The organism is Blastococcus sp. SYSU D00669 (genome assembly GCF_054050715.1).
The window spans coordinates 1-56,469 of record NZ_JBJGZV010000026.1 but is presented as its reverse complement, the minus strand read 5'-3'; the positions used below and the strand labels follow the sequence as shown (position 1 = coordinate 56,469).

55 protein-coding genes and 1 pseudogene (1 of these 56 only partly in view) are annotated in these 56,469 nt (G+C 73.9%); 45 read left to right on the top strand and 11 right to left on the bottom strand.

From position 1 onward, the window contains the following. The 5 genes from ACI8AF_RS18210 to ACI8AF_RS18190 form a co-directional block, all read left to right on the top strand. Positions 1-331 carry the 3' end of an ABC transporter ATP-binding protein gene (locus ACI8AF_RS18210; protein WP_456541149.1) on the top strand. Its footprint begins 605 nt before the window's first position, so 331 of the gene's 936 nt are visible here — the last part of the coding sequence; its start codon lies off the left edge, out of view; the stop codon is at positions 329-331. Continuing rightward, positions 328-1,137: a hypothetical protein gene (locus tag ACI8AF_RS18205; protein WP_456541148.1), complete on the top strand. Its 810-nt coding sequence runs from the start codon at positions 328-330 to the stop codon at positions 1,135-1,137. The genes ACI8AF_RS18210 and ACI8AF_RS18205 overlap by 4 nt, the downstream gene beginning before the upstream one ends. Positions 1,138-1,218: 81 nt before the next feature. Next, positions 1,219-1,947, top strand: coding sequence for a hypothetical protein (locus ACI8AF_RS18200; protein ID WP_456541147.1), 729 nt, complete (start codon positions 1,219-1,221; stop codon positions 1,945-1,947). Beyond that, the gene (locus tag ACI8AF_RS18195; RefSeq protein WP_456541146.1) at positions 1,944-2,564 is read left to right on the top strand and encodes a hypothetical protein; all 621 of its coding nucleotides are present in this window, start codon (positions 1,944-1,946) and stop codon (positions 2,562-2,564) included. The genes ACI8AF_RS18200 and ACI8AF_RS18195 overlap by 4 nt, the downstream gene beginning before the upstream one ends. Positions 2,565-2,659: 95 nt before the next feature. Then, a complete protein-coding gene (locus tag ACI8AF_RS18190; RefSeq protein ID WP_456541145.1) occupies positions 2,660-3,592 on the top strand; it encodes a CPBP family glutamic-type intramembrane protease in 933 nt (310 codons plus the stop codon). 186 nt (positions 3,593-3,778) lie between these two features. On the opposite strand, the gene ACI8AF_RS18185 is transcribed toward ACI8AF_RS18190, so the two are convergent. Further along, a complete protein-coding gene (locus ACI8AF_RS18185) occupies positions 3,779-4,354 on the bottom strand; it encodes a TetR/AcrR family transcriptional regulator (protein ID WP_456541144.1) in 576 nt (191 codons plus the stop codon). Positions 4,355-4,446: 92 nt separating this feature from the next. On the opposite strand from ACI8AF_RS18185, the gene ACI8AF_RS18180 reads away from it, so the two are divergent. From ACI8AF_RS18180 to ACI8AF_RS18155, 6 genes and pseudogenes are all read left to right on the top strand, one after another. Beyond that, the gene (locus tag ACI8AF_RS18180) at positions 4,447-4,848 is read left to right on the top strand and encodes a DUF3291 domain-containing protein (protein WP_456541143.1); all 402 of its coding nucleotides are present in this window, start codon (positions 4,447-4,449) and stop codon (positions 4,846-4,848) included. After that, positions 4,845-5,720, top strand: coding sequence for an alpha/beta hydrolase (locus tag ACI8AF_RS18175; protein ID WP_456541142.1), 876 nt, complete (start codon positions 4,845-4,847; stop codon positions 5,718-5,720). Before ACI8AF_RS18180 ends, ACI8AF_RS18175 begins: the two co-directional genes overlap by 4 nt. 59 nt (positions 5,721-5,779) lie before the next feature. After that, entirely contained in the window at positions 5,780-6,154 is a 375-nt protein-coding gene (locus ACI8AF_RS18170; RefSeq protein ID WP_456541141.1) for a cupin domain-containing protein, read from the top strand. A gap of 74 nt (positions 6,155-6,228) precedes the next feature. Next, entirely contained in the window at positions 6,229-6,651 is a 423-nt protein-coding gene (locus ACI8AF_RS18165; RefSeq protein ID WP_456541140.1) for a MarR family winged helix-turn-helix transcriptional regulator, read from the top strand. Between the two features lie 868 nt (positions 6,652-7,519). Beyond that, positions 7,520-8,020 (top strand): annotated as a pseudogene (locus tag ACI8AF_RS18160) (AfsR/SARP family transcriptional regulator); the annotation flags it as partial. Positions 8,021-8,535: 515 nt separating this feature from the next. Further along, positions 8,536-9,045 carry a DUF1772 domain-containing protein gene (locus tag ACI8AF_RS18155; protein ID WP_456541139.1) on the top strand — a complete coding sequence of 170 codons (510 nt, stop codon included), beginning with the start codon at positions 8,536-8,538 and terminating at the stop codon, positions 9,043-9,045. An 803-nt stretch (positions 9,046-9,848) separates the two neighbouring features. Here the strand turns inward: ACI8AF_RS18155 and msrA are convergent. Then, positions 9,849-10,364, bottom strand: a complete 516-nt coding sequence (gene msrA, locus ACI8AF_RS18150) for a peptide-methionine (S)-S-oxide reductase MsrA (protein ID WP_456541138.1) — start codon at positions 10,362-10,364, stop codon at positions 9,849-9,851. Between the two features lie 181 nt (positions 10,365-10,545). Between msrA and ACI8AF_RS18145 the strand changes: the two genes are divergently transcribed. Beyond that, entirely contained in the window at positions 10,546-10,689 is a 144-nt protein-coding gene (locus tag ACI8AF_RS18145; protein WP_456541137.1) for a hypothetical protein, read from the top strand. Between the two features lie 287 nt (positions 10,690-10,976). Beyond that, positions 10,977-11,864 (top strand): PucR family transcriptional regulator, encoded by an 888-nt coding sequence (locus tag ACI8AF_RS18140; RefSeq protein WP_456541136.1) that lies wholly within the window; start codon positions 10,977-10,979, stop codon positions 11,862-11,864. Between the two features lie 261 nt (positions 11,865-12,125). Here the strand turns inward: ACI8AF_RS18140 and ACI8AF_RS18135 are convergent, their stop codons facing one another. Both ACI8AF_RS18135 and ACI8AF_RS18130 read right to left on the bottom strand, forming a co-directional pair. Beyond that, positions 12,126-14,036: a phosphoenolpyruvate carboxykinase (GTP) gene (locus ACI8AF_RS18135; RefSeq protein WP_456541135.1), complete on the bottom strand. Its 1,911-nt coding sequence runs from the start codon at positions 14,034-14,036 to the stop codon at positions 12,126-12,128. A gap of 986 nt (positions 14,037-15,022) precedes the next feature. Next, positions 15,023-18,001: a BTAD domain-containing putative transcriptional regulator gene (locus ACI8AF_RS18130; RefSeq protein WP_456541134.1), complete on the bottom strand. Its 2,979-nt coding sequence runs from the start codon at positions 17,999-18,001 to the stop codon at positions 15,023-15,025. A 162-nt stretch (positions 18,002-18,163) separates the two neighbouring features. Between ACI8AF_RS18130 and ACI8AF_RS18125 the strand changes: the two genes are divergently transcribed. The 7 genes from ACI8AF_RS18125 to ACI8AF_RS18095 all read left to right on the top strand — a co-directional run bounded on the left by ACI8AF_RS18125 (position 18,164) and on the right by ACI8AF_RS18095 (position 25,169). Then, complete coding sequence (locus tag ACI8AF_RS18125) at positions 18,164-18,982, top strand: alpha/beta fold hydrolase (protein WP_456541133.1); 819 nt, start codon at positions 18,164-18,166, stop codon at positions 18,980-18,982. A gap of 210 nt (positions 18,983-19,192) precedes the next feature. Beyond that, positions 19,193-20,026, top strand: coding sequence for a hypothetical protein (locus tag ACI8AF_RS18120; RefSeq protein ID WP_456541132.1), 834 nt, complete (start codon positions 19,193-19,195; stop codon positions 20,024-20,026). Between the two features lie 188 nt (positions 20,027-20,214). Next, positions 20,215-21,543, top strand: coding sequence for a flavin-containing monooxygenase (locus ACI8AF_RS18115; RefSeq protein WP_456541131.1), 1,329 nt, complete (start codon positions 20,215-20,217; stop codon positions 21,541-21,543). Continuing rightward, complete coding sequence (locus ACI8AF_RS18110) at positions 21,540-21,980, top strand: RidA family protein (protein WP_456541130.1); 441 nt, start codon at positions 21,540-21,542, stop codon at positions 21,978-21,980. Before ACI8AF_RS18115 ends, ACI8AF_RS18110 begins: the two co-directional genes overlap by 4 nt. Beyond that, the gene (locus tag ACI8AF_RS18105; protein WP_456541129.1) at positions 21,977-22,645 is read left to right on the top strand and encodes a DUF1028 domain-containing protein; all 669 of its coding nucleotides are present in this window, start codon (positions 21,977-21,979) and stop codon (positions 22,643-22,645) included. The genes ACI8AF_RS18110 and ACI8AF_RS18105 overlap by 4 nt, the downstream gene beginning before the upstream one ends. A 5-nt stretch (positions 22,646-22,650) precedes the next feature. Further along, positions 22,651-23,775: a M20 family metallopeptidase gene (locus tag ACI8AF_RS18100; RefSeq protein WP_456541128.1), complete on the top strand. Its 1,125-nt coding sequence runs from the start codon at positions 22,651-22,653 to the stop codon at positions 23,773-23,775. Further along, positions 23,772-25,169 (top strand): aspartate ammonia-lyase, encoded by a 1,398-nt coding sequence (locus ACI8AF_RS18095; RefSeq protein ID WP_456541127.1) that lies wholly within the window; start codon positions 23,772-23,774, stop codon positions 25,167-25,169. The genes ACI8AF_RS18100 and ACI8AF_RS18095 overlap by 4 nt, the downstream gene beginning before the upstream one ends. 1 nt (position 25,170) lies before the next feature. Here the strand turns inward: ACI8AF_RS18095 and ACI8AF_RS18090 are convergent, their stop codons facing one another. Next, positions 25,171-26,094 (bottom strand): LysR family transcriptional regulator, encoded by a 924-nt coding sequence (locus tag ACI8AF_RS18090; protein WP_456541126.1) that lies wholly within the window; start codon positions 26,092-26,094, stop codon positions 25,171-25,173. A 166-nt stretch (positions 26,095-26,260) separates the two neighbouring features. Between ACI8AF_RS18090 and ACI8AF_RS18085 the strand changes: the two genes are divergently transcribed. The 8 genes from ACI8AF_RS18085 (at position 26,261) to ACI8AF_RS18050 (ending at position 37,267) form a co-directional block, all read left to right on the top strand. After that, positions 26,261-27,778, top strand: coding sequence for an APC family permease (locus ACI8AF_RS18085; protein WP_456541125.1), 1,518 nt, complete (start codon positions 26,261-26,263; stop codon positions 27,776-27,778). 228 nt (positions 27,779-28,006) lie between these two features. Then, the gene (locus ACI8AF_RS18080) at positions 28,007-29,437 is read left to right on the top strand and encodes a purine-cytosine permease family protein (RefSeq protein ID WP_456541124.1); all 1,431 of its coding nucleotides are present in this window, start codon (positions 28,007-28,009) and stop codon (positions 29,435-29,437) included. Between the two features lies 1 nt (position 29,438). Next, on the top strand, positions 29,439-30,923 hold the full coding sequence (locus tag ACI8AF_RS18075; RefSeq protein ID WP_456541123.1) for an aldehyde dehydrogenase: 1,485 nt from the start codon (positions 29,439-29,441) through the stop codon (positions 30,921-30,923). Then, positions 30,920-32,500 carry a GMC family oxidoreductase gene (locus tag ACI8AF_RS18070; RefSeq protein ID WP_456541122.1) on the top strand — a complete coding sequence of 527 codons (1,581 nt, stop codon included), beginning with the start codon at positions 30,920-30,922 and terminating at the stop codon, positions 32,498-32,500. Before ACI8AF_RS18075 ends, ACI8AF_RS18070 begins: the two co-directional genes overlap by 4 nt. Continuing rightward, positions 32,497-33,309, top strand: coding sequence for a carbon-nitrogen hydrolase family protein (locus tag ACI8AF_RS18065; RefSeq protein ID WP_456541121.1), 813 nt, complete (start codon positions 32,497-32,499; stop codon positions 33,307-33,309). Before ACI8AF_RS18070 ends, ACI8AF_RS18065 begins: the two co-directional genes overlap by 4 nt. Next, positions 33,306-34,955 carry an amidohydrolase gene (locus ACI8AF_RS18060; RefSeq protein WP_456541120.1) on the top strand — a complete coding sequence of 550 codons (1,650 nt, stop codon included), beginning with the start codon at positions 33,306-33,308 and terminating at the stop codon, positions 34,953-34,955. Before ACI8AF_RS18065 ends, ACI8AF_RS18060 begins: the two co-directional genes overlap by 4 nt. A gap of 24 nt (positions 34,956-34,979) precedes the next feature. Next, positions 34,980-36,893, top strand: a complete 1,914-nt coding sequence (locus tag ACI8AF_RS18055; RefSeq protein WP_456541119.1) for a primary-amine oxidase — start codon at positions 34,980-34,982, stop codon at positions 36,891-36,893. Next, complete coding sequence (locus ACI8AF_RS18050; RefSeq protein ID WP_456541118.1) at positions 36,890-37,267, top strand: hypothetical protein; 378 nt, start codon at positions 36,890-36,892, stop codon at positions 37,265-37,267. Before ACI8AF_RS18055 ends, ACI8AF_RS18050 begins: the two co-directional genes overlap by 4 nt. Before the next feature lie 41 nt (positions 37,268-37,308). Here the strand turns inward: ACI8AF_RS18050 and ACI8AF_RS18045 are convergent, their stop codons facing one another. Genes ACI8AF_RS18045 through ACI8AF_RS18035 form a run of 3 tightly spaced genes read right to left on the bottom strand, consistent with a single transcriptional unit; the run spans position 37,309 to position 38,757 of the window. Continuing rightward, a complete protein-coding gene (locus ACI8AF_RS18045) occupies positions 37,309-37,995 on the bottom strand; it encodes a hemerythrin domain-containing protein (protein WP_456541117.1) in 687 nt (228 codons plus the stop codon). Positions 37,996-38,023: 28 nt separating this feature from the next. Then, entirely contained in the window at positions 38,024-38,488 is a 465-nt protein-coding gene (locus ACI8AF_RS18040; protein WP_456541116.1) for a MarR family winged helix-turn-helix transcriptional regulator, read from the bottom strand. Beyond that, entirely contained in the window at positions 38,485-38,757 is a 273-nt protein-coding gene (locus tag ACI8AF_RS18035) for a hypothetical protein (RefSeq protein WP_456541115.1), read from the bottom strand. The genes ACI8AF_RS18040 and ACI8AF_RS18035 overlap by 4 nt, the downstream gene beginning before the upstream one ends. Positions 38,758-38,868: 111 nt before the next feature. Here ACI8AF_RS18035 and ACI8AF_RS18030 point away from each other — a divergent pair, with 111 nt between their 5' ends. The 14 genes from ACI8AF_RS18030 (at position 38,869) to ACI8AF_RS17965 (ending at position 51,963) form a co-directional block, all read left to right on the top strand. Continuing rightward, complete coding sequence (locus tag ACI8AF_RS18030; protein WP_456541114.1) at positions 38,869-39,084, top strand: universal stress protein; 216 nt, start codon at positions 38,869-38,871, stop codon at positions 39,082-39,084. Continuing rightward, positions 39,033-39,800, top strand: a complete 768-nt coding sequence (locus tag ACI8AF_RS18025) for a universal stress protein (RefSeq protein WP_456541113.1) — start codon at positions 39,033-39,035, stop codon at positions 39,798-39,800. Before ACI8AF_RS18030 ends, ACI8AF_RS18025 begins: the two co-directional genes overlap by 52 nt. A gap of 53 nt (positions 39,801-39,853) precedes the next feature. Next, complete coding sequence (locus ACI8AF_RS18020) at positions 39,854-40,213, top strand: DUF488 domain-containing protein (RefSeq protein WP_456541112.1); 360 nt, start codon at positions 39,854-39,856, stop codon at positions 40,211-40,213. 91 nt (positions 40,214-40,304) lie between these two features. Beyond that, the gene (locus ACI8AF_RS18015; RefSeq protein ID WP_456541111.1) at positions 40,305-40,496 is read left to right on the top strand and encodes a hypothetical protein; all 192 of its coding nucleotides are present in this window, start codon (positions 40,305-40,307) and stop codon (positions 40,494-40,496) included. Next, positions 40,493-41,158 (top strand): RNA polymerase sigma factor, encoded by a 666-nt coding sequence (locus tag ACI8AF_RS18010; protein ID WP_456541110.1) that lies wholly within the window; start codon positions 40,493-40,495, stop codon positions 41,156-41,158. The genes ACI8AF_RS18015 and ACI8AF_RS18010 overlap by 4 nt, the downstream gene beginning before the upstream one ends. Continuing rightward, the gene (locus ACI8AF_RS18005; protein ID WP_456541109.1) at positions 41,155-41,457 is read left to right on the top strand and encodes a hypothetical protein; all 303 of its coding nucleotides are present in this window, start codon (positions 41,155-41,157) and stop codon (positions 41,455-41,457) included. The genes ACI8AF_RS18010 and ACI8AF_RS18005 overlap by 4 nt, the downstream gene beginning before the upstream one ends. Positions 41,458-41,476: 19 nt before the next feature. Continuing rightward, on the top strand, positions 41,477-41,998 hold the full coding sequence (locus ACI8AF_RS18000) for a DUF2231 domain-containing protein (RefSeq protein ID WP_456541108.1): 522 nt from the start codon (positions 41,477-41,479) through the stop codon (positions 41,996-41,998). 36 nt (positions 41,999-42,034) lie between these two features. Next, entirely contained in the window at positions 42,035-42,838 is an 804-nt protein-coding gene (locus ACI8AF_RS17995; protein WP_456541107.1) for an IclR family transcriptional regulator, read from the top strand. 87 nt (positions 42,839-42,925) lie between these two features. Next, complete coding sequence (hutH, locus tag ACI8AF_RS17990; protein ID WP_456541106.1) at positions 42,926-44,506, top strand: histidine ammonia-lyase; 1,581 nt, start codon at positions 42,926-42,928, stop codon at positions 44,504-44,506. A 13-nt stretch (positions 44,507-44,519) separates the two neighbouring features. Beyond that, entirely contained in the window at positions 44,520-46,175 is a 1,656-nt protein-coding gene (gene hutU / locus ACI8AF_RS17985) for a urocanate hydratase (RefSeq protein ID WP_456541105.1), read from the top strand. Continuing rightward, positions 46,172-47,359: an allantoate amidohydrolase gene (locus tag ACI8AF_RS17980; protein WP_456541104.1), complete on the top strand. Its 1,188-nt coding sequence runs from the start codon at positions 46,172-46,174 to the stop codon at positions 47,357-47,359. The genes hutU and ACI8AF_RS17980 overlap by 4 nt, the downstream gene beginning before the upstream one ends. 52 nt (positions 47,360-47,411) lie before the next feature. After that, positions 47,412-48,725 carry a formimidoylglutamate deiminase gene (locus tag ACI8AF_RS17975; RefSeq protein WP_456541103.1) on the top strand — a complete coding sequence of 438 codons (1,314 nt, stop codon included), beginning with the start codon at positions 47,412-47,414 and terminating at the stop codon, positions 48,723-48,725. After that, entirely contained in the window at positions 48,722-49,894 is a 1,173-nt protein-coding gene (gene hutI, locus ACI8AF_RS17970; RefSeq protein WP_456541102.1) for an imidazolonepropionase, read from the top strand. The genes ACI8AF_RS17975 and hutI overlap by 4 nt, the downstream gene beginning before the upstream one ends. A gap of 221 nt (positions 49,895-50,115) precedes the next feature. Beyond that, on the top strand, positions 50,116-51,963 hold the full coding sequence (locus ACI8AF_RS17965) for a BCCT family transporter (RefSeq protein WP_456541101.1): 1,848 nt from the start codon (positions 50,116-50,118) through the stop codon (positions 51,961-51,963). A gap of 170 nt (positions 51,964-52,133) precedes the next feature. On the opposite strand, the gene ACI8AF_RS17960 is transcribed toward ACI8AF_RS17965, so the two are convergent. After that, entirely contained in the window at positions 52,134-53,306 is a 1,173-nt protein-coding gene (locus ACI8AF_RS17960) for an NAD(P)/FAD-dependent oxidoreductase (RefSeq protein ID WP_456541100.1), read from the bottom strand. Next, positions 53,303-53,623 carry a bifunctional 3-phenylpropionate/cinnamic acid dioxygenase ferredoxin subunit gene (locus ACI8AF_RS17955; protein WP_456541099.1) on the bottom strand — a complete coding sequence of 107 codons (321 nt, stop codon included), beginning with the start codon at positions 53,621-53,623 and terminating at the stop codon, positions 53,303-53,305. The genes ACI8AF_RS17960 and ACI8AF_RS17955 overlap by 4 nt, the downstream gene beginning before the upstream one ends. Before the next feature lie 129 nt (positions 53,624-53,752). On the opposite strand from ACI8AF_RS17955, the gene ACI8AF_RS17950 reads away from it, so the two are divergent. Both ACI8AF_RS17950 and ACI8AF_RS17945 read left to right on the top strand, forming a co-directional pair. Next, the gene (locus tag ACI8AF_RS17950) at positions 53,753-54,544 is read left to right on the top strand and encodes an IclR family transcriptional regulator (RefSeq protein ID WP_456541098.1); all 792 of its coding nucleotides are present in this window, start codon (positions 53,753-53,755) and stop codon (positions 54,542-54,544) included. Between the two features lie 180 nt (positions 54,545-54,724). After that, a complete protein-coding gene (locus tag ACI8AF_RS17945) occupies positions 54,725-55,846 on the top strand; it encodes an aromatic ring-hydroxylating oxygenase subunit alpha (protein WP_456541097.1) in 1,122 nt (373 codons plus the stop codon). Between the two features lie 10 nt (positions 55,847-55,856). On the opposite strand, the gene ACI8AF_RS17940 is transcribed toward ACI8AF_RS17945, so the two are convergent. After that, positions 55,857-56,033, bottom strand: coding sequence for a hypothetical protein (locus ACI8AF_RS17940; RefSeq protein ID WP_456541096.1), 177 nt, complete (start codon positions 56,031-56,033; stop codon positions 55,857-55,859). Positions 56,034-56,249: 216 nt separating this feature from the next. Between ACI8AF_RS17940 and ACI8AF_RS17935 the strand changes: the two genes are divergently transcribed. Next, on the top strand, positions 56,250-56,469 hold a 220-nt coding region (locus ACI8AF_RS17935), incomplete at its 3' end, for a hypothetical protein (protein WP_456541095.1).

Genomic DNA, 56,469 nt, shown 5'->3' with positions numbered 1-56,469 from the left:
CGGCCGGCTGGTCGCCGATGTCTCGATGGAGCAGATGACCGCCTCGGCCACCGGGCAGGTGACGGTGCGCAGTCCGCAGGCCGACCACCTCGCCGTCCTGCTCTCCGCCGAGGGCGCGGCCATCACCCGGCCCGAACCGGACGTCCTGGCGGTCACCGGCCGCACCAGCACGCAGATCGCGGAGACCGCGCTCGCCGCCCGGATCCTGCTGACCGAACTCGTCCCCGTCCACGCCTCGCTCGAGGACGCCTACCTGGTGCTGACCGAGCGCGACGTCGAGTACCGGGCCACCACCCCCGACGGAACCGACCCCCGGAGGGCCGCCGCATGACCACCACCACCCACCGTCCCCGCACCACACCCACCGCCACGGTCGCCTCGGACCTCCGGGTGACCCAGGGGCGCGTGCTCGCCGCCGAAGCGCTCAAGTTCCGCAGCCTGCGTTCCACCCGGTGGCTGGTGGTGATCAGCGTGCTGAGCATCGTCGTGGCCGGCGTGATGCCGGCCCTGGCCGTCCTCCTCGGGGAGGTCCCGCCGGACGGCGGGACCGATGCCACAGGAGGAGCGCTCACCGGCGTCAGCTTCACCCAGCTGTTGATCGCGGCGCTGGGGATCCTCCTGGTCACCGGCGAGTACACCACCGGCCTCGTCCGGGCGACGTTCACCGCGGTGCCCACCCGGCTGCCGGTGCTCTGGGCCAAGGCCGCTGTCGTGGCGGCGGCGGCATTCGCCGCCACCCTGGCCGCCGCGTCGATCGCCTTCGTCGCCGCCCGGGCGATCCTGGCCGGCGCGGACGTGACCATCTCGCTCGGCACCCCGGGGGTGCTGCGGGCGATCGTCGGCTCGGCGCTCTACCTCGCCCTCACCGCGGTGCTGGCCGTCGCCTTCGGCACCTTGGTGCGCAGCGCTGTCGGGGCGATGGCCGCCCTGTTCGGCCTGTTGTTCGTGCTGCCGCTGCTCGGCATGCTCGTCCCGGCGATCGACCCGTACCTGCCCAGCAGCGCCGGTGCGGCGGTCATGCAGACCGGCTCGGTCGACGCGGGTCTGCCGCCGTGGGCCGGTCTGGGCGTCTTCGCCCTCTACGCCGCCGCCGCCCTGACCGCCGCCGCCGTGGCCCTCACCCGACGCGACACGTGACCGGATCCGGCCACGGGCGGGGCGCCCGCCCGTGGCCGGCACCTACCCCCAGCAAGAACCGGACCCGCCTGGAGACATGTCATGACCACCCTCACCCCACCCCGACCCACCAGCAGCCCGTCGACCCGCGTCCGCAGGCGCAGCAGAGGCCTGACGACGGTCGGCGCCGTCCTGACCGCCGTGGGCCTGCTCGCCGGAACGGTCGCCGCCGCCGTTCTGTTCGCCTTCGGGTCGGGCAGCAGGCTCGACTCCGGTCCGCAGTCGTTCACTACGCCCACGGCCGCGCTGGTCACCGACAGCGCCTCCATGGACGACGTCCGCGGCATCGCCACCGTCACCGGCCGGCCCACCGTCCAGGTGTCGTCGCAGACGGCGAACCCCGCCGGGGTGTTCATCGGCGTCGGTCCGGCCGACGCCGTCGACGCCTACCTCGCCGGGATCGCCGTCGACGAGGTCACCGACCTCAGCTTCGACCCGTTCCGGCTCACCGTCACCGCGCGTGCCGGCGACGCCACGGCTGCTCCTCCCGGGCAGCAGGACCTCTGGGTCGCCTCGGTGACCTCGTCTTCCCGCGCCGAGCTCACCTGGCCGATCCAGGACGGGGAGTACCGCCTCGTCGTGATGAACGCCGACGGCAGCCCGGACGTGGTCACCCAGACCCGGGTGCAGATCGACCTGCCGCGGGTGTTCGCCGTCTCCCTCGGCGTGCTCATCGGCAGTGGGCTGGTCGCGGCCGGAGGAGTGGCCCTGCTGGTGGCCGGCCTGCGGCGCGGCTCCGTTCCGACCCCCGAGCCGGGGGCGCGGCCGTGAGCGCCGCCCCTGAGAACCAGCCGCCGGCCGCCATGGTCGTGCCGGGGTTCTCGGTCAGCCAGCGGATCACCGTCATGGTGAACCGCTACGAGATCCGCGCGGCCAGCCCCGACGGCAGCGAAGGAAACCTGCTCGCATTCGCCGAGCAGAAGCGGATGAAGCTCAAGGAGGAGGTCACCTTCTTCGCCGACGAGTCGCGCACCCGCCCGGTGTTCCCCTTCAAGGCCCGCCAGCGGCTCGACGTGCACGCCGAGCACGACGTCCTCGACGAGTTCGGACAACCGCTCGGCAACTTCAGCGAGGACTTCGGTGCCAGCCTGCTGCGCTCCACCTGGAACCTGCAGGCGCCCGGCATCGACGCCGTCGGCAAGGAACGCCGTCCATTCATCGCCCATCCTCGCCGCATCTGGGACCTCATCCCGTGGCTTGGCGACATCTGGGTGCCGTTCGTCTTCCACTTCGGCTTCGTCGACAGGCACACCGGAGGAACGGTCATGGTCAGCGAGCGACAGAAGGCCATCCGGGATCTCTACACCGTGACCGTCCCGGACCCGCGACTGGACTTCCGCGTCGCCGCTTCCACGGCCGTCGCCCTGGACGCGCTCCAGAGCCGCTGACCAGACCGGCGGTTCCGGTAGCTCCGGTTCTGGCGCCGCCGCGCCCCCGCACACAGACAGGTACCCCCGACCGCCCACAGGTACAAGGAGCCGTCATGAACCGCGTCGACCCGTTCCCCGCCGGCGCCGAACCCCGCCGGAACATCGCCGGACGCCACCCGCTCGCCGCCTTCCTCACCCTCGCCTTCCTGATCGGTGTGCCTGGACTGGTCATCCCTCTCCTGGCCGGCATCCCGTTGGCGCCGTTCCTGCTGTTGCTGGTCTTCGTCGCCCTCCTGGGCTCCTCACTGCTGGTCACCTGGAAGGCCGACGGCCCGGCCGGCGTCCGGAAGCTGCTGTCCCGGGTCGTGCAGTGGCGGTTCAGCGCCTGGCGCTGGGCCGTCATCCTCTTCGGGGTCCCGTTGCTCACCGTCGCGATCGCCGCCGTCTCCGGGACGTTGGTCAGCCCGGAGCGCGGCTGGGTCCCCGAGATCGGCTGGTACCTGTTCAACACGCTGATCTTCGGCGCGCTCGCCCTCAACCTGTGGGAGGAGACCGCCTGGGCCGGGTTCGCCCAGACGCGGTGGATGGCCCGCCACGGGCTCCTGATCGCCTCCCTGATCACCGCGGTGTTCTTCGCGGCCATCCACGTGCCGCTCCAGTTCGAAGGCGACCCCAGCGGATCCCGGATCCTCACCAGCATCGGGGTCGTCTTCGTGACCGCGCTCTTCGCTCGGTACCTGGTCGGCATGCACCTCCTCGCTACCGGTGGCAGCATCCTCGCGGTCGGCGTCCAGCACGCCTCCTGGAACGCCGCGCAGAAGATCGAAGCCGTCCGGGGCGGTGACTGGGACTGGCAGATGGTGACCGCCGTCGCGCTGCTCACCGTCGTCCTCGCCGTGGGTCGTCGGCTTCACCGGCCCGAGACCCGCCCGATCGGCCCGGAGGCCGAAGAAGCAGCCGCGGCACAGTGGATCGCCCCCGCCCGGCCACGCAGTCCGGCCCAGACCCACCCGGCGTCGACCACCGGCGTGAGGCAACCCAGGTAACCGAGCGGCGCCATCGAGCCTCCCGCGGCGAATCTCGCGATCACACACGCAACCCGTTGCGCCACCCGCTCGTGCGGTGGCGCAACGGCCTGCGGGTTCGACGGCGCGCCGCCCGAGCGGGACAGGAGCCGGCTCGCCGAACCGGGTCGTCGAGCTGGCTCCCGGCCGTGACGACTCGAGCGGCACCTACCGGGCGGCTGCTCGGCCGGTGAGGCCGCGGGTGACCGAGCGTGCCAGGGTCTGGAGATCGGAGCCGGGGTCGGGGACGACCGCGCCGTCTCGCACCAGGGTGGCCAAGCCGTGCACCAGAGACCAGGCCGTGAGGGCGCGGATGCGGTCGGGGGTGCCGAACCGGGCGCGGGCGCCGTCGCGGAGCAGCGCGGTGGTCCGGGTACGGGCGGCCACGACGTCGGGATCGTCGGTGCGGTAGAGGTCCGGTCGGAACATGACCGAGAAGTGGCCCGGATGCCCGGCGGCGAAGAGCACGTACGCGACCCCGACCTCGGCGAAGTCGCCCGAGCGGGACGCCGTGTCCAGCGCCTCGGCCAGCAGTTCGTAGCCCTGCGCTGCCACCGCCGTCAGGAGGCCCGCCTTGTCCCCGAAGTGGTGCGCGGGAGCGGCGTGCGAGACGCCCGTCCGGCGGGCCAGGTCGCGGAGGCTGACGGCGGTCGGACCGTGCTCGTCGATGACCTCCACCGCGGCCTCCAGCAGGGCGGGCCGAAGGTTCCCGTGGTGGTAGGGCCGGCTGCTCGGGCGCGTCACGAACGCGAGCCTAACGGCCATATTGTCGTTGACAAGATTGACCGGTCAGGCCAACTTGTCGGCGTCAAGACGACCTGCCCCTGGGAGTTCCGATGCCCACCCTGCCGTGGATGTCCCTGTCCGACCCCCGTGCGACCGTGCTGGTCATGGCTTCGCGTTTCCGAGTTCGGCGCCTGCGGAACGTGCCGCGCTTCTTCCTGGACTCGATGCGCATCCACCGCCAGGTGCGCGCGGCTGACGGGGCGTTGGGCGTCTCACTGGTCGCGCATCCGCTGCGCCGGGAGTTTCTCACGCTCAGCGCCTGGCGCGACCGTGCCGCACTGGAGGCGCTGGTACGCACGCAGCCGCACGTGGGCGCCATGGTCCGGCACCGGCCGGCGATGGCCGAGTCGACCTTCGCGTTCTGGGAGCTTCCGGCGGGCGGGCTGCCCGTGTCGTGGGACGAGGCCCGGCGACGGCTGTCCGACGCGCGTGAGCGGAAGGCGGCGACATGAGCCACGTCCGGTACGAGGAGCCGCGCACCGTCGCCGTAGGCGGCGTCGACCTCTGCTTCGACGCCTTCGGGGCCCGGGAAGACCCCACGATGCTGCTGATCATGGGGATGGGATTCCAGCTCGTCCACTGGCCGGAGGAGTTCTGCCGACGGTTGGCTGCCGAGGGCTTTCGGGTCGTCCGGTTCGACAACCGTGACGCCGGCCGGTCCGCGCACCTGCCGGGTCACCGGTACACGCTCGACGACATGGCCGACGACGCCGCAGGCCTGCTCGACGCGCTTGGTGTCGACTCCGCCCACATCGTCGGGGCGTCGATGGGCGGCATGATCGCCCAGGTCATGGCCGTCCGGCATCCCGACCGCGTGCGGTCGCTGGCTTCGCTCATGTCCACGACCGGTCGTCGCGGCGTGGGCCGGACCTCGTGGCGGGTGCTGCGCCACCTGTTCGCCCGCCCGGCCAGGAGTGAAGCCGAGGCGATCGAACGCCGAGTGCGCGTCTTCGCGTCGATCGGTTCCACGGCTTTCGCCCAGGATGTAGACGAGCTGCGGCGGGTCACCGCGCTTGCCCTCGCGCGTGATCCCGACGCCCGCGACGGGCGCCGACGGCACCACCGCGCGGTGCGCACCGCCGGTGACCGGACGGCCGCCCTGGGATCGGTTGCCGTACCGACCGTCGTCGTCCACGGCACGGCCGACCGGATGTGCCACCCGTCGGGTGGGCGCGCCACAGCGGACGCCATTCCCGGCGCCCGCCTGGAACTCATCGCCGGGATGGGGCACGACCTCCCGCCCGGCGCGTGGCCGCGGTTGGTCGAGGTCCTCACTGCCAACGCGCGGCGGAACGCTGGGGAAACGGATAGACAACCTGGTTGACGACTTCTATGGTTGGTCAACCAGGTTGTCCGACCTGGTTTCCGAAGGGGAGTTCGACGATGAGCCTCATCCGCCTGTCAGAGGCCCGCGTGGTGCAGACGCCGGCCGCGACCATGCGCACCTATGCCAGCCCGACCACCCCACGACCTGCGCCCGTGGCCGTGTGGCGGACCGACATGGCGCCCGGCGCCGCCGGGCCTGTCCACTCCGTGGACGTCGACCAGGTGGTCGTCGTCGTGGAGGGTGCTCTCGTAGCCGAGCTGGACGGCGCGCAGGAGCGGATCGCCACCGGCGACTCGGTGCTGCTGCCGGCCGGTGCCGAGCGCCGCCTCGTCGCCGGCGACAGCGGTGCCGTCACGGTCACGTCCTCCGTCCCCGGCGGGAAGGCACAAGCGGCCGGCGCCGAGCCGGTGCCCGTGCCGTGGGCACGCTGAACCCGGGGCGGGAGGGGCCGTCGGCGCCGCCGGCACCTCCCGCGGAGGCCCTACCGCTCATCCGGTTGCTGGCCATGGCCGTGTCCACTGCGCTGGAGTCGCTGCACGCGGAACTGGCCTCGGCCGGGCATCCCGCTCTGCGGCCGGCCCACGGGTTCGCCCTCAACGCCATCAGCACCGGTGCGGACACGGCCTCGGCGCTCGCGGAACGGCTGGGGATGACCAAGCAGGGAGCAGCCAAGCTGGTCGGGGTGCTCGTCGCCCACGGCTACGTCCGCGTGGGGAGGGGCCCGGACGACGGACGGCGCAAGCCGCTGCAGCTGACCGCCCGTGGCCGGTCAGCGGTGTCGGCGTCGGTGACGATCCAGGGGGACATCGAGCACCGCTGGGCCGACATCGCCGGCGCCGAAGCCGTGGCGGTGCTCCGAAGGGCGCTCCAGGACATCGTCCTCTCGGCGAACGGCGGCGTTCTTCCGCCGGTCAGGCCCACCTGGTAGCCGGCACCCCCGGCCCGCGACCAGGACGCGGGGAACCGCGCGCTCAGCGAGCGGTCCGCCGTCGAGGTCGCGAGGGGACCAGTCCACCGACGGGCCCGGGCCTACCGGCTGTCGGAAACCTGGCCCGACCCGTCGTGGGGCGGTGAGACGTCCTGTCGACGGGACACCGCGTGCCTCCGGTCGCCCGGAGCGGCACATGACGGCAGCGGAGAGCGGCTCGAGGCCCTGCCTCCTGGGCAGCGCTCGGACCTCGGCGACGGAGTCGACCGTCGTCGTCGTGTCGGCCACGGCGGGGTGAGCGAGGGCTGCCGCCGGCCATGGTCGGTTTCGTGCGGGTCGTCACCGACACCACGACCCAGTCCTGGCTCGGAGACCTGTTCGTGCCGCGACCAGGTCCGGGCGACCTCTCTGATTTCGGGCGGGTCGGGTGACAGGTGTGCGCGGACCACGTCGACGCTGACGCGGTCGGGATCATCGGTGATCTCGTACGGGCCGAGTCGCCCGAGGGTCGACCTGGTCGAGAGGAGCGCGGCGATGTCGCAGGAAGGCCTCATGGTTGCTCCAGGCTCGCGATGACTGCGGGCGCCGGTGGCGGCCTTGCGCAATCAAGCGGACGTCCTGTCACACGGCTGTTCCGGCGACCCCGCGGAGCGCCCTGCCTGGCTAGTCTGCGGCCGTGGACTTCTCGGTCCTCGGCCCGCTCCAGGTACGGGTCGGTGAGAAGGCCGTGGCAGTCCGCCGCGGTCATCCACGCGTTCTGCTGACCTACCTCCTGCTGCATCCCGGTGAGCCGGTCCCGGGGTCGCTGCTGGCTGACCCGACCTGGAACGGGCATCCCCCTGCCGACGCTGCTCACGCGGTGCACCGGATGGTGTCCTACCTCCGACGGACGATCGGCGCGCTGGACGAGCTGCCTCTGCGAACGACGTCCGGCGGCTGTGTGCTCGACGTGCCGCCCGCGGCCGTGGACAGCGTGCGTTTCAGCCGACTCGTCCGCGACGCGCGGGGAGGCCCTGTTCCAACCCTCGTTTCGCTCCACGAGGCCCTCGGGCGCGGGGATCCCCTCACGGACGCCGCCGAGCTGCCCTGGGCCGTGCCCTGCATCGCCGAGCTCGAGGAGCTGCACCTGCAGGCGCACGAGCTGCGACTGGACCGCCTCCTGGATCTGGGGCGCCACCAGGAGGCCGTTCCGTCGGCCCAGGCCCTCGCCGCGGCTCATCCGTCGCGGGAGCACTTGACCAGGTCACTGATGCTGGCTCTGTACCGCAGCGGACGGCAGGGCGACGCGTCGGCTGCAGCAGCGACGTTGCGACGGACGCTCGCCGAAGATCTGGGGCTCGATCCGAGCCCAGCAGTGCCCGAACTCGAGCACCGGATCCTCGTCCAGGATCCGGACCTGGCGGCCCCGCCCGTGATCCCGGCTGGGCCGGATGCGACGAAGGCCCCGCTGCTCGAGTCCAGCGCCGAGAACATCGCCCCTGCGCAGCGCGCCAAGGCCGGAGAACGCACGTCCACGCGCCGGGCCGTGACCTCCCTGGTCGGTCGAGACGCCGACATCACCGCGGCGTCCGCGGCCTTCCACGACGCAGGACTGCTGACGCTCACCGGTCCTGGCGGCACGGGAAAGACCCGGTTGGCGCTGGCGGTCCTGGAGCGTGACCCGGAGCCAGCGTCACCGAGGACCTGCTGCACCGCCAGGTGGAGGAGCTCCCCGACGCCGTCTTCTACGTCAGCGGACCGGTCGCGATGGTCACCGACGTCCGGCTCATGCTGCAGCGCCTCGGCGTCCGGCGGCTTCGAGTGCGATCCGTCGCCCAGGGCTACCGCCCAGTTCGTCAGCCACGTCCACCCGCACTCTCACCACCTCGTCGAAGGAGGCAGGTCATGGAGCACGTGCACCACCACGGAGTCGCACGCTGGAACCGGCCGCTCGCCCTGGCATCAGCAGTCCTCGCGGGCCTGCTGGCGGGCGGCATGGTGCTCATCCGAGCGGTGCTCGTCCCCTTCTGGCGCGAGACGCCGCCGACCGAGTTCCGGGCATGGTTCGCTGCGAACGTCGACCGGCTGCGCCGGCTGATGGTCCCCCTCGGTGCCGCGTCCGGTGTGGTCAGCGTCGCCTCGGCGATCGTCCAGTGGAGCCACCGTGATCGGCAGGTGCCGTCGTCCGTCGCTGCCGCGGTGGCGACCGGAGGCGTGATCGCGATCACCCTCACCGTGAACGAGCCGGCAAACCACCGGTTCAGCGAGGGGTCGCTGACCGACGACGAGACCCAGGACCTGCTGCGGACGTGGGCGCGCTGGCACGACGTCCGCGTCCTTCTCGGGCTGGCGGCAACGGTTGCCGCGGCATCGGCCCTGGGAGAGCGCCGGTCCCGTGAGCAGGTGCTCCGGTGAGCGATCCGGGGAGTCGGACCGTCCCGCAGGGCGATGCGGTGCGAACGGCCCCGCCACAGAGGTGCGACCGGTCACCGTCGACGTCGCGGCGGTCGTCTCCGGCTCCCGGGGTCCGGTCACCGCAGGCTGTTGTGACCGTTGCCCGTAGCGGGGATCCTGCCCGTGCGTGAGACCGGAGCGCGGGTCGCCGGAACGGCCGAGGACCTGCAGGCCAATCCACAACCCACCACCACGATGAGGTGACAGGTCATGACAGCAGCAGATGATGCCCGTGAACGCTGGCTGGACGGCGGTAGCCCCGGCTACCAGGTCCTGCCCGAGCCGATAGCACTCGAGGAGACCATCGCCGTCCACCCGGCGGAGCCGGCATCGCCCCCGGCCGGGTGGCACGTCGGACCTGGTGCCCTCGAAGACGGAGGCGACGGGGGTGACTGACTGCCTCTGAAGCGTCAAACGGCTCACGGAACGGCGGCGAACCGCCGCGTACGCGATCATGACGGCCCGGCAGTGCGCGGGCCCGCCCCGAGGGAGCGCCCCCGCCGAGTGGACACGGCTCGGCGGGTGTGTGATAGCTGCGGAGGCGGGTGACCAGCAGCGCCGTTGGCTCCGCCGGGTCATGCCAGGTCTCTGGGTGCCGGGCGGGGTGCCTGAAGCTGGGACCGGGCGTACCGCGGAGCGGAAGTGGTCGGGGCGGATGACCTTTCTGGTCATCCGCCCCTTCCCTGTCCGATGTTGTCGGCGACATCCGCCCCTAGGGCTGACCTACCGCCATGGCGGCGGCGCCGACGCTTCCATCCGCTCGGTCAACGGGTGGGCTCCGCCGCTCGCCGGGGGAGCACCCAACCGGGCCGCACGAAGTGGCAGGTGTAGCCGTGCGGGTACTTCTGCAGGTAGTCCTGGTGCTCCTCTTCGGCCTCCCAGAACGGACCGGCCGCGGCCACCTCGGTGACGACCTTGCCGGGCCACAGCCCCGACGCATCGACATCGGCGATCGTGTCCTCGGCGACCCGCTTCTGCTCGTCGCTGGTGTAGTAGATCGCGGAGCGGTAGCTCCGGCCCACGTCATTGCCCTGCCGGTCCTTCGTCGTCGGGTCGTGGATCTGGAAGAAGAACTCCAGCAGCTCCCGGAACGAGATCAGGTCGGGGTCGAAGACGATCTCGACCGCCTCGGCGTGATCGCCGTGATCGCGGTAGGTCGCGTGCGGCGTCTCACCTCCCGAGTACCCGACGCGGGTCGAGAGCACCCCCCGGCGCTTGCGCAGCAGTTCCTGCGCGCCCCAGAAGCAGCCTCCGGCCAGAATCGTGGTCTCAGCAGTCATCGTGTGCCTCTCCTCCTGTTGAGCACGCTGTTGACAACAGCGCGTCGCGTGCCGGCATTTCGTTCGCCGGCCCGGGTGACAGGGGCCCGGTGGAGGCGGGGCTGCGACGGGTGGTCTACCGGCGCTCGCTGCCGCTCGCGACGAGGAACCTGCGCGCGCCCGGGCCGGCCGGGTGAGCGAGGTGCGGACGTTCCCGACGAGGAGCCGGTCGCTGGCGGTGATGCGCGACTGGCTGTTCGAGCGCGGGGTGACCGTCGCGGCGATCGAGTCGACCTCGACGTACTGGAAGCCGCTTTTTTACTGCCTGGAAGAATGCTCCGCTTGAAGTCCGCCGCCGGCACCGTGTGGGCCAAGCCAAGCCAAGACGTGGCGCGGCTCGGAGACCGGACCCCGGCTAGCCGGCGGACTGGCCTTGGGTCCGCGCATCGTCAGAATCGGCCTGCCTGTCTTGTCACGTGAGCAGGGAGGGGGCGTGTCAACCGACGGCCTGCGGTTGTCTGCAACCACTGACACTCCCAGTCGGACGAGCGCAAGCCGAACCAGCGCCAGCAGCATCACGTCTTGGTCGCGGGCTGGAGCACGCCTCCTTCGACGCCTGCCTGGACGACCGCGGTGCTCCGCACCGTCTCCGAGAACGGCGCGGCGGACGTCGCCCGCACCGTCGATGCCGTCCTGGATGCCACGAGCAGCTCCCTGCACGCCTACATCTCCGCGACGCAGGACCGGCTGCTCGAGCAGGTGGAGCGGCTGCTCGCCGAGATCGGCGGCTCGACCGACGGCGACCGCTTCCGGACCGTGATGCTCGTGCTCGACGGCGAACCCATCTCCGACGACCGGGCCGGCGCCCTCCTGCGCTACGAGAAGGGCCGGCGACACGCCGCAGCCATCGTCTGGAACGAGGCGCCCTCGCAGAGCTCCGACGGCGATCTGGAGCGCACCGTCGACCGCGTGCTGCGCGAGTCCGGCACGCGCCAGACCTGTCTGATCTGGGCCTCCGCGCACGTCCTGTGGGTCTGGTGGAACGACGCCAGCACGCGGACGGTCGCCCACGTCAAGGAGGAGCTGACCGCGCTCCGTGTCCCGGGCATGCGCATCGCGCTCGGGGACACCGGACGGGGCCGCGACGGGTTCCGCCGCACGCACCAGCACGCACGCGAGGTGCAGCGGCTGATGCTCAGGGAGGGGCGGTCCAGGGTCGTGGCGTACGCCGACGTCGACGCCGTCACCCTCGCGGCTCGCGACGCGGCCGAGGCCGAGGCCTTCGTCGACCGCACCCTCGGTGCCCTCCGCGAGGCGCCTGTCGAACTCCGCGACACCATGCGCCTCTACCACCGGTTCCAGCGCAGTCCCGCCCGCACCGCCCGCGAACTCCACACGCACCGCAACACCGTGATCTCCCGGGTGGAACGCGCCTCGAGGCTCATCCCGGACGGCGTCCTCGATCACCCGCTCGAGCTCGAACTCGCCCTGGAACTGGACTACTGGCTCCGCCGCTCGTGAGAGGCAGGAAGCGGCCAGTAGCGCCAGAGCAGCCAGCCCACCGCCCCGGCGGTCGCGCGCCCCCGGCCGCTGACCGGGGCCTCGAGGACTGCGAGCAGGAGCCCGAGCGCATCGGCTCGAAGCGGAGCCGGTCGGGCTCCGCGGTCTCGGCGGCGCTCCACCCATCCGCGCCCGGGGCACCGGGACCAGGGGCGCCACCGGCCACGCGGACGCCCCCGTCCCTGCCGGCCACCGGCGACGGCGGCCCGTGCTCGGTGGCGGCTACGCCCTCGTCGGCGTTCGGACGTCCTCGGCGTCGAGGGCGGCGGCGACGCGGCGGTGCGCCTCCCAGATCGCCTCGGGCAGGCCGTCGAACTGGGCCAGGTGCTGCTCCCGGTGGGTCATCTCCTGCCGCCAGCGCGGGACGTCGATCGTGAGGAGCCGGTCGAGGTCCCCGGGGCGGATCTCCAGGCCGGTCAGGTCCAGCTCCTCCCTGGTGGGGACGATCCCGACCGGCGTCCGGACACCGGTGACCTCGCCGTTCCTGAGCCGCACCAGCCAGAGCAGGGCCCGCAGGTTCTCGCGGTACCCGGGCCAGAGGAAGCGGCCGTCGTCGGGGTCCCGCTGGAACCAGTTGACGTGCGCGAAGACCGGCTGGTCGGTGGCTCGGCCGAGGACGTCGAGCCAGTGGGCGGCGTAGGCGCCTTCGGGATAGCTCATGAACGGGCGCATCGACATCGGGTCGTAGCGCAGCTGCCCTTCGACCCCCTCGGCGGCGAACGTCGCCTCGGCGCCCAGCGTCAGGCCGTCGTAGACGCCCTCCGCCAGGTCGGGAATGGCCCGGACCAGCGGTTCGCGGTCCCGGGTGCGGCCGCCGAAGATGATGGCGTCGACCGGGACGCCGCGCGGGGTGTCGAAGTCCGCGGCGACGTTCGGCACGTTCGCGAGCGTGGTGGTGAACCGGCTGTTCGGGTGCGCCCAGGGAGCGTCCCGGTCGCTCGCCGGACGCTCGTCGATCAGCCGACCCGTCCAGTCGCGCCAGCCCGCGGTGTCGACGGGTGGCTCCGGTGTCCGTCCCTCCCACCACACCTCGCCCGTGTGCTCGTTGTGGGCGACGTTGGTGAAGATCGTGCCGGTACCGGGCCCGAGGGCGGCCAGGGCCGTCGGGTTGGTCGTCTCGTTGGTGTCCTTGGCGACGCCGAACACCCCGAACTCCGGGTTGATCGCGTAGACCCGCCCGTCGTCGGGGTCGACCCGCAGCCAGGCGATGTCGTCGCCGTAGAACTCGACGTGGTAGCGGTCACCGAGAGCGTCGGGGGGCAGCATCATGGCGAGGTTGGTCTTGCCCGACGCGCTCGGGAACCCGCCGCAGACGTGGTACTTCCGCCGCGTCCGCCTGTCGGTGATCCCCAGGAGCATGAACTGCTCGGCCAGGAACTGCCCCGACTTCCAGCCGTCGTAGGCGGCCTGGCGCAGGCCGTGGGCGATCTTCCCCAGAAGCGCGTTGCCGCCGTAGGAGGAGCCGTAGTGCAGGATCGTGCGCTCGTCGGCGACCGTGACGAAGTACCGCTGGTCCTCCGGTGTGCCCTGGCCCAGCGTCTCCAGGTCACCGGTCACGTGCACCCCGCGGACGAAGCTGCCCGGGTCGGCGAGGTCGTTCACGTGCTCCACGCCCACCCGGGCCATGCGGATCATGTGCAGGACCACGGTGCGGCAGTCGGTGAGCTCGACACCGGCCGCGTAGGCCTCGAGCGGGGAGCCGGGCGGCGCCATCAGGTACGGGACGACGTACAGGGTCCTTCCGGCCGACGCACCCCGCATCCGCTGCTCGAGAAGGGGCCGCATCTCCCCGGCGGGACGCCAGTTGTTGTAGACACCGGCGTCGGCGGTGTCGTGGGTGGCGACGACGGTGCGCTCCTCGGACCGGGCCGTGTCCTTGGTGTAGCTGCGCGAGTAGTAGCGCCCGTCCCCGGCCGGCAGGATCTCGCCGGCGTCGAGCGCCTCCTGCAGCAACCGGGCGTCGTCGGACGAGTTGACCACCTCGATCCGTTCGGCGCCGGTCACGCCCGCCCAGTACCGCACGTGGTCCCGGACGTGGCTGTTCGTCACTCCGGCTTCGTCGAGAACGGCGTCAACGGCGGTCACAGCTCGTCCCTTCGTGCGGTTCGGTGGACGCGGGGCTGCCCGGATCATCCCGGTCCGGGCAACAGGTGAGCGCGCCGACGGCGCTCACTGCTGGTCGCGCTCGACCACCGGGGCGAGCAAGGCCCTCGCGCTGGGCTCCGGTCCGGCGCAGGCGGGCGGACGACGAGTGGGCCGGCCGGGCCCCGACCCCGCCCGACTCGTGGGAGCGGTCAGCCTGTACCGGGCGCCGGTGAGCAGAGCGGCGAGGACGGAGGCCTGGCCGGCGGAGAGCCTGAGGGTGATCAGGAGGTCGTCCCATCCGCGTTCGAGGAGCACGAGCTCGCGAGGGCCGCGGTCCTCGACGACCACCGTGACCTCCCGGCCCCGGTCGGCCGGGACGGTGTAGCGCCAGCCGATCCCCGGAAGCCGTTCCGCCTGCACCGGGAGATCCCCGACGGGGCGCGTCGTCGTCCCGCCTCCCGCAGCGCCACCGAGCGCGAGTCCCACGGCCGGCGCGCCGACGAGGGCGAACACGATCGCGCCGAGCACACCGCTGACCAAGACCGCACGCGCTCCCTCCCCTCCTGCCGGCTCGGACCATCCCGGTGGGCCGAGCCGCTCCTGCCGACCACCGGCAACCAGCGGCCGGCGTCCAGCCGTCCGGCGCCACCGCCGCGCGCCGGTCACCAGTTCGCGGGTGGGTCGCTGGCCGGGAAGGAGTGCATGCCCCAGAGGTCGACGTCGTCGACCAGCCCGTCGTCCGCTGTCCCAGCACCTGCGAGGGCACCGCCGGGCGTTCTCCTCGCAGGTCCGGCGCCCGCGGAGCGCGGAGAAAGCCCACCCGTGCCGGAGGTCTGCTCCTCCGGGGGGAGCGAGAGGGCGGTCGTCACGGCGGCTGCTCCTGTCAGGTCGTCGGCGTACGTCCAGCCTGGACCCGGTCGACGCCGCTGCCCACGGCCGCCGACGGACATCTCGTGCACGAGGTGTTCGGCGACGGTCGGCAACGACCGTCGGCGGACGGCAGCTCTGCACCACCGCCGGCCGCGGTCGCGGGCTCAGGTTCCGGCGCCCGGATCGCCGGGGTCGTCCAACGCGTAGGCGACCGCCTCGTCCAGCGTCATGGCGCGTCCGAGCATCCACGAGTCGGTGAACCGCTCTGCGCCGAGCGCGTCACGGAGGGCGGTGAGCTGGCTGTCGAGGGGGTGCTGGGGGTGCTGGTGGTCGTTGAGGGCGTGCGCGAGGACGCTGGCACATCCGTTGAGCCGTGCGGCCCGCTGCAGCTGTGACTGCATGGTGGCCATGCGAGCCAGCAGCTCGATCGCGGCGGCGATCGCCGGCTGGTCGTGGACGGTGACGGCGAGCGGGAGGCTCTCCTCGAGAAGGCGGCGTGCGGCCGGTTGGTCACCCTCGTCGAGGGCGAGCGCCGCCAGCTCGTGCAGGGAGGTGGTGCCGCCCCAGACGTCGCCGATCCGTTCGTGGACCGCTCTGGCCTCGACGAACCGCTCGCGGGCCCGTGTCTGGTCGCCGCCGGCCATGGCGACGCGGCCGAGACTGATCAGCATCCACCCGATGCAGCGGTCGTCTCGCAGGCGGCGGGCTTCCTCGAGGCCCTCCTCCAGGGCGTGCCGGCCCGCGTTCAGGTCGCCGCCCGTGGACAGGACGATCCCGAGGTAGCCCTGGCAGCTGGACCACAGCCAGGCGTCGCCGGATGCCCGGGAGATGGCGAGTGCTTCCTGGAGCAGGGCGGCGCCGTGTTCGTGTTCCCCCCGCGCCCCGGTGGCCGCGCCGAGGATCATCAGCGCGAATCCGAGCGAGTGGTCGTCTCCGAGCCGGCGGTGCTCCGGGATGCTGTCCGCGAGGAAGCCCTGCAGAGCCTCGAAGTCTCCCTGCATGAAGGCGCAGCGTGCCGCGGAGAGCCGCGCGGCGGCCACCGCCGCGGCGGAGCCGCCGGTAGTGGCGAGCAGGCGCTGCAGCTCCATGCGGCCCTCGTGGACGTGGCCGCGCACCTGCCAGAACCTCCAGAGCGCCGCCGCCGTCCGCAGACCGACGTCGGGGTCGACCCGGTCGCCCGCGCGGGACAGCGCCGCACGCAGGTTGTCGTGCTCGGCGTCGAGGATCTCCAGCCACCGCACCTGGTCCGGACCGCGCAGCGCACGTTCGGCTCGCTCGGCCAGCCGGAGGTGACGACGCGCGTGGCGTTCGCTCAGGTCCTGGGCTCGGTCGCTGTGCGCGAGCAGATCGACTGCGTACTCGCGGATCGTCTCGAGCATGTCGAACCGCGGCTCGTCGCCCACGACGTCGGTCGCTCGCAGCAGGTTGGCCGCCACCAGCTCGTCGACGGCCTCCACCACGTGGAGCTCATCCGCTCCGGCCACGTCCTGCAGCGAGTCGATCGTGAATCCGCCGACGAAGACCCCCATGGCCGTGAACAGCCGCTGCACCTCCGGCTGGAGCAGGTCGTAGCTCCACTGGATGGCCGCCCGCAAGGTCCGGTGGCGCTCGGGCACGTCGCTCTCGCCGGTTCGGAGGAGGTCGAGCCGCCGTCCCAGGCGGGCGACGATGGCCCGGGGGGAGAGCAGTGGCGTCCGTGCCGCCGCCAGTTCCAGTGCCAGCGGCAGTCCGTCGAGGCGGACGCACAGCTCCGCGACCGAGTCGGCGTTGGCCTGGGTCAGCGCGAATCCCGGCCGGGCGGTGCCGGCCCGCTCGACGAAGAGCTCGACGGCTTCTGATCCCGCAAGTGCCGACAGCCCTGCACTGGCCGCCGGGAGCGCGAGGCACGGGACGGCGAAGACGTGCTCCTCACGGATCGCCAGCCGCTTCCGGCTCGTGACCAGCATCGTGACGGCCGGCGCCGCCGCGAGGAGGTCTGCGAGGCAGGAGGCGGCGTCGAGCACTTGCTCGACGTTGTCCAGGACGAGGAGCATCCGGCGCTGTCGGAGGCGCTCGGCGATGACCGCTCCCGCGCGGCTGGGGGCTATCCGTCGGAGGCCCATGGCTTCGGCGACCGCGGCCATCACCAGTCGAGGATCGCGGGTCGTCGCCAGGTCGACGACCAGGACGTCGTTCCCGAACGCTGCAGCCATCCGCGTCGCCGCCTCGACCGCCAGCCGCGTCTTGCCTGCGCCTCCGGGGCCGGTGAGGGTGAGCATCCGGACATCTGGCCGGCGCAGCATGGTCTGGACGACGGCGAGCTCGTGCCGTCGCCCAACGAAGGGCGTCCCATGTCCGGCCGTGAGACCGACACGGGGCGGAGGAGGAAGGGGACCGAGCACGTGGTCGGGCTCGGCCGACACTCGCAGGGCCGGGTCCTGGCGGAGGACGGCGCGCTCGAGGTCCTGCAGTTCGCAGCCCGGCTCGATGCCGAGTTCCTCCACCAGGTCACGCCGTGCGTCACGGAGCACGGCGAGGGCCTCGGCCTGCCGACCGGATCGGTAGAGCGCGAGCGTCAGCTGTGCACGCAGGTGCTCGCGCAGCGGATGCGCGGCCACCAGCGTCCTGAGTTCGCCGATCACCTCCGCCGGCCGGCCCGCCGCGAGGTCCGCGTCGATCCGCGCCTCGAGCGCGGCCACGCGGAGCTCCTCCAGCCGAGCGATCTCGGCCCGGCCCGCAGGCGTGGTGCCCAGGTCCTCCAGCGGGGGTCCGCGCCACAAGGACAGGGCCCGGCGCAGCAAGCGACCCGCGTCGGGCGGCTCGGCGCCGCGGGCTTCGGCCACCAGCCGGGTGAAGACCTCCAGGTCCAGCCGCCCGGGTTCGACCCGCAGCTCGTAGCAGCGCGGACGGGTGACCAGGTTCTCCTCGCCGAGCACGCGGCGCAGCCTGCACACGTACGTCTGCAGCACCTTGCGCGCACTGGGAGGCGGCCGCTCGCCCCACAGCTGCTCGATCAGCCGGTCGACAGCAACCGGCTCGCCTCTGCGCAACAGCAGGCTCGCCAGGACCGCACGCTGCTTGGCGGCGGGAACAACGACCACGTTGCCCCTGTCGCGCACCTCGAGCGGGCCCAGGACGCCGAATTCCATCTCTCCGCGGTGCATACCAGCCCCCCGCCCTGAGGACCAGACCCGATCGCACCGCTCCCGGTCCACGGCCCGGCCGAGGCGGCAGGCGTCAACCGGGAGCCGGTATGCCGCCGCTCTACCCCGCGTCGACCGGACCCGGTGAGGCTTGCTGCACCTGCAGCAGAGAGGGCGAGGGCCATGGCGAGCGTTCGTTCCACCGACGGGACCGAGATCTCCTACCACGTCACGGGCCAGGGCCCCGCGGACGTGCTCTTCATGCACGGCTGGGCCGGATCCGGCGCGTACTTCGACAGCACCATCGGGCACCTGGACGTCTCCCGCCTGCGAGCCGTCACGTTCGACATGCGAGGGCACGGCGCCTCTGGCCGGACCGACTCCGGGTACACGCTCGAGCAACTGACCGACGACCTGATCGCCGTGGCGGACGGCGCGGGTTCGGACCGCTTCGTCGTGGTCGGGTTCAGCATGTCCGGCAAGTTCGCGCAGTACGTCTCGTGCACCCACCCCGATCGCGTGCTCGGTCAGGTCCTGGTGGCCGGCTGCCCGGCCGGCGTGCTCCCCATGCCGCCGGAGCTGCTCGCCGACTGGTACGCGCGCGAAGGAGATGCCGGGCGGATGGCGGCGATCGTGGCGCAGTACGCCACGCAGCCGGTGTCGGCCGAGCTGCTCGGGCGGTGCGGCCAGGACGCCGCCCGGGTGCCGCGTGCGGCCCTGCAGGGGACCATGGAACTGGTCACGTCGACCACCTTCACGGATCGGCTGGCCGACCTCGCGGTCCCCACGCTCGTGGTCGGCGGCCGCGACGACCAGATCTTCACCCCGGACGCACTCGCAGAGGCCGTCGCAGCGCCCCTGCCCGGGGCGCGGCTGGAGATCCTCGACTGCGGGCACGAGATCCCCGTCGAGCGACCGCGGCAGCTCGCCGAGCTGATCGACGAATTCGCTGCCGAGGTGCTGCAGGGGGCGACGGAGCAGCAGTCCGCCGGATCCGCCTAGAGACGTGTCGAGGCTGGTTGCCACCCGAGCCGCGCGGGGGACCCCGTGAACCGCCGCGACGACGGTGGACGGCCCGCCGCTCTGCCCGGACCGACGACGACTAGGTCGTCGAGCGGCTCTCGTGGACGCGGACGGGTCCAGGAGTCACCCGACCCCGTGCCGGCCGCTCCGGGCGGTCGGCATGCTCCCACGAGCAGGCTCCGGGTAGCCGTGCTGGCGGTCGGCGGTCTGCTCGTGGGCCTGGTCGTGGGTGGGGGCAGCGATGTCCTCTCGCGAGGTGGAGCTGCGGGCGGGGCTTCGGCGGCGCCGGTCGCCGTCGGTCCGGTCGAGGAGGCCCCGACGGAGACCCCGGCGTTCGTGCTCCGGATCTTCAACCCCGGTGAACACGACGCCGAGGTGACCCTCGTCGAGGTGGCCGGCTGGGCACCCGACCGATCCACCACGGCACGCGTGGAAGGGGGGAGCTGGGGGCTGGTCGAGTTCTCGGCGCCGGCGGACTGCCGCCGGCCGCTGGGCGACGTCCGGAGCGCGCGCGTGCGGGTGCGCTCGTCCAGCGGAGCCACCGAGCGGGAGCTGCCGCTGCCGGTGAGCGCCGGGACGCTCCTGGACTACCACGAGGCGAGGTGCGCCCCGCCGGCCCCGGTCACGGCCGACGAGTTGGCGGGCGCATGGCTCCTCGAGGAGGTGTACGGCTCCTTTAAGAGCGGCGAGGGCGTGCTCATGATCCGGTTCGACCCGGATGGGACGTTCGTGATGGACCCCCAGGGAGGGCTGTTCACCGGCCGCCCCGCCGTGTGGGGGAGCTATCGGGTCGACGGCGCACTCCTGACCACGACGGCGGAGGACGGCTGGGCGTGCGAGCCCGGTCCCGGCGGGACGGCGACCTGGCTGGCATCCGTCCCGGCCGAGGGGGAACTGCGCCTGGCGCTCCAGCCCGGGAGCCGGTGCCCGCAGGGTGAGGGAGACGTGTGGCTCACCCGTCGCGTGCTCCTCGCCCCTGGGCTGCCGTCGCCGACCCCCGGCTCGGTACCGGCTCCGGACTAGGGCCACTGCCGGAGACGATCCCGGTTCGACCGTCGGGGGAGCGACAGCCCGCCCGGTCGCCTGAAGCCCCCGCCCTTCCGCGCCTCCGACTGCTGGGATGCGTCACGAGTCCGGCGGATGAACGGCAACATCGACGGATCCGATCCAGAGCAGCAGCAACATCTGTTGGACAGGGACTTCCTGGCCGGGTGAGAGTCCTCACGGGCGCCGCGGTCGACACCACCCACGACGGACTGCGGCTCGGAGCGGAGGTCGGGATGTCGAGCCAGGAGACAGAGGTCCTCGTCGTCGGCGGGGGCCAGGCCGGCGTGGCGATGAGCGAACACCTGGGCGACTGCGGTGTGCCGCACCTCGTCCTGGAGCGATCGCGCATCGCCGAGCGCTGGCGCTCCGAACGCTGGGACTCGCTGGTCGCCAACGGGCCGGCCTGGCACGACCGCTTCCCCGGGCTGGAGTTCTTCGACGTCGACCCCGACGGGTTCGCCGGCAAGGAGCAGGTCGCCGACTACTTCGTCGCCTACGCGGAGAAGATCGGCGCGCCGATCCGCACAGGCGTCGAGGTCACCAGCGTGCGCAAGAACGAGGGCCGGCCCGGATTCCGCGTGGAGACCTCCGACGGGACCCTCGACGCGCGCTTCGTCGTCGCCGCGACCGGGCCGTTCCAGCGGCCGGTGGTCCCGCCGATCGTCCCGGACGGCGCGGTGCCCGTGCAGATGCACTCCAACGGCTACCGCAACCCGGGTCAGCTTCCCGAGGGCGCCGTCCTCGTGGTCGGCGCCGGGTCGTCGGGCGTGCAGATCGCCGACGAGCTGCGGCGGTCCGGCCGGCGCGTGTACCTGTCGGTCGGCCCGCACGAGCGCCCGCCGCGCAGCTACCGCGGCCGCGACTTCTGCTGGTGGCTCGGTGTCCTCGGCAAGTGGGACCTCGACACACCCCCGCAGGGTGCCGAGCACGTGACCATCGCGGTGAGCGGCGCCCACGGCGGCCGCACGGTCGACTTCCGCGGCCTGGCCGCCGACGGCGTCCGGCTCGTGGGGATGACGTCGTCGTACGCCGACGGCGTGCTGCGCTTCGCGGATGACCTGGGCCGCAACATCGCCGGCGGCGACGCGAGCCTGCTGGCGCTGCTGGACGAGGCGGACGCCTACGTGGAGCGCAACGGCCTCGACCTGCCGGAGGAGCCGGAGGCCCGTGTGCTCGGGCCGGACCCGGCGTGCGTGACCGACCCGCTGCTCGACCTCGACCTCGCCGCCGCCGGCGTCACCTCGATCATCTGGGCCACCGGCTACGCGACCGACTACAGCTGGCTGCAGGTCGACGCCTTCGACGAGCGCGGCCGGCCGCAGCACCGCCGGGGCGTGTCGTCCGAGCCGGGCGTCTACTTCCTGGGCCTGCCGTGGCTGTCGCGGCGCGGCTCGAGCTTCATCTGGGGCGTCTGGCACGACGCCAGGTACCTCGCCGACCACATCAGGACCCAGCGGGGCTACCTCGCCCACGAGAACGGAGCCGCCCGGTGAACCCGCCGATCGTCGCCGGGGGCCACACCCGGATCCGCCCGTTCAACACCCGCGACACCTATCCTGAGCAGAACCTCGACAACGACCTCTGCCAGGCCGTGGTCGCCGGGAACACCGTCTACGTGCGGGGCCAGATCGGGCAGGACCTCGACACCAGCGAGTCGGTCGGCATCGGCGACGTCGAGGCGCAGACCGAGCAGGCGATGGCCAACATCGACCTGCTGCTGCGCGAGGCCGGCGCCCGGATGGAGCACCTGGTCAAGCTGACGATCTACATCGTCGACCCGCGCTACCGGGAGACCGTCTACCGCACCATCGGGCGCTGGACCAAGGGCGTGCACCCGATCTCCACCGGGCTCGTGGTCTCCGGGCTCGCCCGGCCCGAGTGGCTGGTCGAGGTCGACGCGATCGCGGTGATCCCGGAGGACGCACGGTGACCTTCTCGGTCCTGGCCACCGACGGGAACGGCGCGGTCGGCATGGCCGTCACGTCGTCCAGCCCGGCGGTGGCCGCGCGCTGCCTGCACCTGCGGTCCGGCGTCGGCGGCGCCGCCTCGCAGAACGTCACCGACCCGCGCCTGGGCACCGCCCTGCTCGACGCGCTGGAGACCGGCATCGGCGCGAGCGACGCCCTGGACGGCCTCGTGCAGGGCACCGACCTGGTCGAGTACCGCCAGCTCACCGTCCTCGACCTGCGGGGCGCCGCGGCGGCGTTCTCCGGTGCGAAGACGCTGGGGGTGCACGCCGACCGGGTCGGCTCCGGTGTCGTGGCCGCGGGCAACCTGCTCGCGACGACCGACGTGGTCGACGCGGTCGTCGTGGCCTTCGAGGGCTCGACCGGCGAGCTCGAGGAGCGGCTCCTGGCCGCGCTCGAGGCCGGGCTGGCCGCCGGAGGAGAGGCCGGCCCGCTGCACTCGGCGGGGCTGGCCGTCGTCCGCGCGGTCGACTGGCGGGAGACCGACCTGCGGGTCGACTGGAGCGAGGACCCGCTCGGCGACCTGCGCTCCCTGCTCGCGGTCTGGCTGCCGCAGCGCGACGACTACGTCACCCGCGGGCTGGACCCGACGGCGGCGCCGTCGTACGGCGTCCCCGGGGACGAGTGAGCGGGGTGAAGGAGCAGGCCGCGCGCACGGTCGCGGCGGACGCCGAGCGGTTGGTCCGGCTCTCCGAGCAGCTGCACGCCCACCCGGAGACCGCCTGGCAGGAGCACCGGTCGGCCCGCTGGGTGGCCGAGGCGCTCGAGGAGGCCGGCTTCGCCGTCACCCCCGCCTACCTCGGGCTCGACACCGCTTTCCTCGCCACCTACGGCGACGGCCCCTTCCGGCTGGGGCTGTGCGCCGAGTACGACGCCCTGCCCGGCCTCGGGCACGCCTGCGGCCACAACCTCATCGCCGCGATCACCGTCGGCGCGGCCCGGGCCCTCGCGCCGCTCGCCGACGCCGCGGGGCTCGCGATCGAGGTGTACGGGACGCCGGCCGAGGAGGGCGGGGGCGGCAAGATCGAGCTGCTGGAGCGCGGGGCGTTCGCCGGCCTGGACCTGGCGATGATGGCCCACCCGGCACCGGTCGACGTCGCGGAGGCCGAGCCGTTCGCCGTCTCGCACTCGCACATCACCTACAAGGGCAAGGCGGCGCACGCCGCGGCCTACCCGGAGCAGGGCGTCAACGCCGCCGACGCGTTCACCATCGCCCAGGTCGCGGTCGGGCTGCTGCGCCAGCAGCTGCCGCCCACGGTCCGCGTCCACGGCGTCGTGACCAACGGCGGCGAGGCGCCGAACGCGATCCCGGCACGGACCGAGGGCCGGTGGTACGTGCGCGCCGAGAGCCTCGAGCAGCTGGCCGCGACGGAGGAGAAGGTCTGGCGGTGCTTCTCGGCCGGGGCGCTGGCCACCGGCTGCGAGCTCGAGATCACCCCGGAGAGCAAGCCGTACGCCGAGTTCCGCACCGACGCCCGCGCCCTGCAGGCGTACGTGCGCAACGCGGAGAGCCTGGGCCGGGTGTTCGACCGCGACTCGCCGGCCCGCCGGATGAACCGGGCGTCCACCGACATGGGCAACGTCTCCCAGCTGGTGCCGGCCATCCACCCCTACGTCGGCATCGGGTCGCTGCCCGCGCTCAACCACCAGCCCGAGTTCGCCGCGCACTGCGTGGGCGGGGACGCCGAGAAGGCCCTGCTCGACGCGGCCACCGCGCTCACCTGGACCGCGCTCGACGTCGCCGGCGCCGGGCGATGAGCGGCACCCGGGTCGAGCGGGACCTCCTCGGCGAGCGCGACGTCCCCGCGGACGCGCTGTGGGGCGTCCACACCGCCCGCGCCCTGGAGAACTTCCCGATCAGCGGCACCCCGGTCGGCACGCACCGCGACCTGGTGGCCGCGCTCGGCGCGGTGAAGCTGGCCGCGGCGCGCGCCAACGCCGAGCTCGGCGTCCTCGACGCCCGCCGCGCCACCGCCGTCGAGCGGGCCGCCCGCGAGGTGGCCGACGGCCGGCACGACGACGCGTTCGTCGTGGACGTCGTGCAGGGCGGCGCCGGTACCTCGACCAACATGAACACCAACGAGGTCATCGCCAACCGGGCGCTGCAGCTCCTCGGGCTCCCGCCGGGCAGCTACGGCGAGCTGCACCCCAACGACCACGTCAACGCCAGCCAGAGCACCAACGACGTCTACCCGACGGCGGTCCGCATCGCGCTGCTCGGGGGCCTGGACCGGCTGGCCGGCGCCGTGCGCGAGCTCTCCGCCGCCTTCGCCGAGAAGGGCCGGCAGTTCGCGACGGTGCCGAAGATCGGCCGCACGCAGCTGCAGGACGCCGTCCCGATGACCGTCGGCCAGGAGTTCGCGGCGTGGGCGGCGACCCTCGCCGAGGAGCAGGCGCGGATCCTGGACTCCCGCGGCCTGCTCGCCGAGATCAACCTCGGCGCCACCGCGATCGGGACGGGCATCACCGCCGACCCCCGGTACGCCGGGGTGGTGCTCCGCCACCTGCGGGACGTCACCGGGCTGCCGCTGCGGACGGCCGGGGACCTGGTCGAGGCCACCGCGGACACCGGCGCCTTCGTGCAGCTGTCCGGGGTGCTCAAGCGGACCGCGGTGAAGGTCTCCAAGATCTGCAACGACCTCCGGCTGCTCTCCTCCGGCCCGCAGGCCGGGCTGGGGGAGCTGCGGCTGCCGCCGCGCCAGGCCGGGTCGAGCATCATGCCCGGCAAGGTGAACCCGGTGATCCCGGAGGTGGTCAACCAGGTCGCCTTCCGCGTCGTCGGCAACGACGTCACGGTCACGATGGCCGCCGAGGCCGGTCAGCTGCAGCTCAACGCCTTCGAGCCGGTCATGTGCCACTGCCTGCTGGAGGGCATGGCCTGGATGAGCAGCGCCTTCGACGTCCTCACGCGGTTGTGCGTGCGCGGCATCGAGGTCGACGAGGCGCACCTGGCCGCGGTCAGCGCGCACAGCGTCGGCGTGGTGACGGCGCTGCTCCCGCACCTGGGTTATGCCGCGGCCAGCGCGATCGCGAAGGCGGCGCTGGCGGGGGAGGGCGACGTCCGCTCGCTGGTGCTGCGCACCGGCGCCGTCGAGGAGGAGGTGCTCGACCGGCTGCTCGACCCGCGCCGGCTGGCCGGGCTCGGCGCTTGACTCAGCCGGCGGTCGCGCGGGCCTGCAGGACCGCCCGCGCGCGGGTGGCGACCGCCCGGGAGCGCGCCGTCGGCCGCACGGTCGACAGGCGGGCGATCACGATCGACAGCGGGGCCAGGTCGTCGGCGATGCGGCAGGGGACCACCCGGCCGCCGCCGTAGGTGACGTCCTCGACCGGCCGCTGGTTGAGGATCGAGTAGCCGTGCCCGCGGGCCACCAGCCCGCGCACCGTCTCGTAGCTCGCCGACCGGTAGCGGATCTGCGGCGTGACCCCGGCCGAGGTGAGCATCGCCTGGAAGTAGTCCCGGCTGTGCGGGAGGTCGAGCAGGACCATCGGGTCGTTCTCGAGGTCGGCGAGGTGGATCCGGGACCGGCCGGCCAGCCGGTGCTCCGGCGGCAGGATCACGTGCGGCTCCACCTGGGCGACCACCTGCCGCTCGATCTCGCCGCCCAGGCCCAGGTCGTAGGTGAGCGCGATCTCGGCCGACCCGCTGCGCAGCGCCGCGCCGAGCGCCTCGGCCTCGGTCTCGATCACCTCGACTTCGATGCCGGGGTGGTGCTCGGCGAGGTCGGCCAGCAGCTCCGGCAGGACGAACGGCGCGAGGGTGACGAAGCAGGCGACCCGGATCCGGCCGCGCACCTGCTCACCGCGGCCGCGGGCGGTGTCGAGCACCTCGTCGACGTGGGCCAGGACCGCGCGCGCGTCGCTGAGGAACTCCTCGCCCGCGGCGGTCAGCACCAGCCCGCGCGCCCGCTGCCGGATGAACAGCTGCGTCCCGACCTGCCGCTCCAGCTGGGCGACGGACGCCGACAGCGCCGACTGCGCGATCCGCACCTCGTTCGCGGCCTGGGTCATGCTGCCGTGCGTCGCCGCGGCGACGAAGTAGCGCAGCTGCGTGAGGGTGACGTCCGGACGACGGCCCACCGGGTCCCTCCCACCTGCTCGGTCGCCTGCTCGGTCGCCGCGGCATGTCGGCGGCGTGGCGGCAAACGTACAGCGCCGCAAGTGATGCGACGCATCGAGATCTCCTGCTTCGCCGATCCGGGTGAGGGCCATAGGGTCCGCCGAAACCACTCACCCGGAGGTCGAGATGTCCGAGGTCCCACCCAGCGAGCAGACCGCGTTCGCCGCGCTCCAGCAGAGCCGGCTGCGCCGCACGCTCGGCCGCGCCGACATCGTCTTCTTCATCGTCGCGGCCGTCATCAGCATCGACACCATCGGCCTCATGGCCTCCGGCGGCGGGGAGGGGGTCGTCTGGGCGAGCTTCCTCGCCGTCGCGTTCCTCGTGCCCTACGCGCTGGTCTTCTCCGAGACCTCGGCGGCGTTCCCGGCCGAGGGCGGCCCGTACCACTGGGTCAAGCTCGCGTTCGGCCGCGCGTGGGCCGCGGTCGCCGTCGTCCTCTACTGGATCACCAACCCGATCTGGCTGGGCGGCTCGCTGGCCTTCATCGCCGCCGAGGCGTGGTCGGAGTACGTCGTGACGACCGACGAGGGCGGCGTCGGCGACTACCTGTTCAAGCTGGTCTTCGTCTGGCTGGCGATCGTCCTGGCCATCGTCAGCCTGAAGCGCGGCAAGAAGGTCATCAACGCCGGCGCCGTGGCCAAGCTGCTCGTGCTGCTCAGCCTCTGCCTCACCGCCCTGGTCTACGCCCTCCAGGAGGGCGGCTCCGGCGGCGGCCTGTCGTTCGCGCCGACCGTGACCGGCTTCCTCGCCATCGTCCCCATCGCGCTGTTCGCCTACGTCGGGTTCGAGGCCCCGAGCGCTGCCTCCGACGAGATGCACGACGCCCAGCGGGACACCCCCGTCGCCATCGCCCGGGGCACGGTGATCACCCTGCTCGCCTACGTCGTCCCGGTGCTGACCATCGTCCTGGTGACCCCGGCCGACCGGATCGCCGACGCCGGCGTGATGTCGACGATCGAGACGGCCTACGGCATCTGGGGCGGCGCCGCGGAGCCGCTGGTCGCGCTCACGGCGCTGGCGTTCATCTTCGCCCTCCTCACGCAGGGCAGCGCCTGGATGATGGCCACCGACCGCATGCAGGCGGTCGCGGCCGCCGACGGCGCGTTCTTCGGCGGCTCCCTGGGCGTGTTCAGCGAGCGGCTCGGCACGCCGGTGCGCATGAACCTGCTCTCCGGCGTCGTCTCCACCGTCTTCCTGCTGGCCGCCATGACCCTCGTCGAGGGCACCGCCGCGGCGGTGTTCGCCGTGGTGCTGACCGTCGCCATCTCGACCCTGCTCATCAGCTACGTGGTCATCCTGCCGGCGGTGATCCGGCTGAAGAACCGGCACGGCGACGTCCCCCGGCCGTTCGTCGTCCCCGGCGGACGGCGGGGCTTCACCGTCCTGGCGGCGGTGGTGCTCGCCTTCGTGGCCTTCGGCTCCTGGGTGGCGGTGTTCCCGGGGACGATCGAGGCGCTGTTCGGCATCGACTACCCCTTCGAGGACGTCTGGGGCGTCTCGCAGCTGAACTTCGAGCTGTTCACGATCGGCACCCTCGTCGTCGTGGTCGCGCTCGCGCTGACCGGCTACGCGCGGGGCGCGGTCCTGCGCCGCACGCAGCCGGCGGCGCCGCACGCCGAGCCGGCGGAGCTGCCCCGCGCCTGACCCGCTCCCGCCCCGTTCCGCCACGGGCCCGTCCCGGTCGACCGACCGGGGCGGGCCCGTCGCGCTGCCCGGCGGGCGCGAGGATGTTCCGGGGACGTTTCGGGCGTGCGGCGTGTGCGTTGCATCACTCCAGTAGATGCAAGAGCGCGGTTTCTACTGTTTGGCAGACTGCTCGCGCCGCGCGATGGTCTGTGGCGATACCGCCCCTCCAGGAGAGACGAGAGCGCGATGGACGGACCCGTGCAGGAGAACGTGCGCATCGAGAAGCGCACCATCGACCACATCCCGGTCACCGAGCGGCACGGCCGGGCCTGGAACCTGTTCACGATCTGGTTCGGGTCCAACATCATGCTGCTCACCGTCGCCACCGGCGTGGTGGCCACGGCGGTCTACGGCCTGCCGGTCTGGGCCGCGGTCGCCGCGCTGGTCGTGGGCAACGTCGTCGGCGGCGTCGTCATGGCGCTGCACGCCGCGCAGGGCCCGCAGATGGGCGTGCCGCAGATGCTGCAGACGCGGGCCCAGTTCGGCTCGTACGGCAGCCTGCTGGTCGTCGTCCTCGTCATCCTCATGTACGTCGGCTTCTTCGCCTCGAACCTCGTGCTGGGGGGCCAGGCGGTGGCCAGCCTGTTCGGGCTCGGGGACAACCTCGCCATCGTGCTCATCGGCCTGGTCAGCGTCGTGGGGGCCGTCGTCGGCTACCGGCTCATCCACGCGCTGGCCGGGGTCATGAGCGTCGTCTCCGGCGTCGTCCTCCTGCTGGCCTTCATCTGGGTGCTCGGCGTCAACGGCATGCCCGAGGGCAGCTTCGGCGCCGGCTCCTTCTCGTGGTTCGGCTTCTTCGGCACCCTGTCGCTGGCCGCCCTGTGGCAGATCGCCTACGCGCCCTACGTCTCGGACTACACGCGGTACATGCCGAAGGACACCGGCGTGCGACCGGCGTTCTGGGCCACCTACAGCGGCGCCGTCCTCGGGTCGCTGTTCCCGATGCTCCTCGGCGCACTGCTGGGCGCGGCGCTGCCCGACGCCGACACCGTCGGCGGGCTGGGCGAGCTGACCCACGGTGTGAGCACGCTGGTCATCGCGGTCTTCGGCATCGGCATCGCCGCCACGAACGCGATGAACCTCTACTGCGGGGCGCTGTCGACCATCACCGTCGGGCAGACGCTCTTCGCCCGCTGGGTGCCCCGCGCCGCCGCCCGCGCCGTGGTCTCCGCCGTGCTCTTCCTGGCCGCCCTGGTCATGGCCATCGCGGGCAAGGACAACTTCCTGGTGAACTTCACCAACTTCATGCTGCTGCTGCTCTGCGTGCTGGTGCCGTGGACCGCGGTGAACCTCGTCGACTACTACGCGATCAAGCACGGCGACTACGACATCGCCTCGCTGTTCGAGCGGGACGGCGGGGTGTACGGGAAGGTCAACGTCATCGCCGTGGTCTGCTACTTCCTCGGCATCGCGGTGCAGATCCCGTTCCTGTCCACCACGCTCTACACCGGTCCGGTGGCCGAGCAGCTGCAGGGCGTGGACATCTCCTGGATCGTCGGCCTGGCCGTCATCTGCCCGCTGTACTACGTGCTCATGAAGCGGGCCGGCCGGGTGCCGCGCCGCGGTGAGCCGGTGGCCACCGCCCCGGCCGCGGTCATGGCGCGCACGGAGGGCTGACGTGACCGACCGCGACTGGCACGCCCTCGCCCGGGCCGTCGAGCCACGCACCGACGCGTTCGTCGACGGGGCGTACGTCCCCGCCGCGGACGGCGACCGGTTCGCCAGCGTCAACCCGGCGACCGGCGAGGTGCTGGCCAAGGTCGCCGCCTGCGGCACCGAGGACGTCGACCGGGCGGTGGCTGCGGCCCGGCGCGCCTTCGCCGACCGGCGCTGGGCGGGCCGGGCGCCCGGCGAGCGCAAGGCGGTGCTCCTGCGGCTGGCCGAGCTGGTCCGCGAGCACGCCGACGAGCTGGCCCTGCTCGACAGCCTCGACGCCGGCAAGCTGATCGCCGCCACGAGCACGGTCGACGTCCCGGGGTCGGCGGCGATCCTGCAGTGGTACGCCGAGGCGGTCGACAAGGTGTACGGCGAGATCGCACCGACCGGCACCGGCGACCTCGCGCTGGTCTCGCGCGAACCCCTGGGCGTCGTGGGCGCGGTCGTCCCGTGGAACTACCCGCTGGAGACGGCGGTATGGAAGCTCGCCCCGGCCCTCGCCGCCGGCAACTCCGTCGTGCTCAAGCCGGCCGAGGAGTCACCGCTGTCGGCGCTGCGGCTGGCCGGGCTGGCCGCCGAGGCCGGCCTGCCCGACGGCGTGCTCAACGTCGTCCCCGGCACCGGGCCGGTCGCCGGCCAGGCGCTGGGCCGCCACCCGGACGTCGACGTGATCGCGTTCACCGGCTCCACCGCCGTGGGCAAGCTGTTCCAGACCTACGCCGGCGAGTCGAACATGAAGCAGGTGTGGCTCGAGTGCGGCGGCAAGAGCGCCAACCTCGTGTTCCCCGACGCCGCCGACCTCGACGCGGTGGCCGACGGCGTGGTGTTCGGGATCTTCGGCAACTCGGGGCAGGTCTGCTCGGCCAACTCGCGGCTGGTCGTGCACCGGTCGGTGAAGGACGAGCTGCTGGCGCGGGTCGTCGAGCGGGCCGCCGACCTGCGCCCGGGGGACCCGCTCGACCCGGCGACGCGGATGGCGCCGCTGGTGGGGGAGGAGCACGCCGCCCGCGTGCTGGAGTACGTCGAGCTCGGCCGGCGCGAGGCGCGGGCCGTGCTGGACGGCGGCGCGGTGCCCGGCGCCCCGACCGGCGCATACGTGGCCCCGGCGGTGTTCGACGGCGTCGACCCCAGCAGCCGGCTGGCCCGGGAGGAGGTGTTCGGCCCGGTGCTCGCCGTCTTCTCCTTCGACACCGAGGACGAGGCCGTCGCGCTGGCCGAGGACTCCGTCTACGGGCTGGCCGCCTCGGTGTGGTCGGACAGCCTGTCGCGCGCGCACCGGGTGGCCGGCCGGCTCCGGGCCGGGACGGTGTCGGTCAACACCGTCGACGCGCTGGACGTGACGACGCCGTTCGGCGGGTTCGGCCAGTCCGGCCACGGTCGCGACCTGTCGCTGCACGCGCTGGCCAACTACACGGCGCTGAAGACCACGTGGGTGAACTACCGGTGACCTCCGAGTTCGACCACCACGGCACGTCGCGTCCCGAGTACGACTACCTGGTCGTCGGCGGGGGGACCGCCGGCTGCCTGCTCGCCGCGCGGTTGTCCGAGCACCCGGACGTCACGGTCGCGCTGCTGGAGTGGGGCCCGGACGACCGCGGCGAGGAGCGGGCGAGCTCGCTGCGCCGCTGGGCGGAGATGCTCGAGGGCGAGTACGACCTCGACTACCGGAGCGTGCCGCAGGCGCGGGGCAACAGCGGCATCCGGCAGGCCCGGATGCGGGTGCTCGGCGGCTGCTCGAACGCCAACACGATGATCGCCTGGCGGCCGCTGCCGGCCGACCTGCGCGAGTGGGTGGCGAACGGGGCCGACGGCTGGGACCCGGAGACGGTGCTGCCGTACTTCGACCGGCTGGAGACGCCGATCGCGCCGGTGGCCGAGGCCGACCGCAACCCGTACGTGGCCGACGTGGTCACCGCCGCGGCCGCGGCCCTGGACCTCCCGGTGCGTCAGCGGTGGAACGACGGCAGCCTCGACGGGCGGGCGGAGGGCGCCGGCTTCTTCGAGGTCGGCTACACCCCCGAGTCCAACCAGCGGGGGTCGACGTCGCACCACTACCTGCACCCGGTGATGGACTCCCGCCCCAACCTCACCGTGGTGACCGGTGTGCAGGCCCGCCGGGTGCTGCTGGAGGACGGCCGGGCCGCCGGCGTCGAGGTCATCTCCGCCGGCGGACCGGCCACCTACCGGGCCCGGCGGGAGGTGGTCGTCTCCTGCGGCGCGATCGACTCGGTGAAGCTGCTGCAGCTGTCCGGGATCGGCCCGCGGGAGGTGCTCGAGGCCGCCGGGGTCCCGGTGCAGGTCGAGCTGCCGGGCGTGGGGGAGAACCTGCAGGACCACGCCGAGGGCCTGATCGTCTGGGAGGGCCGCGAGGTCCCGCCGCCGACCTGCGCGAGCGGCTGGGACGCCGGGGCGATGCTGTCGGTCGACGGCGACCCGGAGCGGCCCGACGTGCTCGTGCACTTCCCGGTCGAGCCCTGGGCGGAGCACGCGAAGACCTACGGCGTGCAGCTGCCGGAGCGGATCCTCTCGATCGCGCCGAACGTGGCCAAGCCGTCGAGCCGGGGGCGGGTGTGGATCACCTCCGCCGATCCCGCGGCGCCGCCGTCCATCGACTACGGCTACTTCACCGACCCCGAGGGGCACGACGAGCGGATGCTGCTGGCCGGCGTCCGCGCGGCGCGGCGGATCGCCGGGACCGAGCCCTTCCGCTCGTGGCTGGTCCGGGAGGTGTTCCCCGGGCCCGAGGTCACCTCAGACGAGGAGCTCTCGGAGGTCCTGCGGGCCACCCACCAGACCGTCTACCACGTCTCCGGCACCTGCCGGATGGGCGCCGACGACGACCCGATGGCCGTGCTCGACCCGTCCCTGCGGGTGCGCGGCGTGGCGGGGCTGCGGGTGGTGGACGCGTCGGTGTTCCCGACCATCCCCTCGGTCAACCCGGTCGTCACGATCATGGTCGTGGCCGAGCGCGCGGCCGACCTGGTCGCCCGGGACCGGAAGGCCGCGCTGGAGCTGTCGGCGTGACGCGGATCGGCCTCGCGCAGTGGCACCCCCGGCCCGGGGCCACCGCGGACAACCTGGCCCACGCCCTCGAGCGGGTCGCCGAGCTCGCCGGGCGCGGCTGCGCCGTGGTCGTGCTGCCCGAGCTGTGGCCGTCGGGCTACGACCCGGCGAGCCTGACCGCCGACGTCGCCGCGTCCGCCGAGCCGCTGGACGGCCCGCGTGGCCGGGCGCTCGCGGCCGCCGCCCGCGAGCACGGCGTGTGGCTGTTCGCCGGTTCCGTGCCCGAGGCGCGCGACGGCGCGGTGTTCAACACCGCGCCGGTGTACGCGCCGTCCGGCGACCTGGTCGCCGCGCACCGCAAGGTGCACCTCTACACCGGCGAGGACTCCGTCTTCGCCGCCGGCGGCGAGGTCACCGTGGTCGACGCCGGGCCGCTGGGCCGGGCCGGGGTGAGCATCTGCTTCGACGGCGACCTGTCCGGGTACTCGCGGGCGCTGCGCGAGCGCGGCGCCCGGGTGGTCGTCTCGGTGTCGGCCTACGAGGTGGCCGCCGAGCGGTGGTGGGACCTGCTGCACCCGGCCCAGGCGCTGGCGCACGGCCAGTGGTGGCTGATGGTCAACCAGTGCGGCGGCTCCGGGCCGACGGCGCTGCTGGGCGGCAGCCGGGTGCTCACGCCGCTCGGCGAGGTCGTCGCCGAGGCGCCGCGCGTGCACTCCGGGCGGGCCGACGCCCTCCTGGTCGTGGACGTCGACGTGGACGGCGGGATCGCCGAGTGGGACCGGACGTCGTCCCTGCTGTGGACGGCGGGTCGGAAGAGGACGTACGCGTGACCGCGCCGTCGCTGGTCGTCGAGAACGCCCAGGTGTTCGCCCCCGAGCAGGGGCTCACCTCCGTCGCCGTCACCGGCGACCGCATCTCCGCGGTGAGCCGGACGTCGCTGCGCGAGCTGGCCGGCCCGCGGACCGAGGTCGTGGACGCGGGCGGGGCCACGCTGCTGCCCGGGTTCACCGACGCGCACGTGCACCCGCTCGCGGCCGGCGTCCAGCGCCTGACCTGCGACCTGTCCGGCCTGCCGCACTCCGTCCAGGCGTACCAGCGGGCGATCGCCGAGTACGCCCGCCGGCACCCCGGCGAGGAGTGGATCAGCGGCAACGGCTGGTACGGCGACGCCTTCCCCGGCGGGCTGCCGACCCGCGAGCAGATCGACGCCGTCGTCCCCGACCGGCCGGTCGTGGTCATGAGCCACGACGCGCACGGCGTCTGGGTCAACTCCCGCGCGCTGGAGCTGGCCGGCATCGACGACCGGACCCCCGATCCCGCCAACGGGCTCATCAACCGCGACGCCGACGGTCGCGCCACCGGCGTCCTGGTCGAGCGGGCCGGTGACCTCGTCACCGGGCTGCTGCCGCCGATCACCGCGGAGTTCGCCGAGCGGGCGCTGCTCGAGGCCCAGGCGCACCTGCACCGCGCCGGCGTCACCGGCTGGCAGGACGCCTGCGTCGGCCCGCTGTGGGGGATGCCCGACCCGCTGCCCACCTACCTGCGGCTGGCCGGGGACGGCCGGCTCACCGCCCGGGTCGTCGGCGCGCTGTGGTGGGAGGCCGGCGACGGCCTGGAGCAGGTCGACGGGCTCGTCGAGCGGCGCGCGGCCAGCACCCGCGAGAGGTTCCGCGCCACCAGCGTCAAGGTCATGCAGGACGGCGTCTGCGAGAACTGCACGGGCGCGATGCTGACGCCCTACAGCGGCAACCCGTCGCACGGGACGCCGACCGGGCTCTCGTTCATCGACCCCGTCGAGCTGGCGGAGATCTGCACCGAGCTCGACGCTCTGGACTTCCAGGTGCACATGCACGCGGTGGGCGACCGCGCCGTCCGGGAGTGCCTGGACGCGCTCGGGGCCGCCCGCGCGAACCACCCCGGCAGCGGCAACCGCCACCAGATCGCGCACCTCGACGTCGTCGACCCCGCCGACGTGCCCCGCTTCGCCGAGCTCGACGTCATCGCGAACATCCAGGCGCTCTGGGCCCGCCGCGATCGGGAGATCGTCGAGCGCAAGCTGCCGCTGCTGGGGCCGGAACGCGAGCCGCACCACTTCCCGTTCGGCGCGCTCCACCGGTCCGGCGCGCGGCTGGCGATGGGCAGCGACTGGCCGGTCACCGACCCGAACCCCCTGTGGGCGGTGCACACCGCCGTGCACCGCGTCGGACCGCCCGAGGACCCGCACGCCGTCGGGCCCGACGCGCTGACCCGGCCGCTCGAGATCGAGCAGGCGCTCGACCTCCGCACCGCGCTGGACGCGTACACGCGGGGCTCGGCGTACGCCAACGGCGTCGACGACGAGCTCGGCACCGTCGAGGTGGGCAGGCTCGCCGACCTCGTCCTGCTCGACCGCCCGATCCTCTCGGGCGAGGGCGTGAGCGGGGCGGTTCCCGTGCTCACGCTCGTGGGCGGCGCCGCCGTCCACCGCACGATCTGAGAACCCCTGCGAGGAGCACCCCTGATGACCCTGGCCGCCGACGCCACCACCGCGACCCACCCGCTCTCGCGGCTGTCCGCCGAGGAGATCACCGCCGCCCGCGACATCACGCGGGGCGCCGGGCTGGTCGGCGGGCACACGAAGTTCGTCTACGTGGGGCTCGAGGAGCCGCACAAGCGCGACGTCCTCGCCTGGTCGCCGGGCGAGCCCGTCGAGCGCCGCGTGCGGGTGCTCCTGCTGGACCGGTCCACCGGCGACGGCCGCGACCTGCTGGTGTCGCTGACCGACGGACGGGTCGTCCGCGACGTGCCGGTCGACGCGCTCGTCGACGGCCAGGTGCCGATTCTCGACGAGGAGTTCGCCGCGATCGAGCCGATCCTCGCCGCCGACGAGCGCTGGATCGCCGCGATGGCGAAGCGCGGCCTGGACGTCGCCGACGTCCGCGCCTGCGCGCTGTCGGCCGGCTCCTACTTCCCGGACGAGCAGGGCCACCGGATCATCCGCGTGCTCGGCTTCCACCAGGCGGACCCGGCCGACCTGCCGTGGGCGCACCCGGTGGACGGCGTCGTGGCCTACGTCGACGTCACCCGCGGGGTGGCGACGGCGGTGCACGACCACTACGACCTGCCCGTGCCGGCCGAGCGCGGCGAGCTCGACCCCGACGTCCACCGCGACCTGAAGCCGATCGAGATCACCCAGCCCGAGGGTCCGTCGTTCACCGTCGAGGACGACGTCGTGCGGTGGGCCGGCTGGGAGTTCCGGGTCGGCTTCGACGCCCGCGAGGGGCTCGTGCTCCACCAGGTGAGCGTGGACGGGCGCTCGGTCGTGTACCGGGCGTCGATCGCCGAGATGGTGGTGCCCTACGGCGACCCGTCGCCGGTGCGGTTCTGGCAGAACTACTTCGACACCGGCGAGTACCTCTTCGCCCGGTACACCAACTCGCTCGAGCTGGGCTGCGACTGCCTCGGCGAGATCCACTACTTCGACGCGACCCTGGCCGACGAGGACGGCAACCCGCGGACGCTGCGCAACGCCATCTGCCTGCACGAGGAGGACCACGGCGTCGGCTGGAAGCACACCGACCTGTTCACCCAGATGGCCGAGACCCGCCGCTCGCGGCGGCTGGTGATCAGCTTCTTCACCACGGTCGGCAACTACGACTACGGCTTCTACTGGTACCTCTACACCGACGGCACCATCCAGCTGGAGAGCAAGGCGACCGGCATCGTGTTCACGTCGTCCTACCGCGGCGACGAGCACCCGTACGCCACCGAGATCGCGCCCGGGCTCGGGGCGCCGTTCCACCAGCACCTGTTCTCGGCGCGGCTGGACATGGCCGTCGACGGGGTGGCGAACACCGTCCTGGAGGCCGACGCCGTCCGCGTGCCGATGGGGGAGGGCAACCCGTACGGCAACGCGTTCACCCGCCGCATGACGCCGCTGACCCGCGAGTCGGAGGGTGCGCGGACGACCGACGCGACCGTCGGGCGCACCTGGCACGTGGTCAACCCGTCGGTGACCAACCGGCTCGGCCGGCCGGTGGGCTACGAGCTGCACGCGGAGGCCGCGCCGCTGCTGCTCGCCGACGAGGAGTCCTCGGTGCACGCCCGGGCCACGTTCGCCGCGAAGAGCCTGTGGGTGACCGCCTACGACCCCGCCGAGCGGTACGCGGCCGGTGATCTCGTCAACCAGCACCCCGGCTCCGGCGGGCTGCCCGCGTTCGTCGCCGACGACGCCCCCATCGAGAACACCGACGTCGTGCTGTGGCACACCTTCGGGCTGACCCACTTCCCGCGCCCGGAGGACTGGCCGGTCATGCCGACCGACCACACCGGCTTCACCCTCAAGCCGGTCGGCTTCTTCGACCGCAACCCGGCCCTGGGCGTGCCGCGGTCGACCTCCGCCCACTGCGCGGGCGAGCCGGGCCACTGCTCGTGACCGGTCTCGGCCGGGTCGCCGCCGTCCTGGTCCTGGGGTCGGTGGTCGTCCACCTGCTGCAGGTGACGTCCTCGTCGCTCGCCTCGCTCGCCATGGCCGGCATGGCGCTGGCCTGCCTACCGTGCGCCTGGCACCTCTGCCGGGCGGCGACACCGTCGGTGTGGGCGCTGACCGGGGCCGTCGACGTCGGGATGCTGCTCCTGCACGGCACGTTCCTGGCCGGCTCGCCGCACGCGGCGCACGGTGCGGCGTTCGGGACATCGGGACTCACGTGGCTCGGCACGTGGCTGGTCACCGGTCAGCTGCTCATCGCCGGCGCGGCGATGTGGCGCTCGTGGGGCGCCGGCCACCGGAAGGGGCTCACCGCCCGCTGAGCCTGCCGCACCTCGGCACCTCGGCACCGCGGTCGGGCGCGTCACTCGAGACGGGTGAGCCGCGTCCTCCACCGGTGGGGGCCATCGCTGAGTGCGGTGCTGCGGACGGCGGACGACCGCAGTCGGGCGAGGACGACCCGGAGGGCGGGCAGCTCCCTGCTGCACCGCAGCTCGACGCTCTCGCCCATCCGCAGCTCAGCCGACCGCCGGGTGACCGCATCGGCCACGGCCGGGGCCGGCAGGGCGTCCAGGTCGACGACGGGGCTCTCCAGGACCCAGAACCAGCGGCGGGACCACGGAGGCGCCCGTCGAGCCCCGACCCCGTCCAGCGTGACCGGCGCCAGTGCCCGCTCCTCGCGGACCACGTGCGCGCTGAGCAACCGGGACAGCTCGCGCAGGACATCCTCGAGCTGATCGGTGTCCGCCGCGCCGCTCGCGTCGGCGGTGAGGTCGGCGATCCGTTCGACCGATCGCCGGAGAGCCACGTGGTCGGCCAGCAGCGGGCGGACGTGCTCGGCGCCGCACCCGCCCATCGAGGGGAAGAGCAGCCGCTCCTCCTGCACCGTCTGGTCCAGCAGGTCGTGGCGCAGGTACCGGAGCAGCCGGTGGAGCTCCCCGGTCGGTCGCCGGCGCTGGGCCAGCGCATGCAGGACGTCATCGGTGCGAGCGGTGACCTGCTCGACGAGCACGGCGTGCTCGTCGATGAGCAGTTCGGTCGTCGTAGCCACGAAGGCCTCCTCCGTCGGGGTGTGGCTGTCAGGGCGACCCGTGCCAGGTGGGTGGGGCGAGGGCCGTGTCCATCCTGCGGAGCTCGTCGCGGTGCAGGGCGGCCAGCCGGCTGAGGAGCTGATCGCCCTCCGAGGTGAGGACCACGCGCACCGCTCTGCCGTCCCCGGGGTCGGCGGTGCGCTGCACGAGGTCCTGGCCCTGAGCGCGGGTGACCAGCTCGACCACGCTGTGGTGCCGGAGTTGCAGGCAGTCCGCGAGCTCGCGGATCGTCGCCCACTCCCGCCCCGGGAACCCCTTGAGGGCGAGCAGCAGCTGGTACTGCTGGGGCGTGACGTCGTGTCGTCGGACGGTTTCCTCGCTGAACCGGAGGTAGCGCCGGATCGCGAACCGGAAGCGGGCGAGCGCTTCGAAGTCCTGCTTGGTGAGGGGCTCGACGGAGGCGGGGCCCGTCGTACCTCCGGCCGGCTGCTCACCCTGGCCGGGGCGCGTCACCGGGAGCGCACGGCGTCGCGGTACCCGTCGTAACCGGCCAGGACGTCCTCCAGCTCGACGAGCTGCGGGAAGTCCGCGACCTCCTGGTGCTGGAGCAGGAACTCCACGGTGCGCTGGACGAGGCCCGCCTCCTGCGCGGGCGGGACGCCGAGTTCGCGCAGGACGTCGGGGGAGACGTCGAACCACGACTCGCTGACCTCCTCGCCGGAGGTGAGGTGGACCAGGTACTCGTGCTCGCCCTGCGGCTCGATCTCGACGTCAGCGGCCATGACGGCCACTCCTCCCTGTGGTGGTGGCGGCAGGACCAGAATACATCGTGTTACGATACTTATGGCCCGACCGGGCCGTTCGTCGTAGGCCTTCCTCGGGAGGTGGCGGACATGGACGCAACACCTCGCGGTCGGCCGGTCGTGGTGGCCGTGGACGACGGGCCGGCATCGGAGGCCGCGGTCGACTGGGCGGCCGCCGAGGCCGCGGCCAGGGGCTCGGCGCTGCTCCTCGTCCGCCCGTCCCCGTTCCCGGCGCTCGTCGATCCGCTCGGCCTGTGCCCGACATCGACGTGCACGAGCAGCAGGCGCTCGGCGAGCGGGTGCTGACGGCCCTCCGGGCACGGGCCCGCACGGTGGCGTCCGACCTCGAGGTCTTCGCGTACGTGCTGCCGGGCCGGGGGCCGCGACCGCTCTGGGCGGAGACCCGCGACGCCGGGCTCCTCGTCCTCGGCTGGACCGCCCCCGGAGCACGGATGCGGCGCCGGGCGCTCGCCGCGCGGCTCCTCGGCCGGGCCGCCTGCCCGGTCGTCGTCGTCCACCCGTGCGACCGCCGGACCACCCGGCCGGCGGGTCCGCGCGTCGTGGTCCTGGTGGACGGGACCCCGACGGGGGTGGCGGCGATCGAGTTCGCCTTCGAGGCCGCGCGTCAGCGAGGCGTACCCCTGCGCGCCGTGCACGCCTGGCGTCCCGACAGCTGCGCAGACCTCGAGGCCGTACGGGGGGACGCCGAGGTCGCCGAGTCGCACGCCGGGGTCGTGCTCGAGCGCGCCGTGGCCGCCACCCGATCCCGGTTCCCCGACGTGCCCGTGGAGGCGCGTCCGGTCTGCGGCGATCCGCTGGAGGTCGTCGCCCACGAGGCGCGCGGGGCCGCGTTGACCGTCGTCGGCTCCGGTCGGTGGGCGCTCGCGCGGCTGACGACACCGTCCGTCGGCCGGCGCCTGGTGGGAGTGGTCAGCGCCCCGGTCGCCGTCGTACCGCCGTCCGCGCGACGCGTCCCCCGACCGGAGAGCGACGACGTCCGGGGAAGGACGTCGTCGGGGTGAGCACGTCGACCGGGTCGAGGTGCGGTGGACCGGAGACGGGCGGGGAGGCATCCGTGGGCACGATCGCGCTGGTCCGCGTCCACGACGAGGACGACGACGGTGGCCGCCGGTTCCTGGTCGAGCGGCTGTGGCCGCGCGGAGTGCGCAAGGACGCCCTGCGGCTGGAGGCCTGGCTGCCCGACGTCGCCCCGAGCCACGAGCTGCGGAAGTGGTTCGACCACCGGCCGGACCGGTGGCCGGAGTTCCGGCGACGGTACTCGGCCGAGCTCGACGGGTGCCCGGACGCCTGGCGGCCGCTCGCCGACGCCGCCGCGGCCGGTGACATCTCGCTGCTCTACAGCTCCCGCGATCGGGAGCGCAACAACGCGGTGGCGTTGCGCGACTACCTGCTCGACCGTCGGAAGGAGGAGTAAGAGCCGCGGTCCGGCCCGACGCCAACGAACCATGACGCCGCACCGACCGACCCAGCCCACCGCGGAGGCCGCGAGACCCGCCCGGGGACCGGTGTCCGACGTCGAGGCATGGCGGCTGCGCCGGCTCGTCGACGGCGGGTTCCCGCCGCCGCTGGCCATCGAGCTCGCCATCACCCCGGGCACCGACCTGCACGCGCTGCTCGCGCTCGTCGACCGCGGTTGCCCGCCGCACCTGGCCGCCCGCATCCTGGCTCCACTCGACGGAGCAGAGGACCGGCCGTGACCAGCGCCCAGTCGGATCGAGCGGCGACGGCCGACGGGCCGCCGCCTCCGCCTGAGGACTGGGTCGCGGCGCTCACCACCCCCGGGCCCGCGCGCGACGACGCGCTGCGGCGGTTGCACGCGCTGCTGCTCCGCGGCGCGCGGTCCCAGGTGTCCCGCATGCCCGCGATGCGGGCGGCGGTGGGCGCGGCGCAGGTCGAGGACGTCGTCAACCTGGCCGCCGACGAGGCGATGGTCGCCGTCCTCGGCAAGCTGACCACCTTCGAGGGACGCAGCCGGTTCACGACCTGGGCGTACAAGTTCGCGGTCCTGCAGGCCGCCGTCGAACTCCGCCGGCAGGCCTGGTCGCACCGCGAGGTGCCGCTCGAGGCGGCCCCTCCGCTGGTCGAACGGCGGCCGTCCCCCGACCTGTACGCCGAGGGCGCCGACCTCGCAGCCGCCGTCCGCGACGCGATCGACGTGGTGCTCACACCCCACCAGAGGCGCATCGCGCTCGCCCTCATCGTGGACGAGGTCCCGATCGACGTGCTCGCGGAGCGGCTCGGCACCACTCGCAACGCGCTGTACAAGAGCCTGCACGACGCGCGCGGCCGGCTGCGGGCCCACCTCGCCGCGCAGGGCTACCTGACGCCGCCCACCCGCCCTTCAGGAGGAGCGCCATGACCGCGGCCGACGGTCGGCTGACCCCCGACGCAGCGCGCCGGCTGACGGCCGACCCAGGGCCCTGGCTGTCCTGCGACGACTGCTTCCGGTTGGTCGACCGCTGGGTCGAGGCCCTGCTCACCGACCGGGACGGGCCCGCCGACGGCGAGCTGGCGGCGATGGACGCCCACGTCGCCGGCTGCTCGGCCTGCGCCGAGGAGGCCGTGACGCTGCTCCTGCTCGCCGCGTCGGACGCCGGGATCGACCCGGACCCCGCGCTGCGCCGCCTGCCGACCGTTCCGCAGGCCCGCAGCACCTGAGACCGAGGAGGAAGAGGACATGGTCGAGAGCTCCGCCAAGGCGGCCGGCCACCCGATCCACCAGCAGCTCGTCGCCTTCCCGCTCGGGCTGCTCGCCACCGCCGTCGTGTTCGACGTCCTGCGGCTGGTCACCGACGAGGACGGCTTCGCCGTCGCGAGCTGGTTCATGATCGCCGCGGGCGTCGTCTCCGGTCTGCTCGCGGCCGTGTTCGGCGCCATCGACTACCTCGGTGTCCCGGCCGGCACCCGCGCGCGGCGGGTCGGCGCCGCGCACGGCCTCGGCAACGTCGTCGTCGTGGTGCTGTTCGCCGTCAGCTGGCTGCTCCGCGGGAACGAGCCCGACCACGTGCCGACGGCGACGGCGCTGGTCCTCGCGCTGGCCGCCGCCGTGCTGGCGGTGGTCACCGGCTGGCTCGGCGGGGAGCTCGTCGCCCGGCTCGGCGTCGGCGTCGACCCGGATGCGTCGGTGGACGCCCCGGCCTCCTTCGAGACCGGCATCCGCCTGCACCGCGGCCGCGCGCAGCGGCCGGCCCGGCGGTGACGGCGCCGGCACCCCGCTGCTCCCTAGGCTGCGGCCGTGCAGGTGGGGGACTCGAACGCGCCCACGCGGTCGGGCGTCCCGGCCGCGCGCGCCACCCTCGCCCTGCTCCAGGCCCTCGCCCGGTCGCCCGGCCCGGTGCCGGCGGCGGCGCTGGCCCGTGAGCTCGGGCTGCCCCGCTCGACGACCTACCACCTGCTGGCCGAGATGGTCGCCGCCGGTTTCGTCGTCCACCTGCCCGAGGAACGGCGGTACGGGCTGGGGGTGAGTGCCTTCGAGATCGGCAGCGCCTACTCGCGGCAGGAGCCGCTGGCCCGGCTCGCGCGGCCGGTGCTGGCGCGGCTGGTCGAGGGGATCGGCGAGTCCGCGCACCTCGCCGTCCTGCACGGCCGGGAGGTCCTCTACGTCGTCGAGCACCGCGCTCCCCACCGGCCACCGCTGGTCACCGACGTCGGCGTGCGCCTGCCCGCGCACCTGACCGCCAGCGGGCGGGCCATGCTGACCGACTTGCCCCACGCGCAGGTGCGCGCGCTGTTCCCCGACGCGGCGGCGTTCGTCGACCGCCACGGCGTCGGCCCCCGGCGGCTGACCGAGCTGCGCCGGTTGCTGAACGGGGTCCGCCGCGCCGGGTTCGCGACCGAGGACGGCGAGGTGACCCCTGGCTTCGCCTCGGTCGCCGCCGCGGTCCACGACCACGCCGGCCGGCCGGTGGCCAGCGCGGCGGTCACCTTCGTCGCCGAGGACGTCGACGCGGAGCGGCGGGACGAGATCGCCTCCCGGGTGCGGCGGGCGGCCGCCGAGCTGACCCGCCGGATCGGCGGGCGGGCGCCGGGCGCCGGCTGAGCGCGCCCGCCCGGACGTCTCGTATCCCAGACGTATTCGCGCCGAGAGCTCTGGGGGACGGCCGCCGCGCGGTGTGCGATGAGCGGCATGAGCGGCATGAGCGGCGTTCGGGAACAGGCGGCCATCGGGCAGGTGGTCGTCGGCACCGGCCCGGTGGATCCGGAGGACGTGCTGCGCGTCGCACGCGGCGGCGCCGGCGTGGCCCTGGCCGACGACGCCGTCGCCGAGATCGGCCGCAGCCGGCAGGTGGTCGAGGCGCTGGCCGCGGACGACCGGCCGCACTACGGCGTCTCCACCGGGTTCGGGGCGCTGGCCACCAGGCACATCCCCGAGCAGCGTCGCGCGCAGCTGCAGCGCAGCCTGATCCGCTCGCACGCCGCCGGCTCCGGACCCGAGGTGGAGCCCGAGGTGGTCCGCGCCATGATGCTGCTGCGCCTCTCCACCCTGGCGACCGGCCGCACCGGCGTCCGACTGCGCACCGCCCGTGCCTGCGCGGGGTTGCTCGACGCCGGCCTGACCCCCGTCGTGCACGAGTACGGCTCCCTGGGCTGCTCCGGCGACCTGGCGCCGCTGTCGGCGGTGGCGCTGGCGGTCATGGGCGAGGGGTTCGTGCGCGACGCCGGCGGCGGGCTGCACCCGGCCGGGGAGGCGCTGCGCTCCGCCGGGATCGAGCCCGTCCAGCTCGCCGAGAAGGAGGGCCTGGCGCTGGTCAACGGCACCGACGGCATGCTCGGCATGCTGGTGCTGGCGGTCGCGGACCTCCGCCGGCTGCTCACCACCGCCGACGTCGCCGCGGCGATGAGCGTCGAGGCCCTGCTGGGCACCGACGCCGTCTTCGCCGCCGACCTGCAGCGGCTGCGGCCGCACCCCGGCCAGGCGGCGTCGGCGGCGAACCTGCGCGCGCTGCTGGCCGGCAGCGGGATCATGGCCAGCCACCGGGGCCCCGAGTGCACCCGCGTGCAGGACGCCTACTCGCTGCGCTGCGCGCCCCAGGTGCACGGTGCCGCCCGCGACACCGTGGAGCACGCCGCCGTCGTCGCCGGCCGGGAACTCGCCGCGGCGATCGACAACCCGGTGGTCACCGTCGACGGCCGGGTGGAGTCCAACGGCAACTTCCACGGCGCCCCGGTCGCGTACGTGCTGGACTTCCTCGCGATCGCCGTCGCCGACGTGGCGGGCATGAGCGAACGGCGCACCGACCGGTTCCTCGACGTCGCCCGCAGCAACGGCCTGCCGCCGTTCCTGGCCGCCGACCCCGGCGTCGACTCCGGGCTGATGATCGCCCAGTACACCGCCGCCGGGATCGTCAGCGAGCTCAAGCGGCTCGCCGTGCCGGCGAGCGTCGACTCCATCCCGTCGTCGGCGATGCAGGAGGACCACGTCTCGATGGGGTGGGCCGCGGCCCGGAAGCTGCGCCGGGCGGTGGACGGCCTCACCCGGGTGCTGGCGATCGAGGTGCTCACCGCCGCGCGGGCGATCGATCTGCGCGCGCCGCTCGCGCCGGCGGCGGCCACCGGCGCCGTGCGCGACGCCGTGCGTGCCGCGGGCGTCGCCGGTCCCGGCCCCGACCGGCACCTGGCCCCCGAGATCGACGCCGTGGTCGACCTGGTGCACACCGGCGCCGTCCCCGCGGCGGCTCGGGCCGTCCTCGACACCCCGCTGAGCTGAGAGGAACCACGCCATGGACGGAGCACGACCGGTCCGCGCCCCGCGCGGCACCACCCTGACCGCGCGGAGCTGGCAGACCGAGGCCCCGCTGCGGATGCTGCAGAACAACCTCGACCCGGAGGTGGCCGAGCGCCCGGACGACCTCGTCGTCTACGGCGGCACCGGGCGCGCGGCACGCGACTGGCGGAGTTTCGACGCGATGGTCCGCACCCTGACCACCCTCGGGGACGACGAGACGATGCTCGTGCAGTCGGGTCGTCCGGTCGGGGTGCTGCGCACCCACGAGTGGGCGCCGCGGGTGCTCATCGCCAACTCGAACCTGGTGCCCGACTGGGCCACCTGGCCGGAGTTCCGCCGGCTGGAGCACCTCGGCCTGACCATGTACGGCCAGATGACCGCGGGCTCGTGGATCTACATCGGCACGCAGGGGATCCTGCAGGGCACCTACGAGACGTTCGCGGCGGTGGCCGCCAAGCGGTTCGGCGGCACGCTCGCCGGGACGCTCACCCTCACCGGCGGCTGCGGCGGCATGGGCGGGGCCCAGCCGCTGGCGGTCACGCTCAACGGCGGCACCTGCCTGGTGGTCGACGTCGACGAGGCCCGGCTGCGCCGGCGGGTGGCCACCCGTTACCTCGACGAGGTCGCCGACGACCTGGACGACGCCGTCGCCCGCTGCCTGGCCGCCAGGGAGGACCGCCGCGCGCTGTCCGTGGGCCTCGTGGGCAACGCGGCCACGGTCTTCCCCGAGCTGCTGCGCCGCGGGGTGGAGGTCGACGTCGTCACCGACCAGACCTCGGCGCACGACCCGCTGTCCTACCTCCCCCAGGGCGTCGACGTCGCCGACTGGCACGACTACGCCCGGGCGAAGCCGGAGGAGTTCACCACCCGGGCGCGGGCGTCGATGGCGCGGCACGTCGAGGCGATGGTCGGCTTCCTGGACGCCGGCGCCGAGGTGTTCGACTACGGCAACTCGATCCGCGACGAGGCGCGCCAGGGCGGCTTCGAGCGCGCGTTCGCCTTCCCCGGCTTCGTCCCGGCCTACATCCGGCCGCTGTTCTGCGAGGGCAAGGGACCGTTCCGGTGGGCCGCGCTCTCCGGTGACCCGGCCGACATCGCCGCGACCGACCGCGCGGTCCTGGACCTCTTCCCGGACGACGACCACCTGCACCGGTGGATCCGTGCGGCGCAGGAGCGGGTCGCCTACCAGGGGCTGCCGGCGCGCATCTGCTGGCTCGGCCAGGGGGAGCGCGATCGCGCCGGCCTGCGGTTCAACGAGCTCGTCGCTTCCGGCGAGATCAGCGCGCCGGTCGTGATCGGCCGCGACCACCTCGACACCGGTTCGGTGGCCTCGCCGTACCGCGAGACCGAGGCCATGGCCGACGGGTCCGACGCCATCGCCGACTGGCCGCTGCTCAACGCGCTGGTCAACACCGCGTCCGGCGCGACGTGGGTGTCGATCCACCACGGCGGCGGGGTCGGCATCGGCCGGTCGCTGCACGCCGGGCAGGTGAGCCTCGCCGACGGCACCCCGCTGGCCGCCGAGAAGCTGGCCCGGGTGCTCGCCAACGACCCGGCCACGGGCGTGCTCCGGCACGCCGACGCCGGCTACGAGCGGGCCGAGCAGGTGGCGGGGGAGCAGGGGATCCGCGTCCCGATGCGCGAGCCGTGAGCTCCTTCGAGGGCATGTGGGCCGACCTCGGCGAGGTCGGCCGGGCGCCGTCGGGCGGCTACCGCCGCTTCGCCTGGACGCCGGAGGACGCCACCCTGCGCGAGTGGTTCGGCGGCGAGGCGGCCCGCCGCGGGCTGGACGTGGTGCCCGACCGGGCCGGCAACCTGTGGGCCTGGGACGGCGACCCCGACGCCGACGGCCCCGGTCTGGTGCTCGGCAGCCACCTCGACTCCGTTCCCGACGGCGGCGCCTTCGACGGGCCGCTCGGCATCGTGTCGGCCTTCGCGGCCCTCGACCGGCTGCGCGCCGAGGGGGTCCGCGCGGGCGGGCCGGTCGCCGTGGCGTGCTTCGCCGACGAGGAGGGTGCCCGGTTCGGCGTGGCCTGCACCGGCTCGAAGCTGCTCAGCGGCGACCTCGACCCCGACCGGGCGCGCGCCCTGACCGACGCCGACGGCACCACCCTGGCCGAGGCGCTCGCGGCCGCCGGGCACGACCCGCGGCACGTCGGGCGGGACGACGAGGCCCTGCGGCGGATCGGCACCTACGTGGAGCTGCACGTCGAGCAGGGCCGCGGTCTGGCCGCCGGGGAGGCCGCGGTCGGCGTGGCCACCGGCATCCTGCCCCACGGCCGGTGGCGGCTGGACCTGCGCGGCCGCGCCGACCACGCCGGGACGACGCGGCTGGCCGACCGCGACGACCCGATGCTCACGCTGGCCGCGGTGGTGCGGACCGCGCGCGAATCGGCCGCGGCGGAGGACGTCGTCGCGACCGTCGGCAAGGTGGTCGTGCGGCCGAACGCGGTCAACGCGATCCCCTCGGAGGTCACCGCCTGGCTCGACGCCCGCGGCCTGCCGGTGGCGGCCGTGCGGCGGGTGGTGGCCCGGGTCGGCGCCGCGGCCGGCGTCGAGCCGGTCGAGTTGTCGTGGGCGCCGCCGGTGGAGTTCGACGCCGCGCTGCGCGACCGGGTGGCCGCCGCGGCCGGCGGCGACGCCGGGCCGGCGCCGCTGCTGGGCACCGGCGCCGGGCACGACGCCGGCGTCCTGGCCGCGGCCGGCGTCCCGAGCGCGATGCTGTTCGTGCGCAACCCGACCGGCATCTCGCACTCGCCTGCCGAGCACGCCGAGACCGCCGACTGCCTCGCCGGCGTCGAGGCGCTGGCCCGCGTCGTCCGGGAGCTGGCATGAACGCCCCACGACGTCGCTCCGCTTCGCTCCACGACGCCGCGGGGGCCCCGCGATGAGCACTTTCTGGTGCGAGCACGCGTGGCTCCCCGGCGGGATCGCCGAGGGCGTCCGGATCACCGTGGACGACGGGGGTGCGATCGCCGCCGTCGAGGCCGGGCGACCGGGCGCGGGGGACACCCGGCTCCGCGGCGTCGTCCTGCCGGGGCTGGCCGACGCCCACTCGCACGCCTTCCACCGTGCCCTGCGCGGGCGGACGCACGACCGCGGCGGCACCTTCTGGACGTGGCGGGAGCGGATGTACGCCGTCGCCGCGCGCCTCGACCCCGACTCCTACCTCGCGCTGGCCCGCGCCACCTACGCCGAGCTGGCCCTGGGCGGGGTCACCACCGTGGGCGAGTTCCACTACCTGCACCACGCTCCCGGCGGACGCCGCTACGCCGATCCCAACGCGATGTCGGAGGCGCTGGCGCAGGCGGCCGCCGAGGCCGGCGTCCGGCTGACGTTGCTCGACGCCTGCTACCTCGCCGGGGGCCTCGGCACCGACGGGCACGCGCCGCTCGACCCGGTGCAGCTGCGGTTCTCCGACGGCTCGGCGGGCGCCTGGGCCGAGCGGGTCGCCGCGCTGCCGGAGCGGCCGGGCCTGCGGGTCGGCGCCGCCGCGCACTCCGTGCGCGCCGTGCCCCCCGCCGACCTGCCCGTGGTCGCGGCCGCCCCCGGGCCGCTGCACGTGCACCTGTCGGAGCAGCCCGCGGAGAACGAGGCGTGCCTCGCCGTCCATGGCCGCACCCCGACGGCCCTGCTCGCCGAGGCGGGCGTGCTGGGGCCGCGGACGACGGCGGTGCACGCCGTGCACCTGACCGAGGGCGACCGGGCGCTCCTGGCGGCGTCCGGCACCGCGGTCTGCGCCTGCCCGTGCACCGAGGCCGATCTCGCCGACGGCACCGGCCCCTTCCGGGAGCTGGCCGACGCCGGCGTGCCGCTGGTCCTCGGCACCGACCAGCACGTCGTCGCCGACCTCCTCGCCGAGGCGCAGGCGCTCGAGGCCGGCGCCCGGCTGGCCTCCGGGCAGCGCGGTCGGTTCCGGCCCGAGGAGCTGGTCGCCGCCCTCACGGGGACCGGGCACGCGGCCCTCGGCTGGCCCGACGGCGGCCGGCTCGCCACCGGCTGCCGGGCCGACCTGGTCGCGATCGCCCTCGACACGCCGCGCACCGCCGGCGCCGACCCGGCGCAGATCGCCCTGGTCGCCGGGGCGGGTGACGTCACCACGGTCGTCGTCGAGGGGCGGGTCGTGGTGGACCGGGGAGAGCACGTGCTCGGCGACGTGGGCGCCCTGCTGCGCGAGGCGGTCGAGCCGCTGTGGGCGTGACCACGCTGGTGACCGGCATCGGTGAGCTGGTCACGAACGACCCCGCGCTGGGAGACGGGCCGCTCGGGCTGGTGCGCGACGCCGCCCTCGTGGTCGACGGGGGCCGCATCGCGTGGGTCGGACCGGGGCGCTCCGCCCCCGCCGCCGACCGGGGCCTGGACGTCGACGGCCGGGCCGTGCTGCCCGGCTTCGTCGACAGCCACGCCCACCTCGTCTTCGCCGGCGACCGGGCCGCGGAGTTCGAGGCCCGCATGGCCGGGGTGCCCTACGACGGCGGCGGCATCGCCACGACCGTGGCGGCCACCCGGGCGGCCTCCGACGACCGGCTGCGCGACCGCCTCACCTCGCTGGTGGCCGAGATGCGCGCGCAGGGCACCACCACGGTGGAGGTGAAGAGCGGCTACGGGCTCACCGTCGACGACGAGGCCCGCGCGCTGCGCCTGGCCCGCGAGGTCACGCCCGAGACGACCTTCCTCGGCGCGCACGTCGTCCCGCCGGAGCACGCCGGCCGCCGGGACGACTACGTCGAGCTGGTCACCGGTCCCATGCTCGCCGCGTGCGCGCCGCACGCCCGGTGGATCGACGTCTTCTGCGAGCCGGCGTCGGCGCACGCCTTCGACGCCGACGCCGCCCGGGCGGTGCTCGAGGCCGGCCGGGCGGCCGGGCTGGGTCTGCGGGTGCACGCCAACCAGCTGTCCGCCGGCCCCGGCGTGCGGCTGGCCGTGGAGCTGGGCGCGGCCAGCGCCGACCACTGCACGCACCTCACCGCCGACGACGTCGACGCCCTGGCCGGCGGCGCGACGGTGGCCACGCTGCTCCCCGGCGTCGAGTTCTCCACCCGGTCGGCCTACCCCGACGCCCGCCGGCTGCTCGACGCCGGCGCCACGGTCGCGCTCGCCACGGACTGCAACCCGGGCAGCTGCTTCACCTCGTCCATGCCGTTCTGCATCGCCCTCGCCGTCCGCGAGACGGGCATGACGCCGGCCGAGGCGGTGCACGCGGCGACGGCCGGGGGAGCGGCCGCCCTGCGGCGCACCGACGTCGGCCGGATCACGGCCGGGGCGCGGGCGGACCTGGTGCTGCTGGACGCGCCGTCCCACCGCCACCTGGCCTACCGGCCGGGCGTGCCGCTCGCGCGGTGCCTGGACGTTCTCGACGAGCACGGCTGACGCGCTGCGAGCGGGCCGCACTGTGCGGAAAATCACCTCAGACCCTTGCCCCGCGGTACCGCCTCTGGTTCCCTCATGCGAAGCGAGTCTCGAATGACGCAACACGATAGGGGGCCGTCATGGAGTCATCGCGTCGAGAGCAGTCCTCGCCTCCCGGTCCACGGCACGGTCGCCGGGACGACCCCGGCGCCGCCCGAGGGGTAGAGCCGCAGGGCACCGCCGTGGACGCGCCCGAGGGCGACATCCACCCCGCGATCGCCAAGCCGCCGCCCTGCATGGCCGACCGCCACTGGGCGGTGGACAAGGTGCTCTTCGCCGTCGCGGCGGTCATGGCGCTCGGCTTCGTGGCCTGGGGCTTCGCGACACCCACCGGCCTGGGCTCGGCGAGCACGACGGTGCTCGGCTGGATCACCGGCAACCTCGGCTGGCTGTTCGTGCTGCTGGCGTCCGCGTTCGTCGTGTACGTGATCTGGCTGGCGGCCGGCAAGTTCGGGCGGATCCCGCTGGGGCGTGACGACGAGCGGCCGGAGTTCCGCACCGTCTCGTGGATCGCGATGATGTTCAGCGCCGGCATGGGCATCGGGCTCATGTTCTTCGGCGTCGCCGAACCGCTCTCGCACTACGTCTCCCCGCCGCCGCTCACCACCGAGGCAGAGACGCCCGAGGCGATCCAGACGGCGATGGCGACCACGCTGTTCCACTGGACGCTGCACCCGTGGGCCATGTACGCCGTGGTCGGGCTGGCCATCGCCTACGGCACCTTCCGGCGAGGCCGCCGCCAGCTGATCAGCTCGGCCTTCATCCCCCTGCTCGGGGAGCGGCGGGCGACCGGCCCGGCCGGCCGGATCATCGACGTCCTGGCCATCTTCGCCACGCTCTTCGGGTCGGCGGCCTCGCTGGGGCTGGGCGCCCTCCAGATCGGCAGCGGGCTCGAGATCCTCGGCTGGGCCGGCGACGTCGGCAACGCCGTGCTGGTCGGGATCATCGCGGTGCTGACCGCCGCGTTCGTCGCCTCGGCGGTCTCCGGCATCGCCAAGGGCATCCAGTGGCTGTCCAACACCAACATGGTCCTGGCGCTGCTGCTCGCGCTGTTCGTCTTCGTCCTCGGCCCGACGGTCTTCATCCTCAACCTGGTGCCCGACGCGGTCGGCAGCTACTTCTCCGACCTCGGCGCGATGGCCGCGCGCACGGAGGCGACCGGCGGTGACGCGATGGCCACCTGGCTCAGCGGGTGGACGGTCTTCTACTGGGCCTGGTGGATCAGCTGGACTCCGTTCGTCGGGCTGTTCATCGCGCGCATCAGCCGTGGTCGGACCATCCGGCAGTTCGTCACCGGCGTGCTGCTGGTGCCCAGCCTGGTCAGCCTCCTGTGGTTCGCGGTCTTCGGCGGTGCCGGCATCGACGCGCAGCGCGGTGGCGCCGACATCGCCGGGCAGGGCACCACCGAGGGGCAGCTGTTCGCCGTCCTGGACCGGTTCCCGCTGGCCACCGCGGCGACGGTGCTCGTGATGGTGCTCGTGGCGATCTTCTTCGTGTCCGGCGCGGACGCTGCCTCGATCGTCATGGGCTCGCTCTCGCAGCGCGGCACGCTGGAGCCGAGCCGCTCGGTCGTCGTCTTCTGGGGCGTGGTGATGGGCTCGGTCGCGGCGATCATGCTGCTGCTGGGGGAGGACGGGGCGGCCCTGACCGGGCTGCAGAACCTGACGATCATCGCCGCACTGCCGTTCGCGCTGGTCATGGCGGCGATGGCGGTGAGCCTCGTCAAGGACCTCCGCCGCGATCCCATGGTGCTGCGGGGGAACTACGCCACCTCGGCGATCGAGAAGGCGGTCGTCGACGGCATCAGCCGGCACGGCGACGACTTCGTCCTCGTCGTGGAGCGGACCTCGAGCCGACCCGCGCAGGAGGCCGGGGCGGAACGGGCGGCGCCGCCGGGCCCCGAGCGGGAGGGAGGGCTGTCGGTGAGCCCCAGCGGCAACTTCGTGGCGCCGGCCGCGGGGTCGCCCGTCCCGGCGCAGAGCCGACCCGAGGCGGAGCCCATCGGCCGCCCGAGGGACCCGCGCGAGTAGGCGACCGCTCCACCACCGCAGGCCTCCCGGCAGGGACCGACGTCGGTCCCTGCCGGGAGGCTCTGCGCGTCGGCGACGGGTGGGGCGCCGACAGCCCGAACGAGGAACCGCCCCGGACCGGGGGTCCGGGGCGGTTCTGGTGCGTCGGTCGGACGGACCGGCCTCGCGCGTCAGGACGACGTCGCGACGGGGGAGCGGAGCTGCCGGCGCCAGCGCGTGAACAGGCGCGGCTGGTTCATCCCGAGGACGGCGACGGGGACGCCGTCCCGCTCGTAGACCACGAGAAAGCACCGCTCGGCGCAGGCGCCCTCCACCACCCGCGCGACGTCGCCCTCGCGCCGCGAGCCGGCGAACTGGATGCGGGCGCCGTACTGGTCGGACCAGAAGTAGGGGACCGCCGCCGGGGCCTGCTCCCCGGCACCCAGCAGGGTGGCCACCGCGGTGGCCGGCTGCTCGAGCGCGCTGGTCCAGTGCTCGGTGCGCACGTGCCGCTGGGCGGAGTCCGACCACGTCGCTGCGCAGTCGCCGACGGCCACCACTCCGGGGACGCCGGTGGCGCCGCGCGCGTCGGTGAGGACGCCGTTGCCGCAGGCCACGCCGGAGCCGTCCAGCCACTCGGTGTTCGGCACGGCGCCGATGCCCACGACCACCACGTCGGCCGGCAGCCGGGTGCCGTCGGTCAGCTCCACGGCCTCGACCCGGTCGCTGCCGAGGAGTCCGGCGACCCCCGTGCCGGTGAGCAGGCGGGTGCCGTGGTCGGCGTGCAGCTCGGCGCAGACCGCGCCCATCTCGGTGCCGATCGGGCCGGCGAGGGGGACGGGCTGGGCCTCGACGACGGTGACCTCCAGCCCGAGCGTGCGGGCGGTGGAGGCGACCTCGGCGCCGATGAAACCGGCGCCGATCACGACGAGGCGCTCGGCGGTGGCCAGGTCCTCCCGGAGGGCGACCGCGTCGTCCACGGAGCGCAGCACGTGCACCCCGGCGAGGCCGCGCTCGCCGGGCAGGCGACGCGCGCGGGCGCCGGTGGCGAGGACGACCCCGTCGGCCCGGACCTCGCGGCCGTCGCGCAGCAGCACCGAGCGGCTGCGGCGGTCCAGGCCGACCGCCGTGGCGCCCAGCCGCCACTCGAGGTCGAGGTCCTCGTCGTCGGGCGCGCCCAGGGCGATGTCGTCGAGCGAGGCCGTGCCGGCCAGGAACCCCTTCGACAGCGGCGGGCGGTCGTAGGGGGCGTGCAGCTCGTCGCCGATGACCACGATCCGGCCGTCGTAGGACTGATCGCGGAGCGCGCGGGCGGCGGAGAGGCCGGCCAGCGACGCGCCCACCACGGCGACCGTCGGGCTCATGCGGCACCGTCCGCCGGGATCCCCGCTTGGACGTAGATGTGGCCGTCCCGGACCACGACCCGGTGGGTGCGCACCGCCTTCTTGGCCGGGGGGCCGGAGACCTTGCCGGTGCGCAGGTCGAAGCAGGAGGCGTGCAACGGGCACTCCACGGAGCAGCCGTCCAGCCAGCCGTCGGCCAGCGAGGCGTCCTGGTGGGTGCAGGTGTCGTCGATGGCGTAGAGGTCGCCGTCGGCGTTGAAGACCGCGATGGGCTCGTCGGCCTCGACTCGGATCGCCTCGCCGGGCGGCAGCGCGGTCGTGGGGCAGACCGGGATCATGAACGCTCCAGGCTGTCTCTGTTGCGTATGTTGCAACGCTTCGCCGATAGCGCAACAGTCTGGCTTGGAGAGCTCCCCATCGTCAAGAGGAGGAGCGGTGCTGCGTGGCCTGCGACCTACGCTGAGCGCATGAGTGAGCCGCAGGAGGTGAACGGGGAGCGGAACTCGGTCGCCGTCGTCCAGTCCGTCGACCGTGCGCTGAACATCCTGGAGATCCTCGCGGCCCAGGGGGAGGCCGGCGTCACCGAGGTGGCCGCCGAGCTCGGCGTGCACAAGTCGACGGCCTTCCGGCTGGTCGCGGCACTGGAGAGCCGGGGCTTCGTCGAGCAGCTGGCCGACCGGGGCAAGTACCGGCTGGGGTTCGGCATCGTGCGCCTCGCCGGCGCGGCCGCCGTGCAGCTGGACGTCGCCCGGGAGGGGCGCCAGATCTGCGCGGCACTGGCCGCCGATCTGGGGGAGACGGTCAACATCGCCATCCTCGACAACGACCGGGCGGTGAACGTCAGCCAGACCCGCGGGCCGGCGGCTCTCAGCACGCACAACTGGGTGGGGCAGAGCACGCCCTTGCACGCGACCTCGAGCGGCAAGGTGCTGCTGGCCCACGCCCCCGACGCCGTCCGCAAGGGCATCCTGTCCCGCGAGCTGCCGCGCTTCACCCCCACCACGATCACCGACCCCGAACTGCTGCAGCAGCACCTCGACGGGATCGTCGAGCAGGGGTGGGGGTCGACGGTCGAGGAGTACGAGGTCGGGCTCACCGCCGTCGCGGCTCCCGTCCGCGGCGTGGACGGCGACGTGGTCGCCGCGCTGAGCGTCTCCGGCCCCTCCTTCCGCCTGGACCGGGCGGACCTCCCGAGGCTGGCCCGGCGGGTGGTCTCGGCCGCCGACGAGCTCAGCAGGCGACTCGGCTTCTTCGGCTAGGCGCCGCCCGGTCGGGCGGACCCGGCGCGGTTGTTGCGACTAGCGCAATCCGGTGGGTAATGTGCAACACATCGGTCGCCATCGAGGTCATAGGCGGACGGCGACCGAGGTCGACGCCGTGCTGCGTCGCCCCGATCTCCCGGCGTGTCCCATGTCGCCCCCGGAACACCGAGGTGCCGTATGACCACCACCGACCTGCCCGCGAGCCTCATCTCCACCCTGCCGGGGCAGTACTACACCGATCCCGCGATCTTCGCGCTCGAGCAGTCCCACGTGTTCGAGGACATGTGGTTCTGCGCCGTGCGCTCGAGCGACCTCCCGACCCCCGGTTCCTTCAGGAAGGTCCAGGTCGGCCGGGAGAGCGTCCTCGTCGTCCGTGGCCGCGACGGGCAGCTGCGGTCGTTCCTCAACATCTGCCGGCACCGCGGTGCCCAGATCTGCACCGAGGACTCCGGCGAGGTCAAGCGGGCCTTCCAGTGCCCGTACCACGCCTGGACCTACGACCTCTCGGGCAAGCTCGTGGCCGCCCCGAACCTGACGAAGATGCCCGACATCGACCGGGTCGCGTACGGCCTGGTGCCGGTGGCGCTGCACGAGTGGCTCGGCTACGCCTGGGTGTGCCTGGCCGAGGATCCGCCCTCGTTCGAGGACGCGGTCGTGGCCGACGTCGTCGAGCGCCTCGGCGACGTCGAGTCGATCGAGCGCTACCAGCTCGACTCGCTGTCGGTGGGGCGCCGCATCACCTACGACGTGCAGGCGAACTGGAAGCTCATCATCGAGAACTTCATGGAGTGCTACCACTGCGCGACGATCCACCCGGAGCTGACCGAGGTGCTCCCCGAGTTCGCCGAGGGCTACGCGGCGCAGTTCTTCGTGGGGCACGGCGCGGAGTTCGGGGACGACGTCCAGGGCTTCACCGTCGACGGCCGCGAGGGTTTCGACCGGCTGCCGGGCGTCGACGAGGGGCACGACCGGCGCTACTACGCCATCACGGTGAAGCCGACCGTGTTCGTCAACCTGGTGCCCGACCACGTCATCTTCCACCGCATGTTCCCCGTCGCGGCCGACCGGACGATCGTCGAGTGCGACTGGCTGTACTCGCACGAGGTGGTCGAGTCGGGCAAGGACGTGACGCGGTCGGTGGAGCTGTTCCACCGGGTGAACGAGCAGGACTTCGCCGCCTGCGAGCGGACCCAGCCGGCCATGTCCTCCCGCGCCTACGCCAACGGGGGCGTGCTCGTGCCCTCCGAGCACCACATCGGCGCCTTCCACGAGTGGCTGACGGAGCGCCTGTCGGTCTGAGCGGGTCCGGCTACCGGGCGGCCAGGCGCGCCAGCCACTCCTGGCGCCACGCCTCCGTCCGCGCCACCTCGTCGAACGTGACGAGGTGGAAGCCCGCCAGGCGGGTGTCCGCCCGGCCGACCGCCGACGCGAGCGACGGGCCGAGCCCCAAGCCGGCGGAGATGCGCACCAGCTGTCGCCGCGTCACGGCACGGGGAATCCCGACCCGGATCGGCAGGTTCCCCCCGCTACCGGATCTGGCGCGCCCACGCCGTCGTCGTGCGGGGGTGGAAGCACAGCTGGGTGATGACCTGCGTCGCGTGCGGGGCCTTCCGCTCGAGGGCGCGCTCCGGCCGCCCGCAGCCGGGCCACGATGTCGGCCAGGTGCGCCTCGTCGCGAACGGGGCGGGCGGCCAGGTGGGGCATGGCCGAGAACACGTGCCCTGACAACCGCTCGGCCGGCTCGACCGTCGGCATCAGCCCCTCGGCCTCGCTCGCCGACCAGCCGGACGTTGTCGTCGACGTCGAAGTCCTGCCCGTCGAGGCTGAACACCCCGCTGACGACGGCCTTCTCGATGCGCGCGGTGCTCATCGCGCGACTCCGGACTCGTTCCGCTCCACGCTCGTTCCTCGCTGCGATGCTC

Coding starts and splice junctions, on each gene's coding strand:
- ACI8AF_RS18175 (WP_456541142.1), top strand. CDS start 4,845: ATGAGCCACGTCCGGTACGAGGAGCCGCGCACCGTCGCCGTAGGCGGC.
- ACI8AF_RS18030 (WP_456541114.1), top strand. CDS start 38,869: ATGGACGCAACACCTCGCGGTCGGCCGGTCGTGGTGGCCGTGGACGAC.
- ACI8AF_RS18190 (WP_456541145.1), top strand. CDS start 2,660: ATGAACCGCGTCGACCCGTTCCCCGCCGGCGCCGAACCCCGCCGGAAC.
- ACI8AF_RS18205 (WP_456541148.1), top strand. CDS start 328: ATGACCACCACCACCCACCGTCCCCGCACCACACCCACCGCCACGGTC.
- ACI8AF_RS17960 (WP_456541100.1), bottom strand. CDS start 53,306: ATGAGCCCGACGGTCGCCGTGGTGGGCGCGTCGCTGGCCGGCCTCTCC.
- ACI8AF_RS17975 (WP_456541103.1), top strand. CDS start 47,412: ATGAGCACTTTCTGGTGCGAGCACGCGTGGCTCCCCGGCGGGATCGCC.
- ACI8AF_RS18130 (WP_456541134.1), bottom strand. CDS start 18,001: ATGCACCGCGGAGAGATGGAATTCGGCGTCCTGGGCCCGCTCGAGGTG.
- ACI8AF_RS17955 (WP_456541099.1), bottom strand. CDS start 53,623: ATGATCCCGGTCTGCCCCACGACCGCGCTGCCGCCCGGCGAGGCGATC.
- ACI8AF_RS18180 (WP_456541143.1), top strand. CDS start 4,447: ATGCCCACCCTGCCGTGGATGTCCCTGTCCGACCCCCGTGCGACCGTG.
- hutH (WP_456541106.1), top strand. CDS start 42,926: ATGAGCGGCATGAGCGGCGTTCGGGAACAGGCGGCCATCGGGCAGGTG.
- ACI8AF_RS18165 (WP_456541140.1), top strand. CDS start 6,229: ATGGCCGTGTCCACTGCGCTGGAGTCGCTGCACGCGGAACTGGCCTCG.
- ACI8AF_RS18200 (WP_456541147.1), top strand. CDS start 1,219: ATGACCACCCTCACCCCACCCCGACCCACCAGCAGCCCGTCGACCCGC.
- ACI8AF_RS18035 (WP_456541115.1), bottom strand. CDS start 38,757: ATGGCCGCTGACGTCGAGATCGAGCCGCAGGGCGAGCACGAGTACCTG.
- ACI8AF_RS18170 (WP_456541141.1), top strand. CDS start 5,780: ATGAGCCTCATCCGCCTGTCAGAGGCCCGCGTGGTGCAGACGCCGGCC.
- ACI8AF_RS18085 (WP_456541125.1), top strand. CDS start 26,261: ATGTCCGAGGTCCCACCCAGCGAGCAGACCGCGTTCGCCGCGCTCCAG.
- ACI8AF_RS18125 (WP_456541133.1), top strand. CDS start 18,164: ATGGCGAGCGTTCGTTCCACCGACGGGACCGAGATCTCCTACCACGTC.
- ACI8AF_RS18095 (WP_456541127.1), top strand. CDS start 23,772: ATGAGCGGCACCCGGGTCGAGCGGGACCTCCTCGGCGAGCGCGACGTC.
- ACI8AF_RS17945 (WP_456541097.1), top strand. CDS start 54,725: ATGACCACCACCGACCTGCCCGCGAGCCTCATCTCCACCCTGCCGGGG.
- ACI8AF_RS18155 (WP_456541139.1), top strand. CDS start 8,536: ATGGAGCACGTGCACCACCACGGAGTCGCACGCTGGAACCGGCCGCTC.
- ACI8AF_RS18000 (WP_456541108.1), top strand. CDS start 41,477: ATGGTCGAGAGCTCCGCCAAGGCGGCCGGCCACCCGATCCACCAGCAG.
- msrA (WP_456541138.1), bottom strand. CDS start 10,364: ATGACTGCTGAGACCACGATTCTGGCCGGAGGCTGCTTCTGGGGCGCG.
- ACI8AF_RS18135 (WP_456541135.1), bottom strand. CDS start 14,036: ATGATCCGGGCAGCCCCGCGTCCACCGAACCGCACGAAGGGACGAGCT.
- hutU (WP_456541105.1), top strand. CDS start 44,520: ATGGACGGAGCACGACCGGTCCGCGCCCCGCGCGGCACCACCCTGACC.
- ACI8AF_RS17950 (WP_456541098.1), top strand. CDS start 53,753: ATGAGTGAGCCGCAGGAGGTGAACGGGGAGCGGAACTCGGTCGCCGTC.
- ACI8AF_RS18080 (WP_456541124.1), top strand. CDS start 28,007: ATGGACGGACCCGTGCAGGAGAACGTGCGCATCGAGAAGCGCACCATC.
- ACI8AF_RS18055 (WP_456541119.1), top strand. CDS start 34,980: ATGACCCTGGCCGCCGACGCCACCACCGCGACCCACCCGCTCTCGCGG.
- ACI8AF_RS18005 (WP_456541109.1), top strand. CDS start 41,155: ATGACCGCGGCCGACGGTCGGCTGACCCCCGACGCAGCGCGCCGGCTG.